At 48.4% G+C, this 57,671-nt stretch carries 57 protein-coding genes and 3 pseudogenes (2 of these 60 running past the window's edge); 36 read left to right on the top strand and 24 right to left on the bottom strand.

What is annotated here, in order from left to right:
* A protein-coding gene (hemA, locus tag A9180_RS10920; RefSeq protein WP_010346781.1) for a glutamyl-tRNA reductase crosses the window boundary here: on the bottom strand, window positions 1-944 show its 5' portion. It extends 313 nt beyond the left edge of the window; only the first 944 of its 1,257 coding nucleotides appear in the window; the start codon lies at window positions 942-944; the stop codon falls past the left edge of the window.
* Between the two features lie 213 nt (window positions 945-1,157).
* Here hemA and lolB point away from each other — a divergent pair, with 213 nt between their 5' ends.
* The 4 genes from lolB to dauA all read left to right on the top strand — a co-directional run bounded on the left by lolB (window position 1,158) and on the right by dauA (window position 5,534).
* Entirely contained in the window at window positions 1,158-1,781 is a 624-nt protein-coding gene (lolB, locus tag A9180_RS10915) for a lipoprotein insertase outer membrane protein LolB (protein WP_064528837.1), read from the top strand.
* Window positions 1,781-2,632: a 4-(cytidine 5'-diphospho)-2-C-methyl-D-erythritol kinase gene (gene ispE, locus A9180_RS10910; RefSeq protein WP_064528715.1), complete on the top strand. Its 852-nt coding sequence runs from the start codon at window positions 1,781-1,783 to the stop codon at window positions 2,630-2,632. The genes lolB and ispE overlap by 1 nt, the downstream gene beginning before the upstream one ends.
* Window positions 2,633-2,782: 150 nt before the next feature.
* Window positions 2,783-3,730, top strand: a complete 948-nt coding sequence (gene prs / locus A9180_RS10905; RefSeq protein WP_001298109.1) for a ribose-phosphate diphosphokinase — start codon at window positions 2,783-2,785, stop codon at window positions 3,728-3,730.
* Between the two features lie 124 nt (window positions 3,731-3,854).
* On the top strand, window positions 3,855-5,534 hold the full coding sequence (gene dauA / locus A9180_RS10900) for a C4-dicarboxylic acid transporter DauA (RefSeq protein WP_074399526.1): 1,680 nt from the start codon (window positions 3,855-3,857) through the stop codon (window positions 5,532-5,534).
* 59 nt (window positions 5,535-5,593) lie between these two features.
* Here the strand turns inward: dauA and ychH are convergent, their stop codons facing one another.
* Entirely contained in the window at window positions 5,594-5,872 is a 279-nt protein-coding gene (gene ychH / locus A9180_RS10895) for a stress-induced protein YchH (RefSeq protein WP_064528711.1), read from the bottom strand.
* Between the two features lie 277 nt (window positions 5,873-6,149).
* Between ychH and pth the strand changes: the two genes are divergently transcribed.
* The 3 genes from pth to A9180_RS10880 all read left to right on the top strand — a co-directional run bounded on the left by pth (window position 6,150) and on the right by A9180_RS10880 (window position 8,315).
* Window positions 6,150-6,734, top strand: coding sequence for an aminoacyl-tRNA hydrolase (gene pth, locus A9180_RS10890; protein WP_000152933.1), 585 nt, complete (start codon window positions 6,150-6,152; stop codon window positions 6,732-6,734).
* A gap of 116 nt (window positions 6,735-6,850) precedes the next feature.
* Window positions 6,851-7,942 (top strand): redox-regulated ATPase YchF, encoded by a 1,092-nt coding sequence (ychF, locus tag A9180_RS10885; protein WP_064528709.1) that lies wholly within the window; start codon window positions 6,851-6,853, stop codon window positions 7,940-7,942.
* 190 nt (window positions 7,943-8,132) lie between these two features.
* Window positions 8,133-8,315: a hypothetical protein gene (locus A9180_RS10880; RefSeq protein WP_077883516.1), complete on the top strand. Its 183-nt coding sequence runs from the start codon at window positions 8,133-8,135 to the stop codon at window positions 8,313-8,315.
* 36 nt (window positions 8,316-8,351) lie between these two features.
* Here A9180_RS10880 and dhaR read toward each other — a convergent pair whose 3' ends face one another.
* Window positions 8,352-10,271, bottom strand: a complete 1,920-nt coding sequence (gene dhaR / locus A9180_RS10875) for a dihydroxyacetone kinase operon transcriptional regulator DhaR (protein ID WP_064528705.1) — start codon at window positions 10,269-10,271, stop codon at window positions 8,352-8,354.
* 227 nt (window positions 10,272-10,498) lie between these two features.
* Here dhaR and dhaK point away from each other — a divergent pair, with 227 nt between their 5' ends.
* From dhaK to dhaM, 3 genes are read left to right on the top strand one after another with little or no spacing between them, the layout of a single operon-like run.
* Entirely contained in the window at window positions 10,499-11,569 is a 1,071-nt protein-coding gene (gene dhaK, locus A9180_RS10870) for a dihydroxyacetone kinase subunit DhaK (RefSeq protein WP_064528703.1), read from the top strand.
* A gap of 10 nt (window positions 11,570-11,579) precedes the next feature.
* Complete coding sequence (gene dhaL, locus A9180_RS10865) at window positions 11,580-12,212, top strand: dihydroxyacetone kinase subunit DhaL (protein ID WP_064528701.1); 633 nt, start codon at window positions 11,580-11,582, stop codon at window positions 12,210-12,212.
* 10 nt (window positions 12,213-12,222) lie between these two features.
* Complete coding sequence (dhaM, locus tag A9180_RS10860; RefSeq protein WP_064528700.1) at window positions 12,223-13,641, top strand: dihydroxyacetone kinase phosphoryl donor subunit DhaM; 1,419 nt, start codon at window positions 12,223-12,225, stop codon at window positions 13,639-13,641.
* A 55-nt stretch (window positions 13,642-13,696) separates the two neighbouring features.
* Here dhaM and A9180_RS10855 read toward each other — a convergent pair whose 3' ends face one another.
* Entirely contained in the window at window positions 13,697-15,052 is a 1,356-nt protein-coding gene (locus tag A9180_RS10855; RefSeq protein ID WP_064528698.1) for a glycoside-pentoside-hexuronide (GPH):cation symporter, read from the bottom strand.
* 330 nt (window positions 15,053-15,382) lie between these two features.
* Between A9180_RS10855 and A9180_RS10850 the strand changes: the two genes are divergently transcribed.
* On the top strand, window positions 15,383-17,077 hold the full coding sequence (locus A9180_RS10850) for an alpha,alpha-trehalase (RefSeq protein WP_064528696.1): 1,695 nt from the start codon (window positions 15,383-15,385) through the stop codon (window positions 17,075-17,077).
* Window positions 17,078-17,202: 125 nt separating this feature from the next.
* Here A9180_RS10850 and A9180_RS10845 read toward each other — a convergent pair whose 3' ends face one another.
* On the bottom strand, window positions 17,203-17,457 hold the full coding sequence (locus A9180_RS10845; RefSeq protein WP_000511315.1) for a GlsB/YeaQ/YmgE family stress response membrane protein: 255 nt from the start codon (window positions 17,455-17,457) through the stop codon (window positions 17,203-17,205).
* A gap of 196 nt (window positions 17,458-17,653) precedes the next feature.
* On the opposite strand from A9180_RS10845, the gene A9180_RS10840 reads away from it, so the two are divergent.
* A complete protein-coding gene (locus A9180_RS10840; RefSeq protein ID WP_064528694.1) occupies window positions 17,654-18,388 on the top strand; it encodes a flagellar brake protein in 735 nt (244 codons plus the stop codon).
* A gap of 1 nt (window position 18,389) precedes the next feature.
* Here the strand turns inward: A9180_RS10840 and emtA are convergent, their stop codons facing one another.
* Window positions 18,390-19,001, bottom strand: a complete 612-nt coding sequence (emtA, locus tag A9180_RS10835; protein ID WP_064528692.1) for a membrane-bound lytic murein transglycosylase EmtA — start codon at window positions 18,999-19,001, stop codon at window positions 18,390-18,392.
* Window positions 19,002-19,100: 99 nt separating this feature from the next.
* On the opposite strand from emtA, the gene ldcA reads away from it, so the two are divergent.
* Together ldcA and A9180_RS10825 are read left to right on the top strand one after the other, a co-directional pair.
* Window positions 19,101-20,015 (top strand): muramoyltetrapeptide carboxypeptidase, encoded by a 915-nt coding sequence (gene ldcA, locus A9180_RS10830; RefSeq protein ID WP_064528690.1) that lies wholly within the window; start codon window positions 19,101-19,103, stop codon window positions 20,013-20,015.
* Between the two features lie 94 nt (window positions 20,016-20,109).
* Window positions 20,110-21,846, top strand: coding sequence for a potassium/proton antiporter (locus A9180_RS10825; protein WP_064528688.1), 1,737 nt, complete (start codon window positions 20,110-20,112; stop codon window positions 21,844-21,846).
* Window positions 21,847-21,907: 61 nt separating this feature from the next.
* Here A9180_RS10825 and dadX read toward each other — a convergent pair whose 3' ends face one another.
* Entirely contained in the window at window positions 21,908-22,978 is a 1,071-nt protein-coding gene (gene dadX / locus A9180_RS10820; protein WP_064528686.1) for a catabolic alanine racemase DadX, read from the bottom strand.
* Between the two features lie 9 nt (window positions 22,979-22,987).
* The gene (gene dadA, locus A9180_RS10815) at window positions 22,988-24,286 is read right to left on the bottom strand and encodes a D-amino acid dehydrogenase (RefSeq protein WP_064528684.1); all 1,299 of its coding nucleotides are present in this window, start codon (window positions 24,284-24,286) and stop codon (window positions 22,988-22,990) included.
* Window positions 24,287-24,615: 329 nt separating this feature from the next.
* Here dadA and A9180_RS10810 point away from each other — a divergent pair, with 329 nt between their 5' ends.
* Window positions 24,616-26,148 (top strand): SpoVR family protein, encoded by a 1,533-nt coding sequence (locus A9180_RS10810; RefSeq protein WP_064528682.1) that lies wholly within the window; start codon window positions 24,616-24,618, stop codon window positions 26,146-26,148.
* A 160-nt stretch (window positions 26,149-26,308) separates the two neighbouring features.
* Here the strand turns inward: A9180_RS10810 and fadR are convergent, their stop codons facing one another.
* Window positions 26,309-27,028 (bottom strand): fatty acid metabolism transcriptional regulator FadR, encoded by a 720-nt coding sequence (fadR, locus tag A9180_RS10805; protein WP_064528680.1) that lies wholly within the window; start codon window positions 27,026-27,028, stop codon window positions 26,309-26,311.
* 220 nt (window positions 27,029-27,248) lie between these two features.
* Here fadR and nhaB point away from each other — a divergent pair, with 220 nt between their 5' ends.
* Both nhaB and dsbB read left to right on the top strand, forming a co-directional pair.
* Entirely contained in the window at window positions 27,249-28,790 is a 1,542-nt protein-coding gene (nhaB, locus tag A9180_RS10800; protein WP_064528678.1) for a Na(+)/H(+) antiporter NhaB, read from the top strand.
* Between the two features lie 145 nt (window positions 28,791-28,935).
* Complete coding sequence (dsbB, locus tag A9180_RS10795; protein WP_064528676.1) at window positions 28,936-29,466, top strand: disulfide bond formation protein DsbB; 531 nt, start codon at window positions 28,936-28,938, stop codon at window positions 29,464-29,466.
* Between the two features lie 45 nt (window positions 29,467-29,511).
* On the opposite strand, the gene umuC is transcribed toward dsbB, so the two are convergent.
* From umuC to A9180_RS10765, 5 genes are all read right to left on the bottom strand, one after another.
* Entirely contained in the window at window positions 29,512-30,780 is a 1,269-nt protein-coding gene (umuC, locus tag A9180_RS10790) for a DNA polymerase V catalytic protein (RefSeq protein WP_064528674.1), read from the bottom strand.
* On the bottom strand, window positions 30,780-31,199 hold the full coding sequence (locus A9180_RS10785) for a translesion error-prone DNA polymerase V autoproteolytic subunit (protein WP_064528672.1): 420 nt from the start codon (window positions 31,197-31,199) through the stop codon (window positions 30,780-30,782). Before A9180_RS10785 ends, umuC begins: the two co-directional genes overlap by 1 nt.
* Before the next feature lie 1,035 nt (window positions 31,200-32,234).
* A complete protein-coding gene (locus A9180_RS10775; protein ID WP_064528835.1) occupies window positions 32,235-32,681 on the bottom strand; it encodes a YcgN family cysteine cluster protein in 447 nt (148 codons plus the stop codon).
* Between the two features lie 90 nt (window positions 32,682-32,771).
* Window positions 32,772-33,431 carry a fumarylacetoacetate hydrolase family protein gene (locus A9180_RS10770; RefSeq protein ID WP_064528670.1) on the bottom strand — a complete coding sequence of 220 codons (660 nt, stop codon included), beginning with the start codon at window positions 33,429-33,431 and terminating at the stop codon, window positions 32,772-32,774.
* Window positions 33,432-33,501: 70 nt separating this feature from the next.
* Window positions 33,502-33,795 (bottom strand): YcgL domain-containing protein, encoded by a 294-nt coding sequence (locus A9180_RS10765; RefSeq protein WP_064528668.1) that lies wholly within the window; start codon window positions 33,793-33,795, stop codon window positions 33,502-33,504.
* 125 nt (window positions 33,796-33,920) lie between these two features.
* Between A9180_RS10765 and minC the strand changes: the two genes are divergently transcribed.
* From minC to A9180_RS10735, 6 genes and pseudogenes are all read left to right on the top strand, one after another.
* Window positions 33,921-34,616, top strand: a complete 696-nt coding sequence (minC, locus tag A9180_RS10760) for a septum site-determining protein MinC (RefSeq protein ID WP_064528666.1) — start codon at window positions 33,921-33,923, stop codon at window positions 34,614-34,616.
* A 23-nt stretch (window positions 34,617-34,639) separates the two neighbouring features.
* On the top strand, window positions 34,640-35,452 hold the full coding sequence (minD, locus tag A9180_RS10755) for a septum site-determining protein MinD (protein WP_064528664.1): 813 nt from the start codon (window positions 34,640-34,642) through the stop codon (window positions 35,450-35,452).
* Window positions 35,453-35,455: 3 nt separating this feature from the next.
* Window positions 35,456-35,722: a cell division topological specificity factor MinE gene (gene minE / locus A9180_RS10750; RefSeq protein WP_001185664.1), complete on the top strand. Its 267-nt coding sequence runs from the start codon at window positions 35,456-35,458 to the stop codon at window positions 35,720-35,722.
* 320 nt (window positions 35,723-36,042) lie between these two features.
* Window positions 36,043-36,173, top strand: a pseudogene (locus A9180_RS25010) (hypothetical protein); the annotation flags it as partial.
* A 1-nt stretch (window position 36,174) separates the two neighbouring features.
* On the top strand, window positions 36,175-36,519 hold the full coding sequence (locus A9180_RS10740) for a YMGG-like glycine zipper-containing protein (protein ID WP_064528662.1): 345 nt from the start codon (window positions 36,175-36,177) through the stop codon (window positions 36,517-36,519).
* Between the two features lie 3 nt (window positions 36,520-36,522).
* The gene (locus tag A9180_RS10735) at window positions 36,523-36,858 is read left to right on the top strand and encodes a YmgD family protein (protein WP_074399524.1); all 336 of its coding nucleotides are present in this window, start codon (window positions 36,523-36,525) and stop codon (window positions 36,856-36,858) included.
* 57 nt (window positions 36,859-36,915) lie between these two features.
* Here A9180_RS10735 and A9180_RS25005 read toward each other — a convergent pair.
* The 4 genes and pseudogenes from A9180_RS25005 to A9180_RS10720 form a co-directional block, all read right to left on the bottom strand.
* A pseudogene (locus A9180_RS25005) lies at window positions 36,916-37,023 on the bottom strand (autotransporter outer membrane beta-barrel domain-containing protein); the annotation flags it as partial.
* A 147-nt stretch (window positions 37,024-37,170) separates the two neighbouring features.
* Complete coding sequence (gene ymgF, locus A9180_RS10730; protein ID WP_064528658.1) at window positions 37,171-37,389, bottom strand: cell division-associated protein YmgF; 219 nt, start codon at window positions 37,387-37,389, stop codon at window positions 37,171-37,173.
* A 130-nt stretch (window positions 37,390-37,519) separates the two neighbouring features.
* Window positions 37,520-39,043 (bottom strand): cyclic diguanylate phosphodiesterase, encoded by a 1,524-nt coding sequence (locus A9180_RS10725; RefSeq protein ID WP_064528656.1) that lies wholly within the window; start codon window positions 39,041-39,043, stop codon window positions 37,520-37,522.
* A 253-nt stretch (window positions 39,044-39,296) separates the two neighbouring features.
* Window positions 39,297-39,698, bottom strand: coding sequence for a DUF302 domain-containing protein (locus A9180_RS10720; RefSeq protein ID WP_064528654.1), 402 nt, complete (start codon window positions 39,696-39,698; stop codon window positions 39,297-39,299).
* 443 nt (window positions 39,699-40,141) lie between these two features.
* On the opposite strand from A9180_RS10720, the gene A9180_RS10715 reads away from it, so the two are divergent.
* Complete coding sequence (locus A9180_RS10715; RefSeq protein ID WP_064528652.1) at window positions 40,142-40,471, top strand: YkgJ family cysteine cluster protein; 330 nt, start codon at window positions 40,142-40,144, stop codon at window positions 40,469-40,471.
* A gap of 428 nt (window positions 40,472-40,899) precedes the next feature.
* On the opposite strand, the gene A9180_RS10710 is transcribed toward A9180_RS10715, so the two are convergent.
* Entirely contained in the window at window positions 40,900-41,616 is a 717-nt protein-coding gene (locus A9180_RS10710; protein ID WP_064528650.1) for a YebC/PmpR family DNA-binding transcriptional regulator, read from the bottom strand.
* Window positions 41,617-42,069: 453 nt separating this feature from the next.
* Window positions 42,070-42,237, bottom strand: a pseudogene (locus A9180_RS22895) (NADP-dependent isocitrate dehydrogenase); the annotation flags it as partial.
* A 346-nt stretch (window positions 42,238-42,583) separates the two neighbouring features.
* On the opposite strand from A9180_RS22895, the gene A9180_RS10705 reads away from it, so the two are divergent.
* Both A9180_RS10705 and A9180_RS10700 read left to right on the top strand, forming a co-directional pair.
* Entirely contained in the window at window positions 42,584-43,354 is a 771-nt protein-coding gene (locus A9180_RS10705; protein ID WP_064528648.1) for a protein kinase domain-containing protein, read from the top strand.
* 6 nt (window positions 43,355-43,360) lie between these two features.
* Complete coding sequence (locus tag A9180_RS10700) at window positions 43,361-44,110, top strand: PP2C family protein-serine/threonine phosphatase (RefSeq protein WP_064528646.1); 750 nt, start codon at window positions 43,361-43,363, stop codon at window positions 44,108-44,110.
* Window positions 44,111-44,131: 21 nt separating this feature from the next.
* Here A9180_RS10700 and A9180_RS10695 read toward each other — a convergent pair whose 3' ends face one another.
* Window positions 44,132-44,776: a hypothetical protein gene (locus tag A9180_RS10695; protein WP_064528644.1), complete on the bottom strand. Its 645-nt coding sequence runs from the start codon at window positions 44,774-44,776 to the stop codon at window positions 44,132-44,134.
* Between the two features lie 38 nt (window positions 44,777-44,814).
* Complete coding sequence (locus A9180_RS10690; protein WP_064528642.1) at window positions 44,815-45,060, bottom strand: hypothetical protein; 246 nt, start codon at window positions 45,058-45,060, stop codon at window positions 44,815-44,817.
* 156 nt (window positions 45,061-45,216) lie between these two features.
* Between A9180_RS10690 and A9180_RS10685 the strand changes: the two genes are divergently transcribed.
* A complete protein-coding gene (locus A9180_RS10685) occupies window positions 45,217-46,356 on the top strand; it encodes a site-specific integrase (RefSeq protein WP_064528640.1) in 1,140 nt (379 codons plus the stop codon).
* 87 nt (window positions 46,357-46,443) lie between these two features.
* On the opposite strand, the gene icd is transcribed toward A9180_RS10685, so the two are convergent.
* Entirely contained in the window at window positions 46,444-47,694 is a 1,251-nt protein-coding gene (icd, locus tag A9180_RS10680) for an NADP-dependent isocitrate dehydrogenase (protein WP_064528638.1), read from the bottom strand.
* A gap of 171 nt (window positions 47,695-47,865) precedes the next feature.
* Here icd and rluE point away from each other — a divergent pair, with 171 nt between their 5' ends.
* From rluE to roxA, 8 genes are all read left to right on the top strand, one after another.
* Complete coding sequence (gene rluE / locus A9180_RS10675; protein WP_064528636.1) at window positions 47,866-48,519, top strand: 23S rRNA pseudouridine(2457) synthase RluE; 654 nt, start codon at window positions 47,866-47,868, stop codon at window positions 48,517-48,519.
* 9 nt (window positions 48,520-48,528) lie between these two features.
* A complete protein-coding gene (gene nudJ, locus A9180_RS10670) occupies window positions 48,529-48,990 on the top strand; it encodes a phosphatase NudJ (protein WP_064528635.1) in 462 nt (153 codons plus the stop codon).
* 53 nt (window positions 48,991-49,043) lie between these two features.
* The gene (gene mnmA, locus A9180_RS10665) at window positions 49,044-50,150 is read left to right on the top strand and encodes a tRNA 2-thiouridine(34) synthase MnmA (protein ID WP_001297484.1); all 1,107 of its coding nucleotides are present in this window, start codon (window positions 49,044-49,046) and stop codon (window positions 50,148-50,150) included.
* A gap of 35 nt (window positions 50,151-50,185) precedes the next feature.
* Window positions 50,186-50,827 carry a high frequency lysogenization protein HflD gene (hflD, locus tag A9180_RS10660; protein ID WP_001297479.1) on the top strand — a complete coding sequence of 214 codons (642 nt, stop codon included), beginning with the start codon at window positions 50,186-50,188 and terminating at the stop codon, window positions 50,825-50,827.
* 3 nt (window positions 50,828-50,830) lie between these two features.
* Window positions 50,831-52,201 (top strand): adenylosuccinate lyase, encoded by a 1,371-nt coding sequence (gene purB, locus A9180_RS10655; RefSeq protein WP_064528634.1) that lies wholly within the window; start codon window positions 50,831-50,833, stop codon window positions 52,199-52,201.
* A gap of 151 nt (window positions 52,202-52,352) precedes the next feature.
* Window positions 52,353-53,024, top strand: a complete 672-nt coding sequence (phoP, locus tag A9180_RS10650) for a two-component system response regulator PhoP (protein WP_064528633.1) — start codon at window positions 52,353-52,355, stop codon at window positions 53,022-53,024.
* Complete coding sequence (phoQ, locus tag A9180_RS10645; RefSeq protein WP_064528631.1) at window positions 53,024-54,484, top strand: two-component system sensor histidine kinase PhoQ; 1,461 nt, start codon at window positions 53,024-53,026, stop codon at window positions 54,482-54,484. Before phoP ends, phoQ begins: the two co-directional genes overlap by 1 nt.
* A 75-nt stretch (window positions 54,485-54,559) precedes the next feature.
* Window positions 54,560-55,681 (top strand): [50S ribosomal protein L16]-arginine 3-hydroxylase, encoded by a 1,122-nt coding sequence (roxA, locus tag A9180_RS10640; RefSeq protein ID WP_064528628.1) that lies wholly within the window; start codon window positions 54,560-54,562, stop codon window positions 55,679-55,681.
* A 48-nt stretch (window positions 55,682-55,729) separates the two neighbouring features.
* Here the strand turns inward: roxA and pepT are convergent, their stop codons facing one another.
* Entirely contained in the window at window positions 55,730-56,956 is a 1,227-nt protein-coding gene (gene pepT, locus A9180_RS10635) for a peptidase T (protein WP_064528627.1), read from the bottom strand.
* Between the two features lie 249 nt (window positions 56,957-57,205).
* Between pepT and potA the strand changes: the two genes are divergently transcribed.
* A protein-coding gene (gene potA / locus A9180_RS10625) for a spermidine/putrescine ABC transporter ATP-binding protein PotA (RefSeq protein WP_064528623.1) crosses the window boundary here: on the top strand, window positions 57,206-57,671 show its beginning. Its footprint extends 671 nt past the window's final position; 466 of the gene's 1,137 nt are visible here — the first part of the coding sequence; its start codon is at window positions 57,206-57,208; its stop codon lies beyond the right edge, outside the window.

The following is a 57,671-nucleotide window of genomic DNA, read 5'->3' as shown; positions in this document are numbered from 1 at the left end:
TTACGCTGCGCCAGGTTGTGCGAAATAATGCTTTGCAGATCATCAACGCTGTAAAGGTAGGCATTCGCTAGTTTGCCAACTTCTGGCTCTACATCGCGTGGGACGGCAATATCCACCAGCAGCATCGGTTGGTTACGACGACTTTTTAATGCGCGCTCCACCATGCCTTTACCGATAATCGGCAACGGGCTAGCGGTGGAACTGATGATGATATCGGCTTCGCGCAGACGCTCGTCGATATCGCTCAGGGCAATAACTTCCGCGCCGACTTCATCTGCCAGAATTTGGGCTCGTTCGCGAGTACGGTTGGCGATAATCATCTTCTGTACTTTGTGTTCGCGCAGATGACGTGCCACCAGCTCGATGGTTTCGCCCGCGCCAACCAGCAGTACTGTCACCGTAGAGAGCGACTCAAAGATCTGCCGCGCCAGCGTACAAGCCGCAAATGCAACAGATACAGCACTGGCGCCAATATCTGTTTCAGTGCGGACGCGTTTCGCCACGGAGAAAGATTTCTGGAACATGCGCTCCAGTTCGCTGGCCTTCATATGACCTTTTTGCGAATCGGCAAAGGCTTTTTTTACCTGACCGAGGATTTGTGGCTCGCCCAATACCAGTGAATCCAGGCCACTGGCAACACGCATTAAATGGCTGACCGCATCGTTATCCTGATGCCAGTAGAGGCTATTACGCAGATCTTCTTCGTTAAGATTGTGGTAGTCGCACAACCAGCGAATGAGCGCCTCTTGCAGGTTATCCTGCTCTTCAACGCTAAGATAAAGTTCTGTGCGGTTACACGTCGACAGCACCACGCCGCCCTGCACCATCGGCTGCGCGAGCAGGCTGTCAAGCGCCTGATCGAGCTTGTCCGGCGAAAACGATACACGCTCTCGTAGCGATACAGGTGCCGTTTTATGGTTAATACCGAGTGCTAAAAGGGTCATGTCTGCGGGAAATAATACCAACGTTGATATGGTTAGTCTGCTCGCATCATACAGGATGCGTGAGTTCAATAAAAGAGAGCGCCCCCTTTTGGAGTAATTGCCTAAACCCGTTAGATTCTGGCAATTAAGACAACTTGAACATAGACGATGGCTGACGGTAACGCTAGCATTAAGGGTTATAACTGCAACGTATCTCAAGGACTTGTCATTATTATGCCCCTGCCCGATTTTCGCTTTATCCGCCTGCTACCGCTGGCTGCTCTCGTGCTCACGGCCTGTTCCGTTACGACGCCGAAAGGTCCAGGCAAAAGCCCGGATTCGCCACAGTGGCGTCAGCATCAGCAAGACGTGCGCAACCTGAATCAGTACCAGACACGCGGTGCGTTTGCCTATATTTCCGACCAACAAAAAGTGTATGCCCGTTTCTTCTGGCAGCAAACTGGCCAGGATCGCTACCGTCTGCTGCTGACTAACCCATTGGGCAGCACTGAACTGGAGTTGAATGCCCAGCCGGGTAATGTGCAGTTAGTGGACAATAAAGGCCAGCGTTATACCGCCGATGACGCTGAAGAGATGATTAGCAAATTGACCGGAATGCCGATCCCGCTCAACAGCTTGCGCCAGTGGATTTTAGGTTTGCCAGGTGATGCAACCAACTACAAACTGGACGACCAGTACCGCCTGAGCGAAATCACCTACAGCCAGAACGGCAAAAACTGGAAAGTGGTATACGGCGGTTATGACACTAAAACGCAACCTGCGATGCCTGCTAATATGGAACTCACCGACGGCGGTCAGCGCATCAAGTTAAAAATGGATAACTGGATAGTGAAATAATGCGGACTCAGTGGCCCTCTCCGGCAAAGCTTAATCTGTTTTTATACATTACCGGTCAGCGTGCGGACGGCTATCACACGCTGCAAACGCTGTTTCAGTTCCTGGATTACGGCGACACCATCAGTATTGAACTTCGCAACGATGGGGAAATCTGCCTGTTAACCCCCGTTGAAGGTGTGGAACACGAAGATAATCTGATTGTTCGCGCGGCACGGTTGTTGATGAAAGCAGCCGCCGCCAGCGGGCGTCTTCCGACAGGAAGCGGTGCAGATATCAGCATTGACAAGCGTTTGCCTATGGGCGGTGGTCTGGGCGGTGGTTCATCCAATGCCGCAACAGTTCTGGTGGCTTTAAATCATCTGTGGCAATGCGGACTCAGTGTTGATGAGTTGGCAGAAATCGGTCTGGCGCTGGGCGCAGATGTTCCAGTCTTTGTCCGTGGTCATGCTGCTTTTGCCGAAGGAGTCGGCGAAATATTAACGCCGGTGAATCCACCAGAGAAATGGTATCTGGTTGCGCACCCTGGCGTGAGTATTCCTACACCAATGATTTTTAAAGATCCCGAACTCCCGCGCAACACGCCGAAAAGGTCAATAGAAACGTTGCTAAAATGTGAATTCAGCAATGATTGCGAGGTTATCGCAAGAAAACGTTTTCGCGAGGTTGATGCGGTGCTTTCCTGGCTGTTAGAATACGCCCCGTCGCGCCTGACTGGGACAGGGGCCTGTGTCTTTGCTGAATTTGATACAGAGTCTGAAGCCCGCCAGGTGCTAGAGCAAGCCCCGGAATGGCTCAATGGCTTTGTGGCGAAAGGCGTCAACCTTTCCCCATTGCACAGAGCCATGCTTTAAGCCGGGCAAGCTGAGTTTCGGTGACAACGTCACCTTGTTCCAGACGTTGCATCGCGCTCTTTAATACACCGCCTGGAAAGAATATTGCCTGGCCCGCACAGTTTTCGGCAGATTCTTTCCACCAATGGACGCATGCCTGAGGTTCTTCTCGTGCCTGATATGAAGCTTTTTGCTGGTAACGCCACCCCGGAACTAGCACAACGTATTGCCAACCGCCTGTACACTTCACTCGGCGACGCCGCTGTAGGTCGCTTTAGCGACGGCGAAGTCAGCGTACAAATTAACGAAAATGTACGCGGTGGTGATATTTTCATCATCCAGTCCACTTGTGCCCCTACTAACGACAACCTGATGGAATTAGTCGTTATGGTTGATGCCCTGCGTCGTGCTTCCGCAGGTCGTATCACCGCTGTTATCCCCTACTTTGGCTATGCGCGCCAGGACCGTCGCGTCCGCTCCGCTCGTGTACCAATCACTGCGAAAGTGGTTGCAGATTTCCTCTCCAGCGTCGGTGTTGACCGTGTGCTGACGGTGGATCTGCACGCTGAACAGATTCAGGGATTCTTCGACGTTCCGGTTGATAACGTATTTGGTAGCCCGATCCTGCTGGAAGACATGCTGCAGCTGAATCTGGATAACCCGATTGTGGTTTCCCCGGACATCGGCGGCGTTGTGCGTGCCCGCGCTATCGCTAAGTTGCTGAACGATACCGATATGGCAATCATCGACAAACGTCGTCCGCGCGCGAACGTTTCCCAGGTGATGCATATCATCGGTGACGTTGCTGGTCGTGACTGCGTACTGGTCGATGATATGATCGACACAGGCGGTACGCTGTGTAAAGCTGCTGAAGCGCTGAAAGAACGTGGTGCTAAACGTGTATTTGCGTACGCGACTCACCCGATCTTCTCTGGCAACGCAGCGAACAACCTGCGTAACTCTGTAATTGATGAAGTCGTTGTCTGCGATACCATTCCGCTGAGCGACGAAATCAAATCACTGCCGAACGTGCGTACTCTGACCCTGTCAGGTATGCTGGCCGAAGCGATTCGTCGTATCAGCAACGAAGAATCGATTTCTGCTATGTTCGAACATTAATCGAACCCGGCTCAAAGACCCGCTGCGGCGGGTTTTTTTGTCTGTAATATCCATTTGTATGACCTATGCCTCCTTCACCTGCCATTTAGTTGACAGATGATGCGCTCACGGATGAAACATTATTGTGAACAAAATATTTTCCTCACATGTGATGCCTTTCCGCGCTCTGATCGACGCTTGCTGGAAAGAAAAATATACTACTGCACGGTTTACCCGTGACCTGATTGCCGGGATAACCGTCGGGATTATTGCTATCCCGCTGGCGATGGCGTTGGCTATTGGTAGTGGTGTGGCGCCACAGTACGGTTTATATACCGCTGCTGTTGCGGGGATTGTCATTGCTCTGACGGGAGGATCGCGCTTTAGCGTATCCGGTCCGACTGCGGCATTTGTGGTAATACTCTATCCCGTTTCGCAACAATTTGGACTGGCAGGGCTGCTGGTTGCGACGTTGTTGTCGGGGATCTTTTTGATCCTGATGGGTCTGGCACGCTTTGGTCGCCTGATTGAATATATTCCGGTTTCCGTCACCTTAGGTTTCACCTCAGGTATCGGGATCACCATCGGTACGATGCAGATTAAAGATTTTCTCGGTCTGCAAATGGCCCATGTCCCGGAACATTATCTACAAAAAGTCGGCGCATTAGTTATGGCGCTGCCGACCATTAACGTAGGCGATGCCGCAATTGGTATTGTGACGCTTGGTATTCTGATTTTCTGGCCACGTTTGGGCATTCGCTTACCCGGCCACCTTCCGGCCTTGCTGGCAGGTTGCGCGGTGATGGGGATTGTTAACCTGCTCGGCGGACATGTTGCTACCATCGGGTCGCAATTCCACTACGTTCTGGCCGATGGTTCTCAGGGTAACGGTATTCCACAACTGCTGCCACAGTTGGTGCTGCCGTGGGATCTGCCCAATTCAGAATTTACGCTTACATGGGACTCCATTCGTACCCTGCTGCCTGCGGCATTCTCAATGGCAATGCTCGGGGCAATCGAATCTCTGCTCTGCGCAGTGGTACTGGACGGTATGACCGGGACTAAACACAAAGCGAACAGCGAACTGGTTGGACAGGGATTGGGGAATATTATCGCTCCGTTCTTTGGTGGTATTACCGCTACAGCTGCAATCGCGCGTTCTGCCGCTAACGTCCGTGCCGGAGCAACTTCCCCCATCTCGGCGGTGATCCACTCTATTCTGGTTATTCTCGCCCTGCTGGTACTGGCGCCGCTGCTTTCCTGGCTGCCGCTTTCCGCAATGGCTGCCCTGCTATTGATGGTGGCGTGGAACATGAGTGAAGCGCATAAAGTGGTCGATTTGCTGCGTCATGCACCGAAAGATGACATCATCGTCATGCTGCTGTGTATGTCATTGACCGTGCTGTTTGATATGGTTATTGCCATCAGTGTGGGGATCGTACTGGCATCGCTGCTGTTTATGCGCCGTATCGCCCGTATGACTCGCCTGGCTCCGGTGGCAGTAGACGTTCCAGACGATGTGTTGGTCTTGCGTGTTATTGGCCCGCTGTTTTTCGCGGCGGCTGAAGGTCTGTTCACCGATCTGGAATCACGTCTGGAAGGCAAACGAATTGTTATTCTGAAGTGGGATGCCGTTCCGGTGCTTGATGCGGGTGGTCTTGATGCGTTCCAGCGTTTTGTGAAACGCCTGCCTGAAGGGTGTGAACTGCGCGTGTGTAATGTGGAATTCCAGCCACTGCGCACAATGGCTCGTTCCGGTATTCAACCGATCCCGGGTCGTCTGGCGTTCTTCCCGAATCGTAGCGCGGCGATGGCGGATTTGTAAGAAAGGCATGAGATTGACCAGTCAGCGTAAACTGACTGGTCAGCAAACTACATTATTTGTTAGCTATGACGGCGATTATCGCTACGGCGGCAACGTTTGTCATAGTGGCGAACCCACCAGTAACGATCGCACACCTGTTCATGCCCGCCAACACGGGCTCCCGCCAGCCAGAGAATGGCACCGACGAAAATACTCAGCACTGCACCGTGTGCGAAATACTGGGGCATATCAAACTGTGGTAACTGGTTGAGGATTGAATACCCCACACCAACCACCATCACCACCAGACCCAACCCCATGAGCACGTTACCGAGTAACGAAGCGTTTTTGCGTTTCATGTGTCACCTCCGGAACTTTCTGGGTTGTAACAGGGAATACCCCTCTTCCTTATGTGTAAAGTATAGACAACACTCTGTAGGTTATGTGCGGGCGTGATCACAATTACAACCCTCGCTTCAACAAAACTTTACAAATAAACGTCTGAACGCCTTGACTTTCTAATAGTCGACACAGGCAATTATTACGTTATCTGCGCTTAACACGCTGTTTTTTGTCAAGCGGGGCCGCAACCAGTAAACTACGCGCCAGTTATGTACTCACTCAGGACAAAAAAACGTGACGATTAAATTGATTGTCGGCCTGGCGAACCCTGGCGCTGAATACGCCGCAACGCGACATAATGCTGGCGCCTGGTTCGTTGACTTACTGGCGGAGCGTTTACGCGCTCCACTGCGCGAAGAGGCTAAATTCTTTGGTTATACCTCGCGAGTTACCCTCGGAGGCGAAGATGTCCGCCTGTTAGTACCGACCACATTTATGAATCTCAGCGGCAAAGCCGTCGCCGCGATGGCCAGTTTTTTCCGCATTAATCCGGATGAAATTCTGGTCGCTCACGACGAACTGGATCTGCCCCCGGGCGTTGCCAAATTCAAATTGGGCGGTGGCCACGGTGGTCACAATGGACTGAAAGACATCATCAGTAAATTGGGTAATAACCCTAACTTTCACCGTTTACGCATCGGAATCGGTCATCCGGGCGATAAAAACAAAGTTGTCGGGTTTGTGTTAGGCAAACCGCCTGTTAGTGAACAGAAGTTAATTGATGAAGCCATCGACGAAGCGGCGCGTTGTACTGAAATGTGGTTTACAGATGGTTTGACCAAAGCAACGAACCGATTGCACGCCTTTAAAGCGCAATAAGTCGTTGTCTGCGGCATTTTTGCCGAGTGCCGTGTATAATAGGCAAAGTTATTTCCATTTCTGCAATCTGTTTGTGATAACAGGTTGATTATTAAGATATTAAGGTGATTTAAATCATGGGATTCAAATGCGGTATCGTCGGTTTGCCCAACGTCGGGAAATCTACCCTGTTCAACGCGCTGACCAAAGCCGGTATTGAAGCGGCCAACTTTCCATTCTGTACCATCGAGCCGAACACGGGCGTCGTACCAATGCCTGACCCTCGCCTGGATCAACTGGCTGAAATCGTAAAACCGCAGCGTACGCTTCCCACTACCATGGAATTTGTCGATATCGCCGGTCTGGTAAAGGGCGCGTCGAAAGGTGAAGGTCTGGGTAACCAGTTCCTGACCAACATTCGTGAAACCGAAGCGATCGGCCACGTTGTTCGCTGCTTTGAAAATGACAATATCATTCACGTTTCCGGCAAAGTTAACCCGGCGGACGATATTGAAGTTATCAACACCGAACTGGCACTGGCGGATCTCGACACCTGTGAACGTGCGATTCATCGCGTACAGAAGAAAGCCAAAGGTGGCGATAAAGACGCGAAAGCCGAACTGGCGGTGCTGGAAAAATGCCTGCCACAGCTGGAAAACGCAGGTATGCTGCGCGCGCTGGATTTAAGTGCAGAAGAGAAAGCGGCTATCCGTTACCTGAGCTTCCTGACGCTGAAACCAACGATGTACATTGCCAACGTCAACGAAGACGGTTTTGAAAACAACCCGTATCTTGACCAGGTACGTGAAATCGCGGCGAAAGAAGGCTCTATTGTAGTTCCGGTTTGTGCTGCTGTTGAAGCAGACATTGCCGAACTGGACGACGAAGAACGTGACGAATTTATGCAGGAACTGGGACTGGAAGAACCGGGCCTGAACCGTGTGATCCGTGCCGGTTATAAACTGCTGAACCTGCAAACTTACTTCACCGCTGGGGTGAAAGAAGTGCGCGCATGGACCATTCCGGTTGGTGCAACTGCTCCGCAGGCAGCAGGCAAAATCCATACTGATTTTGAAAAAGGCTTTATCCGTGCACAAACCATCTCGTTTGAAGATTTCATCACTTACAAAGGTGAACAAGGCGCGAAAGAAGCAGGCAAAATGCGTGCAGAAGGTAAAGATTACATCGTTAAAGATGGCGATGTGATGAACTTCCTGTTCAACGTCTAATTCCGCGTAATACCCGAGCGGTTAATAATGAGCCATTATGTGAGTCGCACATAATGGCTTTTTTTTTGCCTGCTATGTTGCTTCTTCCAATTCTGAGTTACCGAAATTCATAATCAGACTCCTGGCAATATTAACAATGTGGCTTTTATGTGATAACAATCACAATTCATTAACCGTTCAAGAGTTTGTCATGAAAAAAACATTTACCTTCAGCCTGCTAGCAATTGTCTTCGCCAGCCTGTTAAGTGCCTGTGTTCCTCACCATCATCACCGCCACAGCGATGGCCCGCGTGGTCCTGCGGCTTCCGGTAAGCCAATGCCACCCTCAAATGGTGGGCCAAATCATGGCAGCCCTGGTCATGACCGCTATTAATTAGCAACTCATTCGCGGGAGAGACATACACTCCCGCTATCCACGGCGCTTGAACTGACTCGCATCAATGCCATGTTGCTTCATTTTTCGCCACAGCGTAGTACGGCCAATCCCCAATAATGCAGACATTTCCTGAATACGCCCGCCAGTAACCTGGGCTGCGTTAATAATCGCCTCTTTTTCAACTTCCGCAAATGACAGACTGGTAGAAAGGCGTGTGGCGCTGACATCATCTGTCGCCTGTTCGGTAAACAAATGTTCAGGCAAATCACTGACGCGAATGCGCCCGTTATCGCAACTCAGAGCAAGATTCTCGATGACGCTGTAAAGTTCAAAATCATTGCCAGGCCATGCGCAGGAAACCAGACGGGTGAGCGCATCGTCATCAATTTTCAGACGCGTAGAGAAACGTTTTTCAAGACTGCGTAATTTGTTATTCACCAGCGCAGGAATGCTGCCGCGCCGCATCCGCAGAGGCGGGATGGTAATTTCAAATGCATGCAGCGCGTAATACAGCTGGCGACTAAAACGATTTTGCTCCACCAGCAGTGCCAGGTCCGCAGTTGTAGTGGCAATCACTTTGACATCAATGGGTATTAAACGTCGCGCATCCAGTCTCGTGATGACGCCCTGCTTGATAACCTGAAGCAAAGCAGATTGTAACTCCACCGCCAGATATTCAATCTTTTCAAGAAACAGCGTACCGCCATGCGCCAGTTCCAGCCGACTCAGACGACCATTTTCATTCTCCGTGCGATCGCCACCAATAAATTCTTCCGCCAGCGCCGCATCACCATATAACTCACAATTAACAGCGATATAGGGACCCGCTGCACGCTCGCTTTCATTGTGAATTGCCTGACTTAGCAGTGCCTTGCCCACGCCCTCTTCTCCACAAAGAAGAACAGGAAAGCTGCTGCGCGCCGCCTGACGGCCAAAATGAATCAAGCGGCGGGTTTGTGGATCGTCCTGGGGCATATGGGCGAAGGTATGGCTGACTTTACCTAATTGACTGGTCATCAATTGCCGCATTTGTTCTACCGGATGGAGCAACAGGATAAAGCTGGTACCTTGCGTTTCAATTATCGGTTTAAGAGTAATGACCGCATCAATAAATTGGTGCTGGCTTTCAAAAGTTGCTTCCACATGTTTGAGCGGATGAGCCTGCTTTATTGCCTGTTGCAATACGGTTGGTAGCGTTAATAGCTCAGTGATCGCCCTTCCCTGGCTTGCCGCCGCATCCAGACGCAAAACGCGCGCCGCCTGAGCATTGATAAATTGCAAATGCCCCTGCTCGTCCCAGCTAATCACGCCATCGTCCATACTTTCCAGCAAGGCGTTAAGCTGATTTAAATGCCGGTTTGTTTCAGCCAGTAAACTGTCTGTCAGCAGTAAGTTTCCTACCTCGCGTGCAATTGCCAGCGTCAACGGCAAATCGGCTGCGGTGGTTTGCTCAACCGGACACGCCAGAGCTATCGTTCCCGTTAATCGGCCCTTACTGTCAAACAGTGGCGTTGCACAAAATGCCCAATCCCATAGCGCCTGCTTGAAATGTTGATCGGCCATCGTTTTCACTGCCTGACCGGAGATAGCCGCTAACGATAGCGCACAAGTACCAATAATTCCCTCTGAGCAATACGTGCCGTCATTGAATCCCAGGACACTAAGCTGGCGCAGCGTTTGCGGATCACCATAACGACTAAGGATGCAGGCGGTTTCATCAAGGATGAACAGTCCGCACGCCCGCGATTCCATATATTCCCAGGCATCTTCCAGTGCCGCTTGCCCGAGTGCCAGCATCGCTTCCTTACGCCGATAGATAGAAGCAAATGTCACGCCCCGAGCCTGATGCGGTACGCTCCATGACTCCCGTTTCATCAGCTTGCGGCATCGCTCCCAGGATGCTGCTATCAGGGGAGATATGCTCTGTTGCTGGTTGTTAAAACCGTCATTCATATTTTCCGCCCTTATGACAAAAAGGTGTTCCGCATCGCAAATTTACTTATCCAGACTCGACATGGTTCCGTTATGGAACATTTATTAAAGCATACGTTTCATTGTGAAACATAATTTGGGTTAATTTTCTTTTCCCCTGCCTGATGCACAATGGATTTACCGGCAGTCAGTGGTCGCCGTGTCGTTGAACATCATCTATGCCCTACCATAATTGCTGGAGCAAAATAATGAAAAAATTGATCAATGATGTGCAAGACGTACTGAATGAACAACTGGCGGGGCTGGCGAAAGCCTATCCTTCGCTGACACTGCATCAGGAGCCGGTGTATGTCACCCGAGCCGATGCGCCAATTGCAGGAAAAGTGGCGTTATTGTCGGGCGGCGGCAGCGGACACGAACCAATGCACTGTGGTTATATTGGTCAGGGTATGCTCTCGGGGGCGTGTCCGGGCGAAATTTTTACCTCACCGACGCCCGATAAAATTTTTGAATGTGCCATGCAAATCGATGGTGGTGAAGGCGTATTGCTGATCATCAAAAATTATACCGGCGATATTCTCAACTTCGAGACAGCGACAGAATTACTGCATGATAGCGGTGTAAAAGTCACCACGGTAGTCATTGATGATGATGTCGCAGTTAAAGACAGTCTTTATACCGCCGGGCGGCGCGGGGTTGCCAATACAGTATTAATTGAAAAAATTGTTGGCGCAGCGGCAGAACGTGGCGAATCGCTGGACGCTTGTGCACAACTGGGGCGTAAGTTGAACAATCAGGGCCACTCTATTGGTATCGCCCTCGGTGCCTGTACCGTTCCGGCTGCGGGCAAACCTTCTTTTACGCTGGCAGATAATGAAATGGAATTTGGTGTCGGCATTCATGGTGAGCCAGGTATTGACCGTCGCCCCTTCTCCTCCCTTGATCAGACTGTCGATGAAATGTTCGACACGCTGCTGGAAAATGGCACATACCACCGCACGCTGCGCTTCTGGGATTATCGACAAGGTAGCTGGCAGGAAGAGACGCAAACTAAACAACCGCTCCAGTCTGGCGATCGCGTAATTGCGCTGGTCAACAATCTTGGCGCGACACCGCTTTCTGAACTGTATGGCGTCTATAACCGCCTCACCACGCGTTGCCAGCAAGCTGGCTTGACTATCGAGCGCAATTTAATCGGCGCGTACTGCACCTCACTGGACATGACCGGTTTTTCCATCACCTTACTGAAAGTTGATGACGAAATGCTGGCGTTATGGGACGCCCCGGTCCACACCCCGGCGCTTAACTGGGGTAAATAAGGAGATAACCATGTCACTGAGCAGAACTCAAATTGTTAACTGGCTCACTCGCTGTGGAGAAATTTTCAGCAAAGAGAGCGATTATCTTACCGGGCTGGATCGTGAAATCGGCGACGCTGACCACGGGCTGAACATGAATCGTGGCTTTAGCAAAGTGGTGGAAAAACTCCCTGCCATCGCGGATAAAGACATCGGTTTCATTCTCAAGAATACCGGTATGACGTTGCTATCCAGCGTCGGCGGTGCCAGCGGCCCACTGTTCGGTACTTTCTTTATCCGCGCGGCACAGGCAACTCAGGCACGTCAAAGCCTGACGTTGATAGAACTTTATCAGATGTTCCGCGATGGCGCAGACGGCGTAATCAGTCGGGGGAAAGCAGAACCAGGCGATAAAACCATGTGCGATGTCTGGGGGCCGGTAGTTGAGTCGTTACGCCAGTCCAGTGAGCAAAACCTTTCTGTTCCGGCGGCGCTTGAAGCCGCCAGTAGCGTTGCGGAATCCGCCGCACAAAGCACGATTACGATGCAAGCCCGCAAAGGCCGTGCCAGTTATCTCGGTGAACGCAGTATTGGTCACCAGGACCCTGGTGCAACCTCCGTGATGTTTATGATGCAAATGTTGGCGTTAGCCGCAAAAGAGTAAGGAATTGGTGATGGTAAACCTGGTCATAGTTTCACATAGCGCCCGACTGGGAGAAGGTGTCGGTGAATTAGCCCGCCAGATGTTAATGGGCGATCGTTGTAAAATCGCCATTGCCGCAGGAATTGACGATCCGCAGAATCCCATCGGTACAGATGCCGTCAAAGTGATGGAAGCCATCGAATCCGTTGCCGATACCGACCATGTACTGGTCATGATGGATATGGGGAGTGCGTTATTGAGTGCAGAAACCGCACTGGAATTGCTTGCGCCAGAGATCGCCGCGAGAGTTCGTTTGTGCGCTGCGCCCTTGGTCGAAGGAACGCTGGCAGCAGCGGTCAGCGCAGCCTCGGGGGCGGATATCGACAAAGTCATCCATGACGCCATGCATGCGCTGGAAGCCAAACGCGAACAACTGGGTTTACCGTCATCCGCCACCGAGATATCTGACACATGCCCGCCGCACGATGAGGAAGCCCGTTCCCTGGCTGTGGTGATAAAAAACCGTAACGGCCTCCACGTGCGCCCGGCCTCCCGACTGGTCTATACATTATCGACATTTAATGCAGACATGTTGCTCGAGAAAAACGGTAAGTGCGTAACACCAGAGAGTATTAACCAGATTGCGCTGTTACAAGTCCGCTGTAACGATACGCTTCGCCTGATTGCAAAAGGGCCTGAGGCTGAAGAGGCACTGGTCGCTTTTCGCCAGTTAGCTGAAGATAACTTTGGTGAAACGGAAGAGATAGCACCGCCAACTCTGCGTCTAGTTCCGCCTGTCACAGGAAAAGCCTTTTATTATCAACCCGTTTTATGCACAGTACATGCGAAATCATCACTGAGCGTGGAAGAAGAACAGGAACGGTTACGCCAGGCAATTGACTTCACGTTGTTAGATCTGATGACCTTAACAGCAAAGGCAGAATCAAGCGGGCTCGACGATATCGCCGCAATCTTTTCCGGTCACCATACACTATTAGACGATCCTGAACTGCTGGCAGCGGCAAGCGAACTCCTTCAGCATGAACATTGCACGGCGGAGTATGCCTGGCAGCAGGTTCTTAAAGAACTTAGCCAGCAATACCAGCAGATTGATGATGAATATCTGCAGGCTCGCTATATCGATGTGGACGATCTTCTGCACCGCACCCTGCTCCACCTGACACAGACAAAAGAAGAACTCCCTCAGTTTAGCGCGCCGACCATTTTACTGGCGGAGAACATTTATCCCTCCACGGTAATTCAACTGGATCCGACGGTCGTAAAAGGCATCTGCCTTAGTGCTGGAAGTCCGGTATCCCACAGCGCTCTAATTGCTCGTGAACTGGGCATTGGCTGGATTTGCCAGCAGGGAGAGAAGCTGTATGCAATTCAACCTGAAGAGACGTTAACGCTGGACGTTAAAACGCAACGTTTTAGCCATGATGGCTAATAAACCAGTGTCCGGATGGCATCGTAACTATGCCATCCGGAAAAGCCGTACGTAATTAGCCAGCGTACTGACCGTGTTGTAAATCCTGTACTACTTTGTTCATTTTCGCTTCATTCAACAGATAAAACTTAATAGAAATTGCCGTCAGGAAGTAGAAGAATGCCGGCAAGAGGGTAAACAGTAATACTACGCCCTGCACTGAATTAGCGGATTGAGTTGTGCTACTGGTTGCATAACCATAATAAGCCAGTACCCAACCAATCACCGCCCCACCTACCGCAACGCCCAGTTTGATGACAAAAATATTCGCAGCAACGTTCATCCCCGTAATACGACGACGCGTTTTCCATTCACCATAGTTATTCGCATCGGTAATCATCGACCACTGAAGTGCGCCATTTCCGCCCTGAATAATCTGAATTGCCAGATGAGCCAGTAATGGAATAACCCAGTATTCTACCGGCAGGAAATAACAGAGAACGCCCAATGCTGCATTAATAATATTAACCCAGAATGAAAGTTTAATTTTACAAAAGCGAGTACCAAATGGTTTCGCCAGTACAGAACCTAACATAGAAGCAAACATTCCGCCGAGCATAAACCAGGTAAGAATATCTGAACCTTTATTTAAAACGGTATTAACATAATAAACAACAGCACCGCCACGGATAACCACCGCCACCAGCATCATAAAATTATAAACAGAGAGAATGCGCCACTGATCATTCTTAAAAAGAATTTTCAAATCGCGAGCTATATTAAGATTTTCTTCCTGAATAGGTTGTACACGCTCTTTGGTGGTCAGGAAACAGATTAAGAACATAATGCAGCCAATAACGCCAAACACCGCCATCGCAATCTGGATACCAGTAGCCCGGTCCCCAGGAGAGAGGAAGTCAGCGACAGGCAGGATAAATGCAGTACCTAACGCACCACCAATAGGCGTGATGGCAAAACGCCAGGATTGCAGTGACAGGTTTTCATGCGGATCGGACGTCAACGCCGCGCCCAATGAGCAGTAAGGAATATTAATGGCCGTATACATTAATGTCATAAATATATAGGCGGCAACCGCATAGACAACCTTACCGCTGTCAGAGAAATCAGGAATGGAGTAAACCAGCACGCAACTGACCGCAAACGGTATACAGATGGCCAACAGCCACGGACGGAAACGCCCCCAACGAGATGAGGTTGCATCGGCGATTGCCCCCATAATCGGATCGGTAATAGCATCCAGTAGACGCACCAGTAAAAACATGGTTCCCATTACGGCTGGCGGCAGACCATAAATATCGGTATAGAAATAAGCGAGGATGGCAACAGAAGAATCAAAGACGATATGGCTGGCAGCATCGCCCAGGCTATAGCCTATTTTTTCTTTTATTGGCAATCTTTCCACATTAGACATGTTTTATCCTTATCTATAAATTTAATTCACGGAATACCTTTCACTGGCGCAATTCTTCACGGAAGTTTTTGGTCGGTCTATTATGTTTTTTCATTAAATTCTTATGATTTTTTTCTTCTGTGATCGCACAACAACAGTTACTGCCCATTTAATAAACAACATATATTTTATGAATATATTGCAACACTATTGATGCTGTTAATTACACCGGCCATAATGCCTGACACCTCGCAGAATGAGATTTCAATCATGCAGTTGCCGCGATCCTGAACTAAGGTTTTCTGATACTTGAATACCGTTTTGTTCGGTATCGCCAAAGGAGAATGATTGATGAAACCACTTGTCCCTCGTCACCTGCAAAGAATGGCGTTAATTCCCACCACCGTTTTATTGTGTTTTGCCACGCTATCGGCACAAGCGGAAGAAATCGCCGTCACACCACAATCGCCTGATATTTTGTTGGGACCGTTGTTTGACGATGTACAAAACGCCAAACTTTTTCCTGATCAAAAAACTTTTGCCGATGCCGTGCCAAACAGCGATCCATTGATGATCCTCGCAGACTACCGGATGCAGCAGAATCAGAGCGGGTTCGATCTGCGCCATTTCGTTAACGTCAATTTCACCCTGCCGAAAGAGGGAGAGAAATATGTTCCTCCAAAGGGGCAGTCACTGCGCGAACATATTGACGGACTTTGGCCGGTGTTAACCCGTTCTACCGAAAGTACCGAAAAATGGGACTCTTTGTTGCCGTTGCCAGAGCCCTATGTCGTGCCGGGAGGGCGTTTTCGCGAAGTGTATTACTGGGACAGTTACTTCACCATGCTGGGGCTTGCTGAAAGCGGTCACTGGGATAAAGTGGCTGACATGGTGGCGAACTTTGGTTATGAAATAGATACTTATGGGCATATTCCAAACGGTAACCGCAGCTATTATTTGAGCCGATCGCAGCCGCCATTTTTTGCCTTGATGGTGGAGTTACTCGCGCAACACGAAGGTGACGACGCGTTGAAACAATATCTGCCGCAACTGCAAAAAGAGTACGCGTACTGGATGGACGGTATTGAAAACCTACAGGCCGGACAACAGGAAAAGCGCGTTGTTAAACTCAAGGATGGCACTATTCTTAACCGCTACTGGGATGATCACGATACGCCACGTCCGGAGTCGTGGGTAGAAGATATTGCCACCGCCAAAAGCAATCCGAACCGGCCTGCCGCTGAAATTTACCGCGATCTGCGTTCAGCTGCCGCGTCTGGCTGGGATTTCAGCTCACGCTGGATGGACAACCCGCAGCAGTTAAATACGTTACGCACCACCAGCATCGTACCGGTCGATCTCAATAGTCTGATGTATAAAATGGAGAAAATCCTCTCCCGCGCCAGTAAAGCCGCCGGGGATAACGCGATGGCCAGCCAATACGAGACGCTCGCCAATGCCCGTCAGAATGGGATCGAAAAATACCTGTGGAACGATCAACATGGTTGGTATGCCGACTACGATCTGAAGAGCAATAAAGTGCGCAATCAGTTAACTGCCGCCGCCCTGTTCCCGCTTTATGTCAATGCAGCGGCAAAAGATCGCGCGACCAAAATGGCTGCCGCTACTAAAACACATCTATTGCAACCAGGCGGGCTGAACACCACATCGGTGAAAAGTGGACAACAATGGGATGCGCCAAATGGCTGGGCGCCGTTGCAATGGGTCGCTGCCGAAGGATTGCAGAACTACGGGCAGAACGAGGTGGCTATGGATATTAGCTGGCACTTCCTGACCAATGTTCAGCACACTTATGACCGGGAGAAAAAACTGGTCGAGAAATATGATGTCAGTACCACCGGAACGGGTGGCGGCGGTGGCGAATATCCGTTGCAGGATGGCTTTGGCTGGACCAATGGCGTCACGCTGAAAATGCTGGATTTGATCTGCCCGAAAGAGCAACCGTGTGACAACGTTCCAGCAACGCGCTCGACCAGTAAATCAACAACACAGCCAACCACCAAAGTCGCAGAACCTTCGCATTAACGTTCTTTTACCCAACAACGTCATTCTGCTTATCTGGATGACGTTGCAGTTTGGTCTGGTTTAGATTTAATCATAATTTGACAACGGATAGCGGTGTCAGCACCGCTATCCGTCTTTGGAAACACTTATTCTCTTCGCAAGAGGCGAAATACCCCCAGAACGAGAATAGCTCCCACCACCGCCACCAGGAAGCTGTGCAAATTAAAACCACTGATGGAGCCGCCAATGCCAAACATGGTTGCCAGCCAGCCGCCGACAACCGCACCGACTATCCCGAGAATACAGGTCAGGAAAAATCCACCACCATCACGCCCCGGCATAATCAGCTTGGCGATAATGCCGGCTATCAGGCCAAAAATAATCCAGGCAATAATTCCCATGTTCAGGCCCTCGTTTCTATGAACAGGACGCAAGAAATGCTTACGTCAACGCTCTAAGTATAGGCAAGGGTAAGTTTGATGTCGGACGTCTGGCGGTTGATTTGCAGCCGGAATATAAAAAAATCGCACTTGTATAAAGTTTTGTTAATTGCTACCGATAAACCAAAGACAGTTTGTCGGTCAGGAGTTTTTCCGCGTGAGTCACTACCATGAGCAGTTCCTGAAACAAAATCCTTTAGCAGTGCTGGGCGTTTTACGCGATTTGCATAAAGCCGCAATTCCCTTGCGTATCAGTTGGACTGACGGTCAACTGATCAGCAAAATACTGGCTATAAGCCCTGATAAACTGATGCTGGATTACGGTAGTCAAGCTGAAGACAACAATGCCGTGCTTAAGGCGCAGCACATTACCATTACCGCCGAAACTCAGGGTGCGAAAGTCGAGTTTACTGTTGAACAATTACAGCAAAGTGAATACCTGCAGCTTCCGGCCTTTATTACCGCACCACCTCCCGCTCTGTGGTTTGTGCAGCGACGCAGATATTTCCGCATCTCCGCCCCACTTCATCCGCCTTATTATTGCCAGACCAAACTGGCGGATAACAGCACGTTACATTTTCGTCTTTTCGACTTATCACTGGGGGGAATGGGTGCATTACTGGAGACGGCAAAACCAGCCGGATTACAAGAAGGCATGCGCTTTGCACAGATTGAAGTCAACATGGGGCAATGGGGCATTTTTCACTTTGACGCCCAGTTACTGACGATCAGTGAGCGTAAATTGATTGATGGTAAAAATGAAACCATCTCCACTCCCCGTCTGAGCTTTCGTTTTCTTAACGTCAGCCCGACGGTGGAGCGGCAATTACAGCGGATTATTTTCTCACTAGAGCGGGAAGCCCGTGAGAAAGCGGACAAAGTACGCGACTGAGTTACATTGCGTCCAGAGCCTGCTCGAGTTTGTAGATATAGCGTGGAGCCTGCGGCGCGGGGTGATTTCTCGCTACGTGATCGAGGAACTCGTCAGCGTCCAGATCGTTGATTTTGCTGATCGCCTTTTTCCGATCTGAGGAGAAAGTCCGTAGCAGTGCGCCAGCCCCGTTAGCGTATGACACCACCAGCGCATATTGCAGTACTTTCGGATCTTCAATACCTGCCAGCGGGCCGGTTTCCAGAATATTCAGGTAAGCCGCCCCCATTGAGATATTACGCTCCGGATTTTTCAGCTCACTGGTCGTCGGTTCGCCACTCCAGCCCATGCGACGATAAACATCACGTCCGGACGTAGAGGCTTTTAGCTGCATCAGACCAATCGCATTCGACTTACTCACCGCGTTCGGGTTACCGCCCGATTCGATAGCGATAATCGCCGTGATCAATTGTGGATCGACACCCCAGGCCGCACCGGCTTTCTGACTTATTGGCATCCACTTCATTGCACGTTGTACCGGAACTTTCGCATTCCACGGGGGGTTCGTGTAGTCATGTTTTGATGCACAACCAGCTAATAACACAATCAAAAAGGCAAACCATCTCAATTTCACTTCATCTATCCTTATAGCCTGGAATCGCCGTTGAGGTGACAACGGCACACCTAAGCGGCATGATATACAATTCGTTTCTGTTGTCAGCAAGGAATTGCCATGTCTCAGTTTCACTTAATCGCCCCGTCGGGTTACTGCATTAATCAGCACGCCGCGCAGCGCGGTATTCAACGCCTGATGGATGCGGGTCATCAGGTCAATAACGTAGAGGTCATTGCCCGTCGCTGTGAGCGGTTTGCAGGTACGGAAACGGAGCGTCTGGCGGATATTAATTCCCTTGCAGGGCTAACGTCACCCAACACTATCGTTCTGGCGGTTCGCGGCGGTTACGGTGCCAGCCGCTTACTGGCGGATATTGACTGGCAGGCGCTGGTTGCTCGCCAACAACATGATCCGTTGCTGATCTGCGGGCATAGCGATTTCACAGCCATCCAGTGTGGACTGCTGGCCCAGGGTAATGTCATCACCTTTAGCGGCCCGATGCTGGTGGCTAATTTTGGCGCGGAAGAGCTGAACGCCTTTACCGAACACCATTTCTGGCTGGCATTACGCAATGAAACATTCACCATTGAATGGCAAGGAGAAGGCCCGACGTGTCGGACCGAAGGCACGTTGTGGGGCGGCAATCTCGCGATGCTGATTTCGCTGATTGGTACGCCATGGATGCCGCAAATTGAGAACGGTATTCTTGTGCTGGAAGATATTAACGAGCACCCTTTCCGCGTCGAACGTATGCTGTTGCAGCTCTATCATGCCGGAATTTTACAACGTCAGAAGGCGATTATCCTCGGTAGCTTCAGTGGTAGCACGCCCAATGATTATGACGCGGGTTACAACCTGGAGTCAGTGTACGCGTTTTTGCGTTCCCGCCTGTCGATTCCACTCATTACCGGCCTCGATTTTGGTCATGAGCAACGCACGGTTACGCTGCCGTTGGGCGCACATGCCATCCTTAATAACACCCAGGAAGGCACGCAGTTGACGATTAGCGGTCATCCTGTTCTTAAAGTGTAAAAAAATCACGCTTCAGGGCTAAGTAAAACGCTGTCTCTGCCGCTAATATGGTAGGGTTTATATAAGAGACAGCGTAATCAGGAGTAACCGACCGTTGGATGCCACAACAATAATTAGCCTTTTCATCTTAGGATCCATCCTTGTCACCAGCAGTATTTTACTTAGTTCATTTTCTTCCCGTCTTGGTATTCCCATTCTGGTTATTTTTCTGGCAATTGGCATGCTGGCGGGGGTTGATGGTGTCGGCGGCATCCCGTTTGATAATTATCCTTTTGCTTACATGGTAAGTAACCTCGCACTGGCAATTATTTTGCTCGACGGCGGGATGCGCACCCAGGCCAGTTCATTTCGCGTGGCGTTAGGTCCGGCGCTGTCGCTGGCGACGGTGGGCGTGCTGATTACATCTGGTTTAACCGGCATGATGGCGGCGTGGCTGTTTAATCTCAATTTGATTGAAGGCTTATTAATCGGCGCAATCGTCGGTTCCACGGATGCCGCAGCGGTATTTTCTCTGCTTGGCGGCAAGGGGCTTAACGAACGTGTTGGCTCGACGCTGGAAATAGAATCCGGCAGTAATGATCCGATGGCCGTCTTTCTGACCATTACCCTGATTGCGATGATCCAGCATCATGAAAGCAATATTAGCTGGATGTTCATTGTCGATATTCTGCAACAATTTGGTCTGGGCATTGTAATAGGTCTTGGCGGCGGTTATTTACTGCTGCAAATGATCAACCGCATCGCCCTGCCTGCCGGGTTATATCCATTGCTGGCATTAAGCGGCGGTATTCTGATTTTCTCATTAACCACTGCGCTGGAAGGTAGCGGTATTCTGGCGGTTTATCTGTGCGGTTTTCTGCTGGGTAACCGCCCTATTCGCAACCGCTACGGCATTCTGCAGAATTTCGACGGCCTCGCCTGGCTGGCACAAATCGCTATGTTCCTTGTTCTGGGCTTGTTAGTTAACCCGAGTGACTTACTGCCTATTGCTATTCCGGCGCTCATTTTGTCCGCATGGATGATTTTCTTCGCCCGTCCCCTGTCGGTATTTGCCGGACTGCTGCCGTTCCGTGGCTTCAATTTGCGCGAGCGCGTATTTATCAGTTGGGTCGGTCTGCGCGGCGCGGTGCCGATTATCCTGGCGGTGTTCCCGATGATGGCGGGCCTGGAGAATGCACGACTATTCTTTAATGTCGCCTTCTTCGTGGTTCTGGTTTCGCTATTGTTACAGGGAACGTCACTCTCGTGGGCCGCAAAAAAAGCCAAAGTGGTGGTTCCGCCCGTTGGACGCCCGGTATCACGCGTTGGCCTTGATATTCATCCGGAAAACCCCTGGGAGCAGTTTGTTTATCAGTTGAGTGCCGATAAATGGTGCGTGGGCGCGGCGCTGCGCGATCTGCATATGCCAAAAGAGACACGTATTGCGGCGCTGTTTCGTGATAATCAGTTGCTTCATCCCACCGGCAGCACCCGACTGCGTGAAGGCGATGTATTGTGTGTAATTGGTCGGGAACGCGATCTCCCGGCGCTCGGTAAATTGTTCAGCCAGTCACCGCCGGTCGCGCTGGATCAACGCTTCTTTGGTGATTTCATTCTTGAAGCCAGTGCCAAATATGCCGATGTGGCGCTGATATATGGTCTGGAAGACGGTCGGGAATATCGAGATAAACAGCAAACGCTGGGGGAAATTGTCCAGCAATTGTTAGGCGCGGCTCCGGTTGTCGGTGACCAGGTGGAGTTTGCCGGGATGATCTGGACGGTGGCCGAGAAAGAAGATAATGAAGTGCTGAAGATTGGCGTTCGGGTAGCGGAGGAAGAAGCCGAATCTTAAGTTTAATGCGTCTTGTATCGCCGGATGCGACGCTGGTTGCATCGTATCCGGCCACAACACGTTACACCGTCACAACAGGCACACGTAACGCCAGCGCGCACATCAACTCATAGCCAACGGTTCCGGCAGCGGCGGCGACATCATCAATTTTGATTTCTTTGCCCCACAACTCAACCGGTGTACCAATTCCCGCCTGCGGGCAAGGTGTTAAATCTACCGCCAGCATATCCATCGAGACAGTCCCCACCGTTATGGTGCGCACGCCGTCCACCAAAACCGGTGTACCGGTTGGCGCATGACGCGGATAACCGTCGGCGTATCCGGCGGCAACAATGCCAATTCGCTGTTCATCACGCACGGTATAGCGACCACCATAGCCCACACGATCTCCCGCTTTTAGCGTCTGGATCCCAATTATCTCGCTGCTTAACGTCATTACCGGACGTAATCCGGTATTGGCGATATCACGCCACTGACCGGACGGTGATGCACCATACAAAACAATCCCCGGACGCACCCAGTCAAAATGCGCTTCCGGATGCCACAACGTCGCCGCTGAATTAGACAACGAGCGTCGACACTCAAGTCCTTCCGCCGCCTGGTCAACACGCGCCATCGCCTCGGTGATCCCATCAGGATGCTCGGCCTCGGCAAAATGCGACATCAAGGTCATTTCGCCAACATTAGCCATCGCCCGCAGTTGCTGCCAGACGGTGGACACGCGATCGGGCAGGAAGCCCAGCCGACTCATTCCACTGTTTACTTTAAGATAAATATCCAGTGGTGCTTTTAGTCGCGCGATTTGCAACGCTTTGAGCTGCCAGTTACTGTGAACACAGGTAGTCAGGCGATACTGGTCATAAATCTCCAGATCCTGGGCGTGGAAAAAGCCTTCCAACATGAGGATTGGCCCTTTCCAGCCTCGCTCACGTAGGGTAATGGCCTCTTCCAGATTAAGTAAGGCAAAGCCATCGGTCGCCCCGAGCGCACTCCAGATACGCTCAATGCCGTGCCCATACGCGTTCGCTTTTACCACCGACCAGACACGCGCGTGCGGCGCAGCCTGGCGGACAATGTTCAGATTCTGTTTTAATGCCTGTAGATCGAGGCTGGCCTGTATCGGTCTGGTCATCTCGATTCCTTAGCTGTGCGCGCCATGTAAATGGCCCGGGCGTGATGGTGCAAATCCACGGTTGTAGCGCGCTACGCTTAAATCCTCATACGGGATAGCGGGCGTGCGACCAGAGAGCAGATCGCTTAACAACTGACCGGAACCGCAAGCCATCGTCCAGCCGAGCGTGCCGTGACCGGTATTCAGCCACAGATTTTTGAAGCGTGTGCGACCAACAATCGGCGTGCCGTCTGGCGTCATCGGGCGCAGACCGGTCCAGAACGTGGCCTGCTCGACATGACCGCCACGCGGATAGAGATCGCGAACTACCATTTCCAGCGTTTCACGACGCGGCTGTAACAGTTCAGTATTAAAGCCAACAATTTCCGCCATTCCGCCGACGCGGATACGGTTATCGAAACGGGTAATGGCGATTTTGTAGGTTTCATCAAGAATGGTGGACACCGGCGCACCATCTTCCTGCGCAATCGGAATGGTCAGGGAATACCCCTTCAGCGGATATACAGGAATATCAACAATGTCTTTAAGCATCGCCGTCGAGTAAGAACCAAACGCCATAACATACGCATCGGCCTTAATCACTTCATCACCACACTTCACGCCGTAGATTTGTTCGCCGTCACAAAGCAGCTGATCAACTGGCGTATTAAAGCGGAATTTAACCCCCGCCTGCTCCGCCATCCTCGCCAGATTCTGGGTAAACATCTGGCAGTCTCCGGTTTCGTCATTAGGCAGTTGCAGACCGCCGGTCAGTTTATGCGCCACTTCCGCCAGCGCGGGCTCCACTTCTGCCAGGCGGCTGGACTCCAGTAATTTGTACGGCACACCAGCATCTTCCAGCACGGCGATATCGCGAGTGGCGTTTTCATACTGTTGTTCAGTACGGAACAGTTGCAGCGTCCCGCCCTGCCGCCCTTCATACTGGATATTTGTCTCTGCGCGTAATGCTTTCAGGCAATCACGGCTGTATTCCGCCAGGCGCACCATCCGCCCTTTATTTTCCATATAGTGGCTGGTGTCGCAGTTACGTAACATTTGCCACATCCATTTCAACTGGAACTGCGTACCATCGAGACGAACAGCCAGCGGCGCATGGCGCTGAAACATCCATTTAATCGCTTTTAAAGGCACGCCTGGTGCCGCCCACGGCGCGGCATATCCCGGGGAGATTTGCCCGGCATTCGCTGCGCTGGTTTCAAGAGCCGCCCCCGGTTCCCGATCAATGACGGTGACCTCATGTCCTGCCTGATTCAGATACCAGGCGCTGGCAACGCCTACCACACCACTTCCCAGTATGACAACTCGCATAGCCACTCCGATAACGGTAGATACAGTAAAAGAATAATAATCTAATTACATCTTGATAACTCAGTTGAAAATATTATTCAACATACTGATTTTTTATGGTGAGCTGGCTCACATCTCCCTGACACGGCGGGAATATGCTGTCTTTGGTATCTCCTGCTGAACGAGCTTTTTATCCAGCAGAAAATTCCGTTGAGAAGCTAATTATTGGCACTCCGATAATAAGAAATCGCAAAGAAAAAAATTCTCCGGTGACGCGGTTTTTAACAGGTGTTCTATGCTTGAAATGAGGCGTTCCACACAGAGAGCGCCGACAACAATGAGGTGCGCGTATGGCGACGATCGATTCTATGAATAAGGACACCACACGTTTGAGCGATGGACCCGACTGGACGTTCGACCTGCTGGATGTTTACCTTGCAGAGATAGACCGGGTGGCGAAACTCTATCGGCTGGATACCTACCCGCACCAGATTGAAGTGATCACTTCGGAACAGATGATGGATGCCTACTCCAGCGTCGGCATGCCGATTAACTATCCGCACTGGTCATTCGGTAAAAAGTTTATCGAAACCGAACGTCTGTATAAGCACGGCCAGCAAGGGCTGGCCTATGAAATCGTCATTAACTCCAACCCGTGTATCGCTTACCTGATGGAAGAGAACACCATCACCATGCAGGCACTAGTGATGGCACACGCCTGCTATGGACATAACTCTTTCTTCAAAAATAATTACTTATTCCGTAGCTGGACCGACGCCAGTTCGATCGTCGATTACCTGATTTTCGCGCGTAAATATATTACCGAGTGCGAAGAGCGTTATGGCGTTGATGAAGTAGAACGGCTGCTGGACTCCTGTCATGCCCTGATGAACTACGGTGTGGACCGTTACAAACGACCGCAAAAAATCTCTCTCCAGGAGGAGAAAGCCCGGCAGAAAAGTCGCGAAGAGTATCTGCAAAGTCAGGTCAACATGCTGTGGCGTACGCTGCCGAAGCGCGAGGAAGAGAAAACTGTTGCTGAAGCGCGCCGCTATCCTTCCGAGCCACAAGAAAACCTGCTTTATTTTATGGAGAAAAATGCGCCGCTGCTGGAATCATGGCAGCGTGAAATCCTGCGTATTGTGCGTAAAGTAAGCCAGTATTTTTATCCGCAGAAACAGACCCAGGTGATGAATGAAGGCTGGGCGACCTTCTGGCACTACACCATCCTTAACCATCTGTATGATGAAGGAAAAGTGACCGAACGCTTTATGCTGGAGTTTTTGCACAGCCACACCAATGTAGTTTTCCAGCCGCCCTATAACAGCCCGTGGTACAGCGGAATAAATCCGTATGCGCTTGGTTTCGCCATGTTCCAGGATATTAAACGGATTTGTCAGTCGCCGACAGAAGAAGACAAATACTGGTTCCCGGATATCGCCGGTTCTGACTGGCTGGAAACATTGCATTTTGCGATGCGTGATTTCAAAGATGAGAGCTTTATTAGCCAGTTCCTGTCACCTAAAGTGATGCGTGATTTTCGCTTCTTCACCGTTCAGGACGACGATCGCCATAATTATCTGGAAATTTCGGCCATTCATAATGAGGAAGGTTATCGGGAGATCCGTAACCGATTATCGTCGCAATATAACTTAAGTAATCTGGAACCGAACATTCAGATCTGGAACGTGGATTTACGCGGCGACCGTTCACTGACGCTGCGCTACATTCCGCATAACCGCGCTCCGCTGGACCGGGGGCGTAAAGAGGTGCTGAAGCATGTGCATCGTCTGTGGGGATTTGATGTGATGCTGGAACAGCAAAACGAAGATGGTAGCGTCGAGTTGCTGGAGCGTTGCCCGCCAAGAATGGGAAATCTGTAAATAACCCTCCTCATTTGAGGAGGGCTCATTTTTGCCGGATGTGGCGTAAATGCCCTATCCGGCCTACAAAGCATGGCAAATTCAATACATTGCAAAAACACGTAGGCCTGATAAGCGTAGCGCATCAGGCGATTATGCCTTTGTCATCAGGATGGCAAGATTATCGCCCCTGAATGGCTAAATCACCCGGCAGATTTTTCTGCATCCGATGCCATATCTCGCCACTCTCATGCCCATAGCGGCGCACTGTTTCGTAAACCTGATCATGCGCGCCTTCAGTGCACAGTACCGATAGCTTGTGGTAGAAGCCCAGTGCCAGGCTGCGCGCCTCCGGATTAGCGAAATAGTGACGACCTATTCGCGTATACAGCCCTTTCATCCCGTTGAGGATCAGACCGTAAATTGGGTTACCGGAAGCAAACGCCAGACCGCGGAAAATGTTGTAATCCAGGTCAGCAAAGGCGTCGGCGTGATCGGCCACTTCATTGGCGGTTGCCAGCACTTCTTGCGCTTTATCAGGATGCTGACGAAACGCGGTGCGAATAAAAATAGTCGAAATATTGGTACGCACTGACAGCAAATTATCAATAAGCTGCGGCACACTTTCGTGATCCAGTCGTGCCAGCGTCTCAAGAATATTCAACCCGGAGGTTTCCCAGAAATTATTCACTTTCGTCGGCTTGCCGTGTTGAATGGTCAACCAACCGTCTCGTGCCAGACGTTGTAACACTTCACGTAACGTAGTACGCGTTACGCCAATTAATTCTGAAAGTTCACGTTCTGCGGGCAAAATAGTCCCGGGAGGGAAGCGGTTATTCCAGATACTTTCAATAATGTACTCTTCCGCGAAACCCGCCGGGCTTTGCGCCTTAATGACCATAGTGAGATTTCCATAACACAGCAAAACAAAGTTGGACTCATCATACCAGAGGGCTAACTACGCTGATAGCAGACAAAAAGAAGAAAAAAGGGATCAAGGCTTCATTTTCCGCAAGTCTTCCCCTTGACTATCAATACTTGCCTCACTCCTGCCTGACCGTTAAGCTTTGCGCTTAAACATAAAAACATCATTGATTATTCGTAAGGTAAGGGAAACCATCATGGAGATCTCCTGGGGCCGCGCGCTATGGCGCAATTTTTTGGGCCAGTCCCCCGACTGGTACAAACTCGCCCTCATCATTTTCTTAATCGTAAATCCGTTAATTTTCCTCATCAGCCCTTTCGTCGCTGGCTGGTTGCTGGTAGCGGAATTTATTTTCACTCTGGCGATGGCCCTGAAATGCTACCCGCTGCTCCCCGGCGGCCTGTTGGCTATCGAAGCCGTCTTCATCGGTATGACCAGCGCGGAGCACGTCCGTGAAGAGGTGGCGGCGAATCTTGAAGTCTTGCTGCTACTGATGTTTATGGTGGCGGGCATCTATTTTATGAAACAGCTGTTGCTGTTCATTTTTACTCGCTTGCTATTAAGCATTCGCTCCAAAATGCTGCTATCGCTCTCTTTTTGCATGGCGGCGGCGTTTTTCTCCGCGTTCCTCGATGCCTTAACCGTCGTGGCGGTGGTGATCAGCGTTGCAGTAGGTTTTTATGGCATTTATCACCGTGTAGCCTCTTCCCGCACCGAAGATACCGACCTGCAAGACGATAGTCATATCGACCAGCATTACAAAGTTGTTCTGGAGCAGTTCCGTGGTTTCCTGCGTAGTCTGATGATGCACGCAGGCGTCGGTACCGCATTAGGTGGCGTGATGACCATGGTGGGTGAGCCGCAAAACCTGATTATCGCCAAAGCCGCTGGCTGGCATTTTGGCGATTTCTTCCTGCGCATGTCACCAGTGACCGTTCCGGTTCTGATTTGCGGCCTGTTAACTTGCCTGTTGGTGGAGAAGCTGCGTTGGTTTGGCTATGGTGAAACACTGCCGGAGAAAGTCCGCGAAGTGCTGCAACAGTTTGACGATCAAAGCCGCCGCCAGCGTACACGTCAGGATAAAATTCGGCTGATTGTCCAGGCGATTATCGGTGTCTGGCTGGTGACTGCGCTGGCGTTGCATCTGGCAGAAGTGGGGCTGATTGGTTTGTCGGTCATTATTCTGGCGACATCACTGAGTGGTGTGACCGATGAGCATGCTATCGGTAAAGCCTTCACCGAATCTCTGCCATTCACCGCACTGTTGACCGTCTTTTTCTCGGTAGTCGCAGTAATTATCGACCAGCAGCTGTTCTCCCCGATTATCCAGTTTGTGCTGCAAGCATCGGAACACGCACAGCTGTCGTTGTTCTATATTTTCAACGGCCTGCTGTCATCCATTTCGGATAACGTCTTCGTAGGGACGATTTATATCAACGAAGCGAAAGCGGCAATGGAAAGCGGCGCTATCACGTTGAAGCAATACGAGCTGCTGGCGGTCGCCATTAATACCGGCACCAACCTGCCCTCTGTCGCTACGCCGAACGGTCAGGCTGCATTCTTGTTCCTGCTGACTTCCGCACTCGCGCCATTGATTCGCCTCTCTTACGGCCGCATGGTGTGGATGGCCCTGCCTTATACCCTCGTACTGACTCTCGTCGGACTGCTCTGTGTCGAGTTTACTCTTGCCCCTGCAACCGAATGGTTTATGCAGATGGGGTGGATAGCAGTACTTTGATAATAACTGACCGGGCATATTGATGCCCGGTTTGCCTTTTCGCCCGATAATTGTTCGATTACGATCGATTTTTGATTCCCCCTGGTGGCGCAGCGAATGAATTGGTTTAAACTGCGCATTCTATGCATATTGCAGGGATATTATTATGTTGCGATTTTTGAACCAATGTTCACAGGGTCGGGGTGCGTGGCTGTTAATGGCGTTTACCGCTCTGGCACTGGAACTGACGGCGCTGTGGTTCCAGCATGTGATGTTACTTAAACCTTGCGTGCTTTGTATTTATGAACGCTGCGCGTTATTCGGCGTTCTGGGTGCCGCGCTGATTGGCGCTATTGCTCCGAAAACTCCGCTGCGTTATGTGGCGATGATTATCTGGTTATACAGTGCGTTCCGCGGTGTGCAGTTAACTTACGAACACACCATGCTTCAACTCTATCCTTCTCCGTTTGCGACCTGTGATTTTATGGTTCGCTTCCCGGACTGGCTGCCGCTGGACAAATGGGTGCCGCAAGTGTTTGTCGCCTCTGGCGATTGTGCCGAACGTCAGTGGGAGTTTTTAGGTCTGGAAATGCCACAGTGGCTGCTCGGTATCTTTGTCGCTTACCTGATTGTTGCGGTTCTGGTGGTAATTTCCCAGCCGTTTAAAGCGAAAAAACGGGACCTGTTTGGTCGCTAATCAATTCGGCGCTCCTGCGGGAGCGTCTTTTTCCTGCCGCTATGTTTACTTGACCCTCAGTAAATCAGAACTTCGCGTTGTATAACGTGGTGAAAGCATGGCACGCTTCATCTGCCATTGTTGCTGGATACCCTGCCCGGCAAAATAGAGTGTTCTCCTGCCATCCTTAGCATTCAGCATATCCATTACCGCCATCAATTGTTCACTACCGGGACGCGGTGCGTTGTCATCGAACAAATTGAGCTGCGCCACTCCCTGACTGAAGAAATCGCCCAGCATCACGCCCGCTTTTTGGTAGCGATGACCCGCTTGCCAGATGGTGTCCAGACAGCGCGTAGCTGCGTTAATAATGTCTCTGCTGTCCTGGGTAGGCGTCAGCAGTTTTACCGAAGCACTATTGCCATAATAGGATTCATTGAGCGCAAATGGCGACGTTTTAATAAACGAGGAGATAAACCGACAATATTGATGCTCACTGCGGAGTTTTTCCGCCGCCCGGGCAGCGTAACTACAAATGGCCTGCCGTATCGATTCATAATCCGTGATACGTTCGCCAAACGAGCGGGAACAGATAATTTCCTGCCTGGCCGGTGCAAGTTCTTCCAGCTGTAAACAGGGTTCGCCGCGCAGTTCACGCACCGTTCGTTCGAGCACCACATTAAAGTGTTTACGAATAAACCGGATATCTGTATCCGCCAAATCCAGAACGGTTTTGATACCCATCGCGTTCAATTTTTTGCTGATGCGCCGTCCAATTCCCCACACTTCATCTACAGGTAAAGCGGCCATTAATTTACGCTGGCGTTCCAGATTGGATAAATCCACCACCCCACCGGTCTGCCGCTGCCATTTTTTTGCCGCATGATTGGCAAGCTTTGCCAGCGTTTTGGTCTGGGCGATACCCACCCCCACGGTGAGATGCGTGCGTTGCAGTACCGTTGCGCGAATTTCTCTGCCAAAGTCAGTGAGATCGCGGCAATTACGTACCCCCGTCAAATCGCAGAACGCTTCATCAATACTGTAAATCTCCACGCGAGGAGACAGCTCTTCCAGCGTCGACATCACCCGATTGCTCATGTCTGCGTAAAGCTCATAATTGCTGCTAAAGCAGACAACGCCACAGCGACGAAACAGATCTTTTTGTTTGAACCAGGGATCGCCCATTTTGACACCCAGCGCCTTTGCCTCAGCATTTCGGGCAATAACGCAACCGTCGTTATTAGATAGTACAACCACCGGTTTACCCCATAAGTCAGGGCGAAACACCGCTTCACAACTGGCATAAAACGAGTTCACATCGCAAAGGGCAAACATCAGCGCATCGCCTTTATTACATGGACAACTACGCCAAAGACATCCAGCGTATCCTCGCTGCTGAGGGTAATCGGTGAGTACGCGCTATTCATAGGAATAAGCTGTACCGTCGGGCGCAACTGCAATTTTTTCACCGTAAACTCGCCATCAACAGCAGCGATGACGATATCACCGTGGCTGGCGGTAAGAGCGCTATCGACGATCAATAAATCACCGTCACTAATCCCACCTTCAATCATGGAGTCACCGCTCGCTTTGACGAAGTAAGTCGCGCTGGGATGCTGAATAAGCAATTGATTCAGATCGATACGCTGTTCAACGTAATCCGCTGCCGGTGAAGGAAAGCCACATTGAACAAGATCACTAAATAGCGGAAAAGTCACAATTTCGCGGAGATCCGCAGGCTTGATAAACAACATAATAATCTGCCTGAAGTAACACTGTTTTTATATACAGTAGTCTGTTCTTGTCAGCAGATCAATACTGATTCAGGCTATCAATATCTGTCGCTGCGTAGGCTGATCCTTAATAGTCGCTATGACTGCTTAACGTAATGCTGGCGACATTAATCACCTATCGCAACGTTACGTCAGTCTTATGTACCCCTGACCAGTCTCTGCTGCACACCGATTACCGCCCCACTGTTAACCGTCTGAACGCTGTATGGATATGTCGGTAAGCATTACCTAAAATTACGGTTAATTTTATAGTTTAAACCTTTTTTATTTATTAGTAAGATACCTGTGCTTCCAAAAAAGCTGGGAAATTCAACAACTCTTGGAAATTTTTGGACCTTGTCCCGCGGCTCCAATCCGACAGCCGCGTTTCTTTTCGCTTTCTGCAAGCATATTCACGAGTATCTTTATATCAACGACCTGTAACACAGGCTGTGTGAGCGGATATATAACAAAGTCGTTTAATGTACAAATTTACCGTCTTTCGCTTTATATCCACCAGGACACCTAAGGAGAATAACCATGCTTGTTCAGGCGGTCTAATGAATGTGTCCATCGGTTACGGCATTTGAATTATAGTCATAACGCAGATTATCGTTTTTCGCGTGCTGCTATTTCCTCAGAAACAGCGATGACGTGCTCACTTTTTAGCTCGGAATTTTTTTGCAGGATTCAGGATTAATACTTCAGTCCACCAGTAAAAATATTTTATAATCAATAAAGAAGCATAAACTAACGAGATACTCGTTTTCATAAACGTCGACAGAGTCAGACTGATAACGCTATTTTATATTATCATCAACAATTAATTTCTGACTGCAATAATTATAATATCGATCCTCCAATATACCGCCATCCCCAACTTCATCGCGGCACTCTGGCGACACACCTGGAAAATCTGGTTTATTTATTCCTCGGTAGCAAATCGCTAACACACTGTACGCCAGACCTTGTTATTGATGACCAGAATACCGCAAGCTGCTGCTTGACTGATGCTGGTTATTGCGCCCAGTCAGGTTTATTTAAGATATGGTCCTGCCAGTCCATCACTTCCGATTCTTTCACCGCGATATGGCGCACTGAAATGCGTTCGCCATGCATGGCTGCTTTTGAACCGGTAAGTAGCGGATGCCACGCAGGTAAATCTTTACCCTCCGCCAACAAGCGATAAGCACAAGTCAACGGTAGCCATTCGAACGTGGGCAGATTTTCACGAGTTAATTTAATGCAGTCGGGTTCAAACTCGAAGCGGCGTTCGTAGTTCCGACATTGACAGGTTTTAATATTGAGCTGACGGCAGGCGACGTTAGTGAAGTAGATTTCGTCGGTGTCTTCATCCATCAGTTTATGCAGACAGCACTGACCACAACCATCACACAACGACTCCCATTCTGCATCGCTCATTTCATCCAGGGTTTTACTTTGCCAGAAAGGTACATCGCTCATCAGGTGTTCCACCATTACGTTAAAACGCACCTTATAACCAGTCTGGCACGGCGATGCAAGCTTTGCCGCCCCTTTCAGGCGGCAAAAGTATTACAAAACGCGAGTTGTCAAAGAATGGCCATCAAACGTGACAGTCAATTCATCACCGCTGTGTAGCGGGCCAACACCATCAGGCGTACCGGTCAGCACAACGTCACCGGCCTTAAGGGTAAAAAACTTGCTCATATAAGCAATCAGTGGAACGATTTTGTGGATCATGTCCGCAGTCGTCCCTTGTTGGCGTTGTTCGCCGTTTACACTTAGACCCAGTGACGTATTTTGTGGATCACCGGTGAACTCTGCTGCAGGAATAAACCCAGAAAGTGGACAAGAGTTATCAAACCCTTTGGCCTTTTCCCACGGCTGTCCGGCTTTCTTCATTTTTCCCTGAACATCACGTAATGTCAGATCGAGCGCCACACCGTAACCTGCAATAGCCTTGCGCACATGCTCTTCCGTGGCCTGACGTAGCGTTGCGCCAATCAACACAGCCAGTTCAACTTCATGGTGAACCGAGCCGAAATCAGAGGGGATAGCCAGGGGCTGGCGCAGATCACACAGTGCCGTTTCAGGTTTAATAAACAACACGGGCTCTTCGGGTACTTCACTCCCCATCTCTTTGATATGTTTGGCATAGTTACTGCCAACACAGACGACCTTACTCACCGGATAATCCAGCAGCGCACCTTGCCAGTTGTGATGTTGATACATAACGTTCCTCTCACTTCATCGTGGTTCTTAAACCCGCTCCAACGAATATGATGCCACCGCCGGATATCGGTTATTTATTAGTACTGTCTGTATTTTTCGCCATCACAGAAAGATGTTGTTTAAGCAAATCTTCGGGTGGTGGTGGTAACTGGAGATAATAACCTTGCTCGGCTAATGCCTGTTTAACTTTCTCAATATCGGCATTAACCAGTTTTTTCCGCCCATCCAATGGCAGAATCATCGCAAGTTGAGGTTGGCCAAACCCTTTCATCAGTTCCTCTGGAACACGCGAAAAATCGTCTTTTTTTTCGACATATAAATAGGTCTGGTCACGTTTGCTACTTCGATAGATCACACAAAACATAATTTTACTCTGAATAAATGTGGGGGTGACTTGCCTCAATATAATCCAGACTATAACATGCCTTATAGTCTTCGTAATATCATCGCTCGCTGATGATGATAATTAGCTAATTGAGTAAGGCCAGGATGTCAAACACGCCAATCGAGCTTAAAGGTAGCAACTTCACCTTATCAGTGGTTCATCTGCATGAGGCAGAGCCTAAGATTATTCATCAAGCGCTGGAAGACAAAATCGCTCAGGCCCCCGCATTTTTAAAGCACGCCCCCGTCGTACTCAATGTCAGTGGCCTCGAAGATCTGGTCAACTGGTCAGCAATGCACAAAGCTATCTCAGCAACTGGCTTGCGGATAATTGGCGTCAGCGGTTGCAAAAATGCGAAACTGAAAGCTGAAATAGAAAAGATGGGGCTACCAATCCTGACTGAAGGAAAGGAAAAAGCGCCACGTTCAGCTCCCGTTCCCCAGGCTCCAGCGCAAAATACGATCCCGGACACAAAAACACGTTTAATAGATACACCTGTGCGTTCCGGTCAGCGCATTTATGCGCCACAATGTGATTTGATTGTTACAAGTAATGTAAGTGCAGGAGCAGAATTGATCGCGGATGGTAACATTCATGTCTATGGCATGATGCGCGGTCGTGCGCTGGCGGGAGCAAGTGGTGACCGGGAAGCGCAAATATTTTGTACTAACCTGATGGCCGAACTAGTATCTATTGCTGGTGAATACTGGCTGAGTGATAAAATCCCAGTAGAATTTTATGGCAAAGCGGCACGGCTGCAATTAGTCGAAAACGCTTTGACCGTTCAATCGTTAAATTGATCCCTTTTTAACAAGGAATTTTTATGGCACGCATTATTGTTGTTACTTCGGGGAAAGGGGGCGTTGGAAAGACCACCTCCAGCGCGGCCATCGCCACTGGTTTGGCCCAGAAGGGAAAGAAAACTGTCGTGATCGATTTTGATATCGGCTTGCGTAATCTCGACCTGATTATGGGTTGTGAGCGTCGGGTCGTGTACGATTTCGTCAACGTCATTCAGGGCGATGCAACGCTAAATCAGGCGCTAATTAAGGATAAGCGTACTGATAACCTCTATATTCTCCCGGCATCGCAAACTCGCGATAAAGATGCCCTCACCCGCGAAGGGGTGGCCAAAGTTCTTGATGATCTAAAAGCGATGGACTTTGAGTTTATCGTTTGTGACTCACCGGCGGGTATTGAAACCGGTGCATTAATGGCTCTTTATTTCGCCGATGAGGCCATTATTACCACGAACCCGGAAGTCTCTTCAGTTCGTGACTCTGACCGTATTTTAGGTATTCTGGCGTCGAAATCACGTCGCGCAGAAAACGGCGAAGAACCCATTAAAGAGCACCTGCTGTTAACGCGCTATAACCCTGGTCGCGTGCACAGAGGAGACATGCTGAGTATGGAAGACGTACTGGAAATCCTGCGCATCAAACTCGTCGGTGTGATCCCGGAGGACCAATCCGTATTGCGCGCCTCTAACCAGGGTGAACCGGTCATTCTCGACATCAATGCCGATGCGGGTAAAGCCTACGCAGATACCGTAGAACGCCTGTTGGGTGAAGAACGCCCTTTCCGCTTCATTGAAGAAGAGAAGAAAGGCTTCCTCAAACGCTTGTTCGGAGGATAAGTTATGGCATTACTCGATTTCTTTCTCTCACGGAAGAAAAACACGGCCAACATTGCAAAAGAACGGCTGCAGATCATTGTTGCTGAACGTCGTCGCAGCGATGCAGAACCACACTATCTGCCGCAGTTGCGTAAAGATATTCTTGATGTCATTTGTAAATACGTACAAATTGATCCCGAGATGGTGACCGTACAACTTGAGCAAAAGGATGGCGATATTTCCATTCTTGAGCTTAACGTGACCTTACCAGAAGCAGAAGAGCTGAAATAAGCTGTATTAGCTCAAACCTAATCTGGCAGTTACCGGTTGTTTATACTGGTATCTGTCAGATTGCATTTGGTCTGAATTTTGCTCTCCCTTTCTATTGTCAGCTCAAATCGCCGCTAATTCACATTATTGCCACCAGAGCGAAATCACTTACCTTGCCTTTTCTGATAAATGTTTTTTACATTTAAATCACACAACAATATTGATATTTCAGATCGCCTAACTTTTATAATACCATGTTAACACCTGATGACACTTCTTGAAGAAAATATTTCAAATCAATGAGTTAATCCTTATTTGGGATTATTCCTATTCAAGCATAAAACACAATTACTATTATACCATTCGCGCTCATTTTGAATTATCTGAATAACAGAGAGCGCTCTTTAGTTAAGTAATATTAATTAAAGACGAAATTATTGTGTGTGCAACTTACTTAATACCGGACATCTAAGTTGAAGAAAAAAATACTCGCCTTCGGGCTTATCTCAGCATTGTTCTGCTCCGCGCCAGCGATGGCGGATATGAATCGCACTACGAAAGGCGCGCTGTTAGGTGCAGGCGTAGGTTTACTGACTGGCAATGGCGTTAATGGTGTTCTGAAAGGCGCTGCTGTAGGCGCGGGTGTTGGTGCGGTAACTGAAAAAGGCCGCGACGGTAAAAATGCCCGCAAAGGTGCGAAAGTGGGTGCTGCCGTTGGCGCAGTCACTGGCGTGTTGACCGGCAATGGTCTGGAAGGCGCGATTAAAGGTGCTGTGATTGGCGGCACGGGTGGTGCCATTCTGGGTAAAATGAAATAAGGAATGATGATGAAAAAATTTGCATTACTGGCGGGTCTGTTTGTTTTCGCACCAATGAGCTGGGCGCAGGACTACAATATTAAGAACGGTTTGCCAGCAGAAACCTATATTACTTGTGCTGAAGCCAACGAAATGGCAAAAACTGACAGCGCACAGGTTGCAGAAATTGTGGCTGTAATGGGTAACGCCAGCGTTACGAGCCGTGATTTAAAAATTGAGCAATCTCCGGAACTGAGTGCCAAAGTGGTAGAAAAACTGAACCAGGTTTGTGCTAAAGATCCGCAAATGCTGTTGATTACCGCCATTGATGACACCATGCGTGCCATTGGCAAAAAATAATCATTAATATAGTACCGCGCCGATTGATTCGGCGCGTTTTTTTAGCAGGCGGAGGAATCAGAACTTATATTTAAATCCCACCATAACTGCGGTGTCATTGTAGCCATTATTATCCTGTTGAACGCCAATATTTCCCCAAACGTCGGCTGCTGGATTCAAACCAGGTGAAACCATGATCATGATACGCGGGATACCATCAACAGGACATTAGCTCAATAAATGGTGGCTTAATCGTCAGGTCATGTCAGGATAGATAAGACGTTCACTGCCAGCAACACATTTAGCCGTTTTCTGACAGTGATAACAGAAGGATTAATGCTGATCCCTATGGCTAACGAGTTTTCCTCTTAACCGATTAACCACATTGATCGCCAACCAGACCAACGCATTTAGCAAATTTATAGTAACAAGCACTTCTCCCAGCCCGGTGCTGGGTTTGGCAAAAAGGATAACCAGAAAGGTGATTAGCATAAATGCAATGGAGAAAATGATATACAAAGTAAAATAATCCAGATTATTACTCTTGTTCATGCTACTGATGGTAATCCTGTCAAAAATTTCAGACAATTATAGCAAACAAAATAATGAACAATAGTAACAAGGCGAAACGAGCTAATTACCTGTCTATAATTACGTCACCTCACGCTCGAGCGATCATTTTTCACTCAACCACCACTTTCACCTTCGGTTTTGAGAGAATAATTTTGACCAGCTCAATATATGTCACCGGTTTATAGAAATAGTATCCCTGTTGGAACGTGATGTTGTTTTGGTTCAGGTAATCGAGCTGCTCCTTCGTCTCAACGCCTTCAGCGACAATACTGATAGAAAGTTTGCGCGCCAGATCCAGCACGCAGTCCAGAATCCGGGTGGAATCTGGATCTGCATTAACCCGACCGACGAAACTGTGATCAATCTTAATATAATCAATATGTAGATCATGGAGATAAGAAAGCCCCGAGTATCCAGTACCAAAATCATCCAGCGCGATGACAAAACCATTTTCATGCAAAATGTTGAGTCGATGGACCAGACTTTCATCAACATGCAAAGGCTCACGCTCAGTGACTTCAAGTACAAGATTCAAATCACGACGAGTGAAGCTGTCCCTGTATTTCAGGCATTCTTCAACAAATGTCGGCGAAATAATATGCGAGGCGCTGAAATTTATCCCAACGTGAAAACCTTCTGGCAGTTTGCTTTCGATCGCATTCATTTGTTTGGCGACCTGGCTCATCAAACTTTGGGTGAGTGGAACTATCAGCCCTGATTTTTCAGCAAGAGGAATAAAAGCCGCAGGAGAGATATATCCTCCCCGAGGATGTTTCCAGCGTGCAAGGACTTCCACGCCACGTAACGTCCCTTCCCGCCCATTTACCACCGGTTGATAAAAAGGCACAATTTCACCGTTATGTATTGCCCGCCGCAGGATCTCTTCAGGTGTCGCGCTTTTGTTGAAATATTTATCAAGCAGGAAGGCAACAGCGCAGGAAATTAACAAAATGAATATCAAAATACCCAGACCTTTATCGATAAGCCTGCTAAAGCTAAATAGAGGCGGCTGGTTATAAATAATACTGAAATGATATTTTGTGGAGTTGACCCGCCCAGAAAAATGATTATTACTATTGAGAGTTATCACATCTCCCGACGGGCCGATAATACGATCGCCAACGAGTAAAGTATACTTCACCCCCTTCAACGGAACATTGAGCGCCCCACGAGTATGTTGATCGCTAATAGTCACCAAAATTCGAGTATCTGCGAACTGACTCTGATAAAGCAAAATAGGCATTTTATTAACAGTATCAATTGCCGGAGCTAGCAGTAAATTGCTTTCAGGAATCACGGGTATTCGTGATAGTAGTACGCGATTGCCCGGCAGCGATGTACACCAGACCGCATCTTGTTTGAGAATGATGATCGTACGCAGATGTGGCTTGAGCGCTGCTTCTGTACCTAGTTGATATTGTTCATCCAGATCACACCCTTTTCCGGCAATTTCCCGCGCCGTTTGAGTCGCCTGTGACGCTTCTTCAAGTATATGATTGATATTGTTTGCGGCATATCTCGCCCCTGCCAAACTCTCCGCTTTTGCGGAATACCAGAGCTGGATGTTCAAAATAGAGACGCCGGTAATAAACAGGCAAACCGCAGCGAGGATAGGGATAAGTGTATTGCGCATCTGCGTGTCCCTGACAACAGGTTAATAGAGGGGATTGACATTCATTCGCTCAATCTGGCGCCTACAGAGAGCATGGCCGAGAGAATCAGAAATATCCACGCATCAGATGAAATTTCGCCCAACATGCCGCAAGTCTTTCAATGAACGATGAAAAACTAATGTTAGCGTTAATCAATTGGTCTTTAGGCAGACAAGAGGCATGGGGTAATAATTCGGGAACAGATATATAGGCTGGGCGCGTTTCTGTTTAGCTTTAACCTTCGCCTTTGTGCACATGTGAATCAATAGGTTGAATACATTCCTGTACCAGCAACTCCAGCTTTTTCAGCGTTTGTATCGCTGTTGAGTCAAGTCCATAACATTTGAATTCTTCTGCCAAGTGGAATCTAACGTTGACCTGTCCTCCAGGCAACTGGCGAAGGAGCACCCTGAAAGGTAAATCCAGAGCAAGGTCTGGATGTTCCAACATCAAAGGTGTTCCCTTTTCAGGATTACCAAATACCAGAACAGTAGTTGGTGGCATTACAAGCCCTGCATTACGGGCAGCTTTCGCGTGGTCAAACTCGCCAAATAAAACCAGACCATTATCTGATACCGCCTTAAGAAGACGTGTCCTGGTATGCTCGAAGTCAAATGCACTATTGAATTGAATCATAATGTTTTTACCATTAACACGATAATCAATGTGACTATAAGATAACCGTAATATAAATACAAAATATTAAAACCTGAGCTTGTTCACATTCTTGAACATCAGAGAAATAACATTTTCTGATGGTTCCCTCTAACCAACCAGAATTTAAACAATCTCAATATCTACTGTTTTTATAAAACCATCCGATGGTAACAAGATAATGTAGACTCTGATTCCCAAAGACACTCCCTTCCTAAACCCTGTAGTTACAAATTGTAAAGATTAACTTACTCTGTTTATATTCTGACTGTCTGGTTATATCTCAGTGGATATGTAAAATTAATAACGGTTGGTGATCATTCTGTGGTCGATTATAGAAAATTTGCCAGCCGGTTACAGACATGTCTCTTTACAGGGTATGTCTGCGTTTTTTGTTGTGATGTATATAGTAGTACTGGTGAATTATGAGCAATTTGAATCCATGCCTGGCGTGTGGTGCCTGTTGTGCATTTTTCCGCGTCTCTTTTTACTGGGCCGAAGCAGACGATGCAGGTGGCACTATCCCGGTTCATCTTACTGAGCAGATATCCCCTTACCACCGATGTATGAGCGGTACTAACCAGAAGGATCCACGTTGTGTTGCCCTGGCAGGAACGCCTGGCAAAAACGCATGTTGCACCATATACAAGAATCGCTCATCGACATGCCGAGAATTCGCCATGTCTGGCGAGAATGGGGAGATTAATGAGGCATGTAATCGCGCCCGCGCAAAATATGGACTGCCTCCAATTTAATTAATGAACGCTATGAAACTGCGTGTCCATAATTATATTCTGATGTAAAATGCCCATTGCCCGAGTATCAAGAATGCAATGACATATATTCCTGATATCGGGCAACGTTTTGGTGAAACCTGCAATTTTAAAAATTCAGTTCTCGATAACCATTCTTGATGTTTTACACCATAATTAACAGACATTACATTCTCATATAAACGATATGATATATATTTATTTTCTACTGCAAATACATTACGTTTTTCGCGTAGTTTTCATCTGTTAGATGCATCTTTGCCGTCTATCATGAGATAGTTAAGACCAGTAATTTCGATAGTTTAATTTATTTTACCGGGAGTTTTATATAATCAATTGCACATCTTATTTTTATAACATTCTTTAAGAGTAAGAAATCTGCCATAAAGACAGATTTCTTTAATTTATAATTAGAGATTTGCAACGTTATGATATACTTTTTGAACATCGTCGTCATCTTCGAGGGCATCAATAAGTCCTTCAAAGATTTCTAAATCTTCTGGTGAAAGCTCAACTTCTGATTGAGCAATCATTTCTAATTCTGTTGTTGAGAACTCAGTAATTCCAGCTGCTTTTAGAGCTGCAATTCCTTTGTGAAGATCTGTAGGTTCAGTATAAATAACGATGTTTCCTTCTTCTTCGGTCACATCACGAACATCCACTTCAGCTTCAAGCAAAATTTCAAAAATACGGTCAGGGTCAGTTCCTTCAAATACAATCACGCCAGTGTTGTCAAACATATAGCTGACAGACCCGGCCGCGCCGATATTCCCGCCTTTTTTATTGAAAATTGTACGAACGTTAGCAATCGTACGGTTAACGTTTGAAGTCAACGTTTCAGCGATAATCATTGAACCATTGGGGCCAAAGCCTTCATAACGTCCTTGTACGAACGTTTCGTCTCCGCCACCTTTGGCTTTATCAATAGCTTTATCAATAACGTGTTTTGGAACTTGTGCCTGCTTCGCACGTTCAATAACGAACTTTAAAGAAGTGTTTAATTCTGGGTCCGGTTCACCTTGTTTAGCCGCAGCATAGATTTCCACACCGAATTTTGCATATACTTTAGACGTTGCCCCGTCTTTAGCCGTTTTTTTAGCAACAATATTGGCCCATTTACGTCCCACTGGAATAATCTCCTCGAAATTTATTTACATTAATAACAGGTTGATAACCTGCATTTTTCGTCATATTATAGCATAACATGAAAAAATTCGTCTATGAGAATTAAAAATAGACTAAATGTATAGCAGCACTTTAATTTTTCACTAATTAATAATGTTACCAGATTATTGTTATGATTTAATTTTGCTTTTATTTTTAATAATTAAAATGCTGTAATAACACCTAAAAAAATAACGTGACAATCCCACGCAATCATCTGGAAACCGTTTTAAAACAGCTCTAGATATTTTCTAGCGTGCATCAATAACAATTACCAACAGCTAAGAATTACTTAATCATCTAACTACGATATAAGCATTACCTAAAAAAACTATGGGGTTTTGATAACTATTGACGTGCTAATAAAGAAAACGGGCGTGTTATACGCCCGTTGCAATATTTAACACATGTAGTGATTACATGTTTTCGATGATCTCGTCACCAAACTCTGAACATTTCAGCAGATTAGCGCCTTCCATCAGGCGTTCGAAATCATAGGTTACAGTCTTCGCGTTGATTGCGCCTTCCATACCTTTAACAATCAGGTCTGCGGCTTCAGTCCAGCCCATATGGCGCAGCAGTACATAACAGATCTTATTCTAACATATTGATAAATTTATAAAATATTATGTTTTACTGCCAATTTATTTCCCTAAACCCACCTATTTTAACCCAATGATTTTAATAAGGTTAATTTTAGTTTTGGGGAAGAGTTTATCGCGCCAATATACAAGTTGTCGGATGCTTGGATAATCCATATCCATAAGTGAACAATTGGGATACTTAGCATCAGAAGAACATTATTGTTTTGTTACGGGTAAAGAAGTGAATAAACCATTGTAATATTTGATTTTCTTTGTCTACAGCATTAAAATAGTTCGCAAGCTTTTCTTGGAAAGTAAAGTATTTCCTTCATCAGAGAACGAGTGAATGATTGAAAAAGGTAATTACTTCATTGATAGTGTTGGGAAAATTGGCTCCGGAGGATGTGGCATTGTCGACAAAGTAAAAGTCTACAATGCCACAAAGGATCATTACACGTGGTACGCTAGAAAAACATTTTTTCCTAGTGGTGAAAACAATAAAACCAAGGTCAAGGCAGTTGCAAATCTCAGAGAACGTTTTTTAGTAGAAATTGAGACACAGTGTAAGCTTAATTTACTAAATCATGATGCTATAGTTCATATCTGTTTATATGAAACTTCGCTGGAAAATCCATACTTCATAATGGAGTTAGGTGATTCAAATTTGGAGGATGATATTCTAGAAAATAATCTCGATGAGTATAAAAAATGTCAAGCTGTTTTATCAATTTTAAGTGGATTAAAAACCGTTCATGATAATAATTATATCCATCGTGATTTAAAACCAGCTAACATTATACGTTTTCCTGGTGGAATCTATAAATTGACTGACTTTGGTCTCGTTAAAGATCAAGATACTTTGCGAGCCCAGGTTAAAACTAGATTTGCACCCAATGAACTTGGTACTGAAGGTTACAGAGCCCCAGAAAGCATTGATAGCGGAGAATTCTTTAAGGAATCTGATATCTATGCCTTTGGTAAAATCTTAAAAGAACTATATCCAAACCCTAGCACTGAACTCAAAAAAGTAATTAGTAAATGCACTGCTTATTTTTATGATGAACGATATAGGGACATCGACTCGCTGTTTATTGACTATACTAACTCAATTAGGTAATGCTACATGTTAAAAATTAAAGAATTAGCTTCTTTTTGCTTAGCAAAACCAGAAAAATTAACCAATGAAGATGCTTTTTTTGCACCTTTCATACATAAAAGCGGTAGTATAGTATTCGCTGTTGCTGATGGCGTTGGCTCATATGAAGGTGCTGATAATGCTTCAGCTATTGCAATTGAGTGTTTATCTAATGAGTTAGAAAGCGATGAATTTTCAAGCAAGCGTGTTTTCGATACCACTAAATTAAAGCTGAATGAACTATCGGATAGCCATAGTCAACTTTCCCAGGCGGCAACAACTTTATCAATTGTTACTGTTAACCATAATAAACTAGAAATAATCCACATTGGTGATAGTAGAATTTACTACAAAGATTACAACAACAAATTAAAACCATTAACAAAAGATCACACTAAATATCAGGAACTCCTTGACTCCAGGGAAGTTAGCCTTAAAAAACTTAAGGAGCACAAAACAAGGTTATCTCGCGTTCTGACCAAAGCTATCACTAAAGACTATGATTTGAAATATGATTTATACAAATTAGACTTAGATGACATCCCCAGACATGAGGACTGTATTTTTCTATATGCTATGACCGATGGCGCATATAATTTTTGGGACAAGCGACCTAATTTCTCCGATAAAACAATGTCAAGCCCTACATCCTTTGCTGCTAGTCTTAAAAAGAGAATAGAGAGAACCGGTGCTGAAGATGATTATACTTTAATAGCTCTAAGTATATTAATCAGATAGGGCGAAAGCCCTATCAACAAATCAATCAACTTCTTTTTTGGATAGCTCAGGCATTCCAGGTATGAGTTTATTCGGCGCTAATATTTCAAGTATATTTTTCGCACCCTCGTAAATAATTAAAGTACGCTTTTCTGGCCCCGCAAAGTACCCCATTATGGCGACTATCACACCTAACGTGAAAGCAGAAGCAAAAATCCCAGGTAATCCGCTAAATGCCCATTTTATCGGTCTGATTAAATAGCGTTCTTGCCATGTTTTCTGACTAAGGTTGTATTCCTCAACTTTTTCTATGTAATGCTTAACTGCATTATTTCTCAAATCTTTAATTTGTGAATTTAATCTTTTTATGGCTTCATCATGTTCTTTTTTTAGTTTTTCTATTTCTTTCTCATAGTAGGGAGTAACATGTTCCGCCGCTCCTTGCATAACTTCAAGGAAAAGAGCTTGAGCCTTGCTCCGATAATCCTCAAGGCCAACTTGTAAAGTTATCTCATGAAACTTATCAAGTTCCTCTTGAATCTTTTCTTCACTCCAACCTTGGCTTCGGCGTGCTTCTGCAAGTTGATTTTTCTTTACCTTATAAATTGCGTAAGCCATCAACTCCTGAGCATCATCACCGGAGGTGACTAATTCTTTGAAAACCCACTTTTTCTTCAGCTGCGTCATATCTTTTGCCGAAAAAACCTCATGTGAGGCTTTAAAATTTATTTTGTTGAGACGACCTTCTTGAAAGCATTATCAAATATTCTGGTAGCTTGTTTACCAGTAATAACTGTCGTTCCCGCCTTTATGTTACTTGTTGTAATAGTTGATTCAGCAGAACTATCAACGTTTTTACGCAATACCTCACCGCTAGGAGAGGTCACTATAGATTTGGCTTTTACACTCTCTAACACTGAGGCGGAAATCTGTCGTAACTGTTTGTCTGTAAGCTTAAGCAATGTAGGCATGATTACCTCCTGTTCTTACTCTTAGTTTACCACCAATTTTTTTTGATATCACGGCTTTGAAGGGGGGAGGAGCGTCGGTTGGTCGATAAATGTGGGGCATTTTAAGCTCCGCTTCCGTTCTTGTGCTTGTGCTTGTGCTTGTTTAACTAGTTTCCTATTGATGATTGTAGCGTAAAGCCCACAACATACACATTGTACTGCACGCTGGATAAGCGCACCGGTAAGATTTATTGGCAATACAGACACCCTATTTCAGGTCGTTTTCACAGCCTTGGAACCGATGAATCCGAGGCTAAACAGGTCGCCACGAAAGCGAACACAATCATTGCCGAACAGCGAACCAGGCAGATCCTGAGCGTGAAAGATCGCCTGGCACGGATGAAAGGTAGGCGCACCGATATCACGGTTACTGAGTGGCTCGATAAATATATAGGCATTCAGGAGGAAAGGCTTAAAAACAACGAGCTCAAACCAAACTCCTATCTTCAAAAAGGTAAACCTGTTCGTTTATTCAGAGAGCACTGCGGCCTGCAACATCTGAAGGATATTTCAGCTCTCGATATTGCAGAAATAACTGATGCCATTAAAGCCGAAGGCCACAATCGCATGGCTCAGGTAGTCAGAATGGTGCTCATCGATGTTTTTAAAGAGGCGCAACATGCCGGACACGTTGCCCCCGGATACAATCCGGCGCAAGCCACTAAGCAACCGAGAAACAGAATAACAAGGCAGCGCCTTTCCTTTGAAGAATGGTGCGTTATTTATAAAACGGCAGAACAACAGCAGCCTTATCTTCAGTGCGGAATGCTATTAGCCCTAATCACTGGCCAGCGCCTCGGTGATATTTACAATATGAAGTTCAGCGATATATGGGACGACATGTTGCATATTGAACAGGAAAAAACAGGTTCTCGCCTGGCTATTCCGTTAGATCTTAAATGTGAGGTGCTGGGCCTCACTCTCAGGGATGTTATTTCAAAATGCCGGGATGCGGTTGTCAGTAAATACCTTGTTCATTTCAGGCATACCACATCTCAGGCAAACAGAGGTGACCAGGTATCGAGCAGTAGCCTGACATCAACCTTTAAAAAAGCCAGAGACAAAAGTGGTTTAGAGTGGAAAAACGGTACACCCCAAACTTTCCATGAACAACGTTCATTATCGGAACGCCTGTACCGTGAGCAAGGACTGGATACCCAGAAGTTACTGGGACATAAGTCCAAAAAAATGACCGATAAATACAATGACGATCGAGGTAAAGACTGGGTTGTTGTTGTTGGGATAAAAACGGGGTGAAAACGAGGGGGTTTGGGGAAGAATTTTCGAGGACATAAAAAAACGGGAACCAACAGGCTCCCGTTCGGTTGTAACAGCAGAAGCTGATTACATGTTTTCGATGATCGCATCACCAAACTCTGAACATTTCAGCAGTTTAGCGCCTTCCATCAGTCGTTCGAAGTCATAGGTTACGGTCTTGGCGTTGATTGCGCCTTCCATACCTTTAACAATCAGGTCTGCGGCTTCAGTCCAACCCATATGGCGCAGCATCATTTCCGCGGAAAGGATAATAGAACCTGGGTTAACTTTGTCCTGACCGGCATATTTCGGCGCAGTACCGTGGGTGGCTTCAAACAGGGCGCATTCGTCACCGATGTTTGCGCCAGGGGCGATACCGATACCGCCAACCTGTGCTGCCAGGGCGTCAGAAATGTAGTCACCGTTCAGGTTCATACAGGCGATAACGTCGTATTCAGCCGGACGCAGCAGGATCTGTTGCAGGAACGCATCAGCGATCACGTCTTTGATGACGATCTCTTTGCCGGTGTTCGGGTTTTTAACTTTCAGCCACGGGCCGCCATCGATCAGTTCACCGCCAAACTCTTCACGCGCCAGCTGGTAGCCCCAGTCTTTAAATGCGCCTTCGGTGAATTTCATGATGTTGCCTTTGTGCACCAGAGTCACAGAGTCACGGTCGTTAGCAATTGCGTATTCAATCGCTGCACGGACCAGACGTTTGGTGCCTTCTTCCGAACACGGTTTGATACCGATACCGCAATGTTCCGGGAAGCGAATTTTCTTCACGCCCATCTCTTCACGCAGGAATTTAATCACTTTCTCTGCGTCGGCAGAGTCAGCTTTCCATTCGATACCCGCATAAATGTCTTCCGAGTTTTCACGGAAGATAACCATATCGGTCAGTTCAGGGTGTTTAACCGGGCTTGGGGTGCCCTGGTAGTAACGTACCGGACGCAGGCAGATGTAAAGATCCAGTTCCTGGCGCAGGGCAACGTTGAGAGAACGAATACCGCCACCAACCGGAGTGGTCAGCGGGCCTTTGATAGCAACGCGATATTCACGAATCAGATCGAGGGTTTCAGCAGGCAACCAGACATCCTGACCATAAACCTGTGTGGATTTTTCACCGGTGTAAATTTCCATCCAGGAGATTTTACGCTCGCCTTTATAGGCTTTATCTACTGCAGCGTCGACCACTTTCAGCATGGCTGGGGTTACATCTACACCGATTCCATCACCTTCAATGTATGGGATAATCGGATTTTCAGGAACGTTGAGTTTGCCGTTTTGCAGGGTGATCTTCTTGCCTTGTGCCGGAACAACTACTTTACTTTCCATTCACCTCTCCTTCGAGCGCTTCTGGTTTGCTCGTCTGCCACCACGTTGCATATGCGTTTGCGTCCTGCGATACGGATGCTTTAGAGCAATTTTTTGTTAATGATTTGTAATTGGCTTGTCAATACTACCCTATTGTTTGCCGTCATGAAAGATGCGCGTTATTAGGCTATAATGCGGCAATTCATAATCCCTGAAAATACCATGCAAAAAACTTCTTTTAAAAATCACCAGGTTAAGCGATTCAGCTCGCAACGCACTAACAAACGCAAGCCAGAAAACCAGCCCACACGTGTGATCCTGTTTAATAAACCTTACGATGTCCTGCCACAGTTCACCGATGACGCCGGGCGCAAAACATTAAAAGAATTCATCCCGGTTCAGGGTGTTTATGCGGCGGGCCGTCTCGACAGAGATAGCGAAGGGTTACTGGTGCTAACCAATAATGGTGCATTACAGGCGCGTTTAACCCAGCCGGGCAAACGCACCGGCAAAATCTATTATGTGCAGGTGGAAGGCATTCCCACACAAGACGCTCTTGAAGCCTTGCGCAATGGCATAACCTTAAATGATGGCCCTACCCTGCCCGCAGGCGTGGACCAGGTTGAAGAGCCGGAGTGGTTATGGCCGCGGAATCCACCAATTCGTGAACGCAAAAGTATTCCCACCAGCTGGCTGAAGATTACCTTATATGAAGGACGTAATCGCCAGGTGCGCCGCATGACCGCCCATGTCGGTTTCCCTACGCTGCGACTGATTCGCTATGCCATGGGCAATTACACACTGGATAATCTCGCTAACGGCGAATGGCGAGAAGCAACAGAATAAGGATGCGCAATGTTTAAACCGCACGTTACCGTAGCCTGCGTGGTACACGCAGAGGGCAAATTTTTAGTTGTAGAAGAAACGATTAACGGTAAAGCGTTATGGAACCAACCGGCGGGGCATCTGGAAGCGGATGAGACGTTAGTGGAAGCGGCTGCGCGTGAGCTGTGGGAAGAAACCGGCATCAGCGCGCAACCGCAACAGTTTATTCGTATGCATCAGTGGATTGCGCCGGATAAGACGCCGTTTTTGCGTTTCCTGTTTGCCATTGAGCTTGAGAAAATTTGCCCGACGCAACCTCATGACAGCGATATCGACTGCTGCCGTTGGGTCAGCGCCGAAGAAATTTTACAGGCGTCAAATCTGCGTTCGCCGCTGGTGGCGGAAAGTATTCGTTGTTATCAAAGCGGGCAACGCTATCCGCTGGAGATGATTGGCGATTTTAACTGGCCTTTTACAAAGGGTGTCATCTAAAAGGCTGCGTGATAGAATACGCCGCCTTGAAGTTCAATGTCGTGAGTAATCCAATGTCTGAAACCGCAAAAAAAGTGATCGTCGGCATGTCCGGCGGTGTCGACTCCTCCGTTTCTGCCTGGCTGTTGCAACAACAGGGATATCAGGTCGAAGGCCTGTTTATGAAGAACTGGGAAGAAGACGACGGTGAGGAATATTGCACGGCGGCAGCAGATCTGGCTGATGCCCAGGCTGTCTGCGACAAGCTCGGCATTGAACTACACACCGTCAACTTTGCTGCCGAGTACTGGGACAACGTCTTTGAACTGTTCCTTGCCGAATATAAAGCCGGTCGCACGCCGAATCCGGATATTCTGTGCAACAAAGAAATCAAATTTAAAGCTTTCCTCGAATTTGCCGCCGAAGATTTAGGTGCCGATTATATCGCTACCGGTCATTACGTTCGTCGTGCAGATGTCGATGGCAAGAGCCGCCTGCTGCGTGGTCTGGACAGCAACAAAGACCAGAGCTACTTCCTTTATACACTCAGCCATGAGCAAATTGCGCAAAGCCTGTTCCCGGTCGGCGAACTGGAAAAACCGCAGGTGCGTAAAATTGCAGAAGATCTCGGTCTGGTTACCGCGAAGAAAAAAGACTCTACCGGTATCTGCTTTATCGGCGAGCGTAAATTCCGCGAGTTCCTGGGCCGTTATCTCCCGGCGCAACCGGGCAAAATCATTACCGTCGATGGCGATGAAATTGGCGAGCACCAGGGGCTGATGTATCACACCCTCGGTCAGCGTAAAGGTCTGGGTATCGGTGGCACCAAAGAAGGCACCGAAGAACCGTGGTACGTTGTCGATAAAGACGTCGAAAACAACATTCTGGTTGTTGCGCAGGGCCATGAACACCCGCGTCTGATGTCTGTCGGTCTGATTGCCCAGCAACTGCACTGGGTCGATCGCGAACCGTTCACCGGCACTATGCGTTGCACGGTAAAAACCCGCTATCGCCAGACTGACATCCCGTGCACCGTCAAGGCGCTGGACGACGATCGCATTGAAGTGATTTTTGATGAACCCGTTGCTGCCGTCACGCCCGGCCAGTCTGCCGTCTTCTATAACGGCGAAGTGTGCCTTGGTGGCGGTATTATTGAGCAGCGTCTGCCGCTGCCGGTCTGATTATTGTTTTTAATTACAACAAGGAAGCAGTGAACGTGGCAAAGAATTACTATGACATCACCCTCGCCCTGGCAGGAATTTGTCAGTCGGCACGCCTGGTGCAACAACTCGCTCACCAGGGGCATTGTGATGCCGATGCGCTACACGTCTCACTCAACAGTATTATCGACATGAACCCCAGCTCCACGCTGGCGGTTTTTGGCGGCAGCGAAGCCAACCTGCGCGTCGGGCTGGAAACATTGCTCGGCGTGCTCAACGCCAGCAGTCGCCAGGGCTTAAACGCTGAGTTAACCCGCTACACCCTTAGCCTGATGGTGCTTGAGCGCAAACTCTCTTCAGCCAAAGGCGCGCTCGACACCCTGGGAAACCGGATTAACGGCCTGCAACGTCAGCTGGAACACTTCGATTTACAGTCCGAAACGCTGATGAGCGCGATGGCCGCTATTTATGTTGATGTGATTAGCCCGCTAGGCCCGCGCATTCAGGTCACCGGTTCCCCTGCCGTACTGCAAAGCCCACAGGTGCAGGCGAAAGTTCGCGCTACCCTGCTGGCAGGCATTCGCGCCGCCGTGCTCTGGCACCAGGTCGGCGGCGGACGTCTACAACTGATGTTTTCTCGTAATCGCCTGACCACTCAGGCAAAACAAATTCTTGCTCATTTAACCCCGGAGTTGTGATCTATGGAATTATCCTCACTGACCGCCGTTTCCCCTGTCGATGGACGCTACGGCGATAAAGTCAGCGCGCTGCGCGGGATTTTCAGCGAATATGGTTTGCTGAAATTCCGTGTACAAGTTGAAGTACGTTGGCTGCAAAAACTGGCCGCGCACGCAGCGATCAAGGAAGTTCCTGCTTTTGCTGCCGACGCAATCGGTTACCTTGATGCAATTGTCGCCAGTTTCAGCGAAGAAGATGCAGCACGCATCAAAACCATCGAGCGAACCACGAACCACGACGTTAAAGCGGTTGAGTATTTCCTGAAAGAAAAAGTGGCGGAGATCCCGGAACTGCACGCAGTTTCTGAATTCATTCACTTTGCCTGTACTTCGGAAGATATCAATAACCTCTCCCACGCGTTGATGCTGAAAACCGCGCGTGATGAAGTGATCCTGCCGTACTGGCGTCAACTGATTGATGGCATTAAAGATCTCGCCGTTCAGTACCGCGATATCCCGCTTCTCTCCCGTACTCACGGTCAGCCTGCGACCCCGTCAACCATCGGCAAAGAGATGGCTAACGTTGCCTACCGCATGGAGCGCCAGTTCCGCCAGCTTAACCAGGTGGAGATCCTCGGCAAAATCAACGGCGCGGTCGGTAACTATAACGCCCACATCGCCGCTTACCCGGAAGTTGACTGGCATCAGTTCAGCGAAGAGTTCGTCACCTCGCTGGGTATTCAGTGGAATCCGTACACCACCCAGATCGAACCGCACGACTACATCGCCGAGCTGTTTGATTGCGTTGCGCGCTTCAACACCATTCTGATCGACTTCGACCGTGACGTCTGGGGTTATATCGCCCTTAACCACTTCAAGCAGAAAACCATCGCCGGTGAGATCGGTTCTTCCACCATGCCGCACAAGGTTAACCCAATCGACTTCGAAAACTCCGAAGGCAATCTGGGGCTTTCCAATGCGGTGTTGCAGCACCTGGCCAGCAAACTGCCGGTTTCCCGCTGGCAGCGTGATCTGACCGATTCTACCGTGCTGCGTAACCTTGGCGTGGGCATCGGTTATGCGCTGATTGCGTATCAATCTACCCTGAAAGGCGTAAGCAAACTGGAAGTGAACCGCGACCATCTGCTGGATGAACTGGATCACAACTGGGAAGTGCTGGCAGAACCGATCCAGACTGTAATGCGCCGTTACGGGATTGAGAAGCCGTACGAAAAACTGAAAGAGCTGACTCGCGGTAAGCGCGTTGACGCCGAAGGCATGAAGCAATTTATCGACGGACTGGCGCTGCCGGAAGAAGAGAAAGCACGCCTGAAAGCGATGACCCCGGCTAACTATATTGGTCGAGCCATCACTATGGTTGATGAGCTGAAATAAGCCTCGTATCAGTGCCGGATGGTGATGCCGTCCGGCCTGTTCCTTAGTTCTCCGTTTCACCGCCCTTCCCCACTGGTTTATTTAATGTTTACCCCCACAACCACATAATCGCGTTACACTATTTTTATAATTAAGACAGGGAGAAATAAAAATGCGCGTACTGGTTGTCGAAGACAATGCGTTGTTACGTCACCATCTTAAAGTTCAGATTCAGGACGCGGGTCATCAGGTTGATGACGCAGAAGATGCCAAAGAAGCAGATTATTATCTCAACGAACATTTACCGGATATTGCGATTGTCGATCTCGGTTTGCCTGACGAAGATGGTTTGTCGCTAATCCGTCGCTGGCGTAGTAATGATGTTTCACTGCCAATTCTGGTTTTAACCGCCCGTGAAAGCTGGCAGGACAAAGTCGAAGTATTAAGCGCCGGTGCTGACGATTACGTGACCAAACCGTTTCATATTGAAGAAGTGATGGCACGGATGCAGGCGTTGATGCGTCGTAATAGCGGTCTGGCTTCGCAGGTTATTTCGCTGCCACCGTTTCAGGTTGATCTCTCCCGTCGTGAATTATCCATTAATGACGAAGTAATCAAACTGACCGCATTTGAATACACCATTATGGAAACCTTGATCCGCAACAACGGCAAAGTGGTCAGTAAAGATTCATTGATGCTACAGCTCTACCCGGATGCCGAACTGCGGGAAAGTCATACCATTGATGTTCTGATGGGCAGGCTGCGCAAAAAAATTCAGGCGCAATACCCGCACGAGGTGATTACCACCGTTCGCGGCCAGGGTTATCTTTTCGAATTGCGCTGATGAAAAAAATACTGCGTGTTTTTTTCCCGCTCTCGCTGCGGGTACGTTTTCTGTTGGCGACGGCGGCGGTAGTGCTGGTGCTTTCACTTTCCTACGGTATGGTTGCCCTGATCGGTTATAGCGTTAGTTTCGATAAAACTACGTTTCGTCTGTTACGCGGCGAGAGCAATTTATTCTATACACTGGCGAAATGGGAAAACAATAAGCTACATGTCGAACTGCCGGAAAATATCGACAAACAAAGCCCCACGATGTCTCTGATTTATGACGAGAACGGCAAACTATTGTGGGCGCAGCGTGACGTTCCCTGGCTGATGAAGATGATCCAGCCTGACTGGCTGAAATCCAATGGTTTTCACGAAATAGAGGCTGACGTGAACGATACCAGCCTGCTACTTAGTAACGATCTCTCTATTCAGCAGCAGCTGCAGGAAGTTCGGGAAGACGACGACGATGCAGAAATGACTCACTCGGTAGCCGTTAATGTCTATCCGGCGACGGCGCGGATGCCAAAACTCACCATTGTGGTGGTCGATACCATTCCTGTAGAGCTTAAAAGTTCCTATACGGTATGGAGCTGGTTTCTCTATGTACTCCTGGCCAACCTGTTGTTAGTGATCCCGTTACTGTGGGTCGCCGCCTGGTGGAGCTTACGCCCTATTGAAGCCCTGGCGCGAGAAGTCCGCGAACTGGAAGAACACCACCGCGAATTGCTCAACCCTACAACGACGAAAGAACTGACCAGCCTGGTAGGTAACCTGAACCGACTTTTAAAAAGCGAGCGTGAGCGTTACGACAAATACCGCACTACGCTCACTGACCTGACTCACAGCCTGAAAACGCCTCTGGCGGTGCTACAAAGTACGCTACGTTCTTTGCGAAGCGAAAAGATGAACGTCAGTGAGGCGGAACCGGTGATGCTGGAACAAATTAGCCGTATCTCGCAACAAATTGGTTACTACCTGCACCGCGCCAGTATGCGTGGCGGGACATTACTTAGCCGCGAACTGCATCCCGTTGCCCCGTTGTTGGACAATCTCACATCGGCGCTGAATAAAGTTTATCAACGTAAAGGCGTCAATATTTCCCTCGATATCTCGCCAGAAATTAGCTTTGTCGGTGAGCAGAACGATTTTGTTGAGGTCATGGGCAATGTACTGGATAACGCCTGTAAGTATTGTCTCGAGTTTGTCGAAATCTCCGCAAGGCAAACTGACAAACATCTTTACATCGTGGTCGAAGATGATGGACCGGGGATACCACAAAGCAAGCGTGAGGTAATTTTCGACCGTGGTCAGCGTGTTGATACCTTACGCCCCGGGCAAGGCGTGGGGCTGGCGGTCGCTCGTGAAATTACTGAACAGTATGACGGAAGAATCATCGCCGGAGAGAGCATGCTCGGCGGTGCGCGAATGGAGGTGATTTTTGGTCGCCAACATTCCTTGCCGAAAGATGAATAAATATGTCCTTTCTTCACGCATTACAGTAGGCATCCGTTATAATCGGTTGCAGATACCCGCCTATGGACGCTTAATATGGAATACCAACTAACCCTTAATTGGCCCGATTTTCTAGAACGCCACTGGCAGAAACGTCCCGTGGTGTTAAAACGCGGCTTTAATAATTTTATTGACCCTATTTCTCCCGACGAGCTGGCGGGCCTGGCGATGGAAAGTGAAGTCGACAGTCGGCTGGTCAGTCATCAGGATGGCAAATGGCAGGTCAGTCACGGGCCATTCGAAAGCTACGACCATCTGGGCGAAACCAACTGGTCATTGCTGGTCCAGGCGGTTGATCACTGGCATGAACCGGCTGCCGCGCTGATGCGTCCGTTCCGTGAATTACCGGACTGGCGCATTGACGACCTGATGATCTCGTTTTCCGTGCCTGGCGGCGGCGTCGGTCCACATCTTGATCAGTACGATGTGTTTATTATTCAGGGTACGGGTCGCCGTCGCTGGCGGGTAGGTGAAAAACTGCACATGAGGCAGCACTGCCCTCACCCGGACCTGTTACAGGTTGATCCGTTTGAAGCGATTATTGATGAAGAGCTGGAGCCTGGCGATATTCTTTATATTCCGCCAGGATTCCCGCACGAAGGCTACGCGCTGGAAAATGCGATGAACTATTCCGTTGGTTTTCGTGCACCGAATACGCGGGAACTGATCAGCGGATTTGCCGATTACGTGTTACAACGTGAGCTGGGCGGTAATTACTACAGCGATCCAGATGTCCCGCCTCGCGATCATCCGGCAGACGTTCTGCCGCAGGAAATGGATAAACTGCGTGAGATGATGCTTGACTTGATCAACCAGCCAGAACACTTTAAGCAGTGGTTTGGCGAGTTTATTTCGCAGTCACGTCATGAACTGGATATCGCTCCGCCAGAGCCACCGTATCAACCGGATGAAATCTACGACGCACTGAAACAAGGTGATGTACTGGTGCGTCTTGGTGGTCTGCGCGTGTTGCGCATTGGCGACGATGTTTATGCCAACGGTGAGAAGATCGATTCCCCGCATCGTCCGGCGCTGGATGCACTCGCCAGCAATATTGTGCTGACCGCCGAGAATTTTGGCGACGCACTGGAAGATCCGTCATTCCTCGCGATGCTCGCGGCCCTGGTCAATAGCGGATATTGGTTCTTCGAAGGGTAAATTTGAATTGAAGCCGGATGCGGCATCACATGCCGCATCCAATTTTGCTTACTTCCGTTTCGCCGTTAACTCGGCAATACGCACAATCACTTGCACCGCTTTTTCCATTCCCTCCAGAGTTACAAACTCATGTTTGCCATGGTAGTTATAACCGCCGGTAAACAGGTTTGGACACGGTAATCCCATAAACGATAACTGCGCGCCGTCAGTACCACCACGGATCGGTTTCAGGTCTGGTTCAATATCGCAATCGCGCATCGCTTGCTGGGCGATATCAAGAATATGCGGATGCTCAATGACTTTCTCGCGCATATTGTAGTAACTGTCCTCAATCACCAGTTCAATGTAACAATCGGGATGTAACCCTTTGCCCACTTTCTTGGCAATTTCCATCATTTTACGTTTACGCGCTTCAAACTGTTTACGGTCGAAATCACGAATGATGTAGTGCATATCGGCGCGCTCAACGCTGCCTTTCATGCTTGTCAGGTGATAGAAACCTTCATAACCTTCCGTAGTTTCCGGGTTTTCATCCGCCGGTACTTCCGCATGAATGCGTGCCGCCAGCGATAGCGCATTCACCATCACACCTTTTGCCGTACCAGGGTGAACATTGTTGCCGACGATTTTGATATTCACCGAAGCAGCGTTGAAGTTTTCAAACTCCAGTTCACCTACGCCACCACCATCAACGGTGTAAGCCCAGCGGGCATCAAAGGCTTCAACATCAAAATGTTTTGCTCCTTTGCCCACTTCTTCATCTGGCGTAAAGGCAACACGAATATCGCCATGCGGAATATTTTTCTGCTGCAATACCGCCAGCGCGGTCATAATTTCTGCAATACCTGCTTTGTCGTCAGCACCCAACAATGTTTTACCGTCAGTGGTGATAAGCGTCTGTCCCAGCAGTTGATGCAGTACCGGGAACATAACCGGTGACAAGACTTCGTCGCCGACGCCCAACGCAATGTCACCGCCACGATAGTTTTCAACAATCTGCGGGTTCACATTTTTACCGCTGCAATCCGGTGAGGTATCAACATGAGAAATAAAGCCAATCGCCGGAATATCGCCAGGAACGTTAGCCGGTAGCGTCGCCATCAACGTTCCTTTCTCACTTAAGGTCACATTGATAAGCCCCATCTCTTCCAGCTGATCTTTCAGCAGATGCAATAATTTCCACTGGCCTTCCGTGCTGGGAACTTGTCTCACACCCGCTTTTGATTGGGTATCAAGAGACACGTAGTTCAAAAAACGCTCAAGTAGTTTATCCATGTAGTCACCCTCACTTTTCGTGACAACATTATTAAGAAGCAAGAAAAGACAAATATTGCGTCAGGTCACTTTTACCCCTGCAAGCGGGAATATTTATCAACATTACCTTAATGAATATAAAGCTAAGCCAGTAATTCACAACAAGGATTGGCGATTCAAGCGGTTTGCCGTAGAATTACGGCCCTCTTTAAGAGTCACCAAGGTGGTTAACCACAAACCCCGCTTCGGTAAGCCATCCGTTGCGTTTACATGGGACAGAGTAAAAAATTGAATAAACAACCGAGTTCGCTTTCACCGCTGGTGCAATTGGCGGGAATTCGCAAATGCTTTGATGGTAAAGAAGTCATCCCTCAGCTGGATCTGACTATCAACAATGGCGAGTTCCTCACGCTGCTTGGCCCTTCTGGCTGCGGTAAAACAACCGTTCTTCGCCTGATTGCGGGTCTGGAAACTGTTGATTCTGGACGCATCATGCTGGATAACGAGGACATCACCCACGTTCCGGCGGAAAACCGCTATGTGAACACCGTTTTCCAAAGCTACGCGCTATTCCCCCACATGACCGTATTCGAAAATGTGGCCTTTGGTCTGCGTATGCAAAAAACCCCTGCAGCTGAAATTACGCCTCGCGTTATGGAAGCTTTGCGGATGGTGCAACTGGAAAGCTTCGCTCAACGCAAACCGCATCAACTCTCAGGCGGTCAACAGCAACGCG

It is taken from the genome of Escherichia sp. B1147 (genome assembly GCF_001660175.1).
GTDB lineage: Bacteria > Pseudomonadota > Gammaproteobacteria > Enterobacterales > Enterobacteriaceae > Escherichia > Escherichia whittamii.
This window is presented reverse-complemented; position numbering and strand designations above follow the sequence as displayed.

Excerpts from the sequence above, each read along its gene's own strand:
- lolB (WP_064528837.1), top strand. The coding sequence starts at position 1,158 with ATGCCCCTGCCCGATTTTCGCTTTATCCGCCTGCTACCGCTGGCTGCT.
- ispE (WP_064528715.1), top strand. The coding sequence starts at position 1,781 with ATGCGGACTCAGTGGCCCTCTCCGGCAAAGCTTAATCTGTTTTTATAC.
- ychH (WP_064528711.1), bottom strand. The coding sequence starts at position 5,872 with ATGAAACGCAAAAACGCTTCGTTACTCGGTAACGTGCTCATGGGGTTG.
- ychF (WP_064528709.1), top strand. The coding sequence starts at position 6,851 with ATGGGATTCAAATGCGGTATCGTCGGTTTGCCCAACGTCGGGAAATCT.
- A9180_RS10880 (WP_077883516.1), top strand. The coding sequence starts at position 8,133 with ATGAAAAAAACATTTACCTTCAGCCTGCTAGCAATTGTCTTCGCCAGC.
- dhaR (WP_064528705.1), bottom strand. The coding sequence starts at position 10,271 with ATGAATGACGGTTTTAACAACCAGCAACAGAGCATATCTCCCCTGATA.
- dhaK (WP_064528703.1), top strand. The coding sequence starts at position 10,499 with ATGAAAAAATTGATCAATGATGTGCAAGACGTACTGAATGAACAACTG.
- dhaL (WP_064528701.1), top strand. The coding sequence starts at position 11,580 with ATGTCACTGAGCAGAACTCAAATTGTTAACTGGCTCACTCGCTGTGGA.
- dhaM (WP_064528700.1), top strand. The coding sequence starts at position 12,223 with ATGGTAAACCTGGTCATAGTTTCACATAGCGCCCGACTGGGAGAAGGT.
- A9180_RS10855 (WP_064528698.1), bottom strand. The coding sequence starts at position 15,052 with ATGTCTAATGTGGAAAGATTGCCAATAAAAGAAAAAATAGGCTATAGC.
- A9180_RS10850 (WP_064528696.1), top strand. The coding sequence starts at position 15,383 with ATGAAACCACTTGTCCCTCGTCACCTGCAAAGAATGGCGTTAATTCCC.
- A9180_RS10845 (WP_000511315.1), bottom strand. The coding sequence starts at position 17,457 with ATGGGAATTATTGCCTGGATTATTTTTGGCCTGATAGCCGGCATTATC.
- ldcA (WP_064528690.1), top strand. The coding sequence starts at position 19,101 with ATGTCTCAGTTTCACTTAATCGCCCCGTCGGGTTACTGCATTAATCAG.
- dadX (WP_064528686.1), bottom strand. The coding sequence starts at position 22,978 with ATGACCAGACCGATACAGGCCAGCCTCGATCTACAGGCATTAAAACAG.
- dadA (WP_064528684.1), bottom strand. The coding sequence starts at position 24,286 with ATGCGAGTTGTCATACTGGGAAGTGGTGTGGTAGGCGTTGCCAGCGCC.
- A9180_RS10810 (WP_064528682.1), top strand. The coding sequence starts at position 24,616 with ATGGCGACGATCGATTCTATGAATAAGGACACCACACGTTTGAGCGAT.
- fadR (WP_064528680.1), bottom strand. The coding sequence starts at position 27,028 with ATGGTCATTAAGGCGCAAAGCCCGGCGGGTTTCGCGGAAGAGTACATT.
- nhaB (WP_064528678.1), top strand. The coding sequence starts at position 27,249 with ATGGAGATCTCCTGGGGCCGCGCGCTATGGCGCAATTTTTTGGGCCAG.
- dsbB (WP_064528676.1), top strand. The coding sequence starts at position 28,936 with ATGTTGCGATTTTTGAACCAATGTTCACAGGGTCGGGGTGCGTGGCTG.
- umuC (WP_064528674.1), bottom strand. The coding sequence starts at position 30,780 with ATGTTTGCCCTTTGCGATGTGAACTCGTTTTATGCCAGTTGTGAAGCG.
- A9180_RS10785 (WP_064528672.1), bottom strand. The coding sequence starts at position 31,199 with ATGTTGTTTATCAAGCCTGCGGATCTCCGCGAAATTGTGACTTTTCCG.
- A9180_RS10775 (WP_064528835.1), bottom strand. The coding sequence starts at position 32,681 with ATGAGCGATGTACCTTTCTGGCAAAGTAAAACCCTGGATGAAATGAGC.
- A9180_RS10770 (WP_064528670.1), bottom strand. The coding sequence starts at position 33,431 with ATGTATCAACATCACAACTGGCAAGGTGCGCTGCTGGATTATCCGGTG.
- A9180_RS10765 (WP_064528668.1), bottom strand. The coding sequence starts at position 33,795 with ATGTTTTGTGTGATCTATCGAAGTAGCAAACGTGACCAGACCTATTTA.
- minC (WP_064528666.1), top strand. The coding sequence starts at position 33,921 with ATGTCAAACACGCCAATCGAGCTTAAAGGTAGCAACTTCACCTTATCA.
- minD (WP_064528664.1), top strand. The coding sequence starts at position 34,640 with ATGGCACGCATTATTGTTGTTACTTCGGGGAAAGGGGGCGTTGGAAAG.
- minE (WP_001185664.1), top strand. The coding sequence starts at position 35,456 with ATGGCATTACTCGATTTCTTTCTCTCACGGAAGAAAAACACGGCCAAC.
- A9180_RS10735 (WP_074399524.1), top strand. The coding sequence starts at position 36,523 with ATGATGATGAAAAAATTTGCATTACTGGCGGGTCTGTTTGTTTTCGCA.
- ymgF (WP_064528658.1), bottom strand. The coding sequence starts at position 37,389 with ATGAACAAGAGTAATAATCTGGATTATTTTACTTTGTATATCATTTTC.
- A9180_RS10725 (WP_064528656.1), bottom strand. The coding sequence starts at position 39,043 with ATGCGCAATACACTTATCCCTATCCTCGCTGCGGTTTGCCTGTTTATT.
- A9180_RS10720 (WP_064528654.1), bottom strand. The coding sequence starts at position 39,698 with ATGATTCAATTCAATAGTGCATTTGACTTCGAGCATACCAGGACACGT.
- A9180_RS10715 (WP_064528652.1), top strand. The coding sequence starts at position 40,142 with ATGAGCAATTTGAATCCATGCCTGGCGTGTGGTGCCTGTTGTGCATTT.
- A9180_RS10705 (WP_064528648.1), top strand. The coding sequence starts at position 42,584 with ATGATTGAAAAAGGTAATTACTTCATTGATAGTGTTGGGAAAATTGGC.
- A9180_RS10700 (WP_064528646.1), top strand. The coding sequence starts at position 43,361 with ATGTTAAAAATTAAAGAATTAGCTTCTTTTTGCTTAGCAAAACCAGAA.
- A9180_RS10695 (WP_064528644.1), bottom strand. The coding sequence starts at position 44,776 with ATGACGCAGCTGAAGAAAAAGTGGGTTTTCAAAGAATTAGTCACCTCC.
- A9180_RS10690 (WP_064528642.1), bottom strand. The coding sequence starts at position 45,060 with ATGCCTACATTGCTTAAGCTTACAGACAAACAGTTACGACAGATTTCC.
- icd (WP_064528638.1), bottom strand. The coding sequence starts at position 47,694 with ATGGAAAGTAAAGTAGTTGTTCCGGCACAAGGCAAGAAGATCACCCTG.
- rluE (WP_064528636.1), top strand. The coding sequence starts at position 47,866 with ATGCGGCAATTCATAATCCCTGAAAATACCATGCAAAAAACTTCTTTT.
- nudJ (WP_064528635.1), top strand. The coding sequence starts at position 48,529 with ATGTTTAAACCGCACGTTACCGTAGCCTGCGTGGTACACGCAGAGGGC.
- mnmA (WP_001297484.1), top strand. The coding sequence starts at position 49,044 with ATGTCTGAAACCGCAAAAAAAGTGATCGTCGGCATGTCCGGCGGTGTC.
- purB (WP_064528634.1), top strand. The coding sequence starts at position 50,831 with ATGGAATTATCCTCACTGACCGCCGTTTCCCCTGTCGATGGACGCTAC.
- phoP (WP_064528633.1), top strand. The coding sequence starts at position 52,353 with ATGCGCGTACTGGTTGTCGAAGACAATGCGTTGTTACGTCACCATCTT.
- phoQ (WP_064528631.1), top strand. The coding sequence starts at position 53,024 with ATGAAAAAAATACTGCGTGTTTTTTTCCCGCTCTCGCTGCGGGTACGT.
- roxA (WP_064528628.1), top strand. The coding sequence starts at position 54,560 with ATGGAATACCAACTAACCCTTAATTGGCCCGATTTTCTAGAACGCCAC.
- pepT (WP_064528627.1), bottom strand. The coding sequence starts at position 56,956 with ATGGATAAACTACTTGAGCGTTTTTTGAACTACGTGTCTCTTGATACC.